Source organism: Phormidesmis sp. 146-12, from assembly GCF_052939495.1.
Genome location: NZ_JBJPHS010000021.1, coordinates 1 through 57,671 on the forward strand (window position 1 = coordinate 1; position 57,671 = coordinate 57,671).

50 protein-coding genes and 1 tRNA gene (1 of these 51 running past the window's edge) are annotated in these 57,671 nt (G+C 48.2%); 30 read left to right on the forward strand and 21 right to left on the reverse strand.

Annotation, left to right across the window (positions count from 1 at the left end):
- The first annotated feature begins 4 nt into the window (after positions 1-4).
- The 5 genes from ACKFKF_RS11560 (at position 5) to ACKFKF_RS11580 (ending at position 2,561) form a co-directional block, all read left to right on the forward strand.
- Complete coding sequence (locus tag ACKFKF_RS11560) at positions 5-286, forward strand: monovalent cation/H(+) antiporter subunit G (protein ID WP_446867905.1); 282 nt, start codon at positions 5-7, stop codon at positions 284-286.
- Entirely contained in the window at positions 273-860 is a 588-nt protein-coding gene (locus ACKFKF_RS11565) for a DUF4040 domain-containing protein (protein ID WP_446867850.1), read from the forward strand. Before ACKFKF_RS11560 ends, ACKFKF_RS11565 begins: the two co-directional genes overlap by 14 nt.
- Positions 861-1,523: a Na(+)/H(+) antiporter subunit B gene (locus ACKFKF_RS11570; protein WP_446857116.1), complete on the forward strand. Its 663-nt coding sequence runs from the start codon at positions 861-863 to the stop codon at positions 1,521-1,523.
- Positions 1,524-1,820: 297 nt separating this feature from the next.
- Entirely contained in the window at positions 1,821-2,237 is a 417-nt protein-coding gene (locus ACKFKF_RS11575) for a nuclear transport factor 2 family protein (RefSeq protein ID WP_446867851.1), read from the forward strand.
- A gap of 250 nt (positions 2,238-2,487) precedes the next feature.
- Positions 2,488-2,561, forward strand: a tRNA-Pro gene (locus tag ACKFKF_RS11580).
- 218 nt (positions 2,562-2,779) lie between these two features.
- On the opposite strand, the gene ACKFKF_RS11585 is transcribed toward ACKFKF_RS11580, so the two are convergent.
- From ACKFKF_RS11585 to ACKFKF_RS11595, 3 genes are all read right to left on the reverse strand, one after another.
- A complete protein-coding gene (locus tag ACKFKF_RS11585) occupies positions 2,780-4,327 on the reverse strand; it encodes a hypothetical protein (RefSeq protein WP_446867852.1) in 1,548 nt (515 codons plus the stop codon).
- Between the two features lie 182 nt (positions 4,328-4,509).
- Positions 4,510-5,070 (reverse strand): hypothetical protein, encoded by a 561-nt coding sequence (locus tag ACKFKF_RS11590; RefSeq protein ID WP_446867853.1) that lies wholly within the window; start codon positions 5,068-5,070, stop codon positions 4,510-4,512.
- A 5-nt stretch (positions 5,071-5,075) separates the two neighbouring features.
- The gene (locus ACKFKF_RS11595; protein ID WP_446867854.1) at positions 5,076-5,507 is read right to left on the reverse strand and encodes a hypothetical protein; all 432 of its coding nucleotides are present in this window, start codon (positions 5,505-5,507) and stop codon (positions 5,076-5,078) included.
- Positions 5,508-6,266: 759 nt separating this feature from the next.
- Between ACKFKF_RS11595 and ACKFKF_RS11600 the strand changes: the two genes are divergently transcribed.
- From ACKFKF_RS11600 to ACKFKF_RS11610, 3 genes are all read left to right on the forward strand, one after another.
- Entirely contained in the window at positions 6,267-7,082 is an 816-nt protein-coding gene (locus ACKFKF_RS11600; protein WP_446857111.1) for a Tic22 family protein, read from the forward strand.
- Positions 7,083-7,223: 141 nt separating this feature from the next.
- Positions 7,224-8,129 carry a peptide chain release factor N(5)-glutamine methyltransferase gene (gene prmC, locus ACKFKF_RS11605; RefSeq protein ID WP_446867855.1) on the forward strand — a complete coding sequence of 302 codons (906 nt, stop codon included), beginning with the start codon at positions 7,224-7,226 and terminating at the stop codon, positions 8,127-8,129.
- Positions 8,083-8,625: a DUF427 domain-containing protein gene (locus tag ACKFKF_RS11610; protein ID WP_446867856.1), complete on the forward strand. Its 543-nt coding sequence runs from the start codon at positions 8,083-8,085 to the stop codon at positions 8,623-8,625. Before prmC ends, ACKFKF_RS11610 begins: the two co-directional genes overlap by 47 nt.
- A 572-nt stretch (positions 8,626-9,197) precedes the next feature.
- Here ACKFKF_RS11610 and tsaB read toward each other — a convergent pair.
- Both tsaB and ACKFKF_RS11620 read right to left on the reverse strand, forming a co-directional pair.
- Positions 9,198-9,818, reverse strand: a complete 621-nt coding sequence (gene tsaB, locus ACKFKF_RS11615; RefSeq protein ID WP_446867857.1) for a tRNA (adenosine(37)-N6)-threonylcarbamoyltransferase complex dimerization subunit type 1 TsaB — start codon at positions 9,816-9,818, stop codon at positions 9,198-9,200.
- A 263-nt stretch (positions 9,819-10,081) separates the two neighbouring features.
- Positions 10,082-11,605, reverse strand: a complete 1,524-nt coding sequence (locus tag ACKFKF_RS11620; RefSeq protein ID WP_446867858.1) for a trehalase family glycosidase — start codon at positions 11,603-11,605, stop codon at positions 10,082-10,084.
- Between the two features lie 597 nt (positions 11,606-12,202).
- On the opposite strand from ACKFKF_RS11620, the gene ACKFKF_RS11625 reads away from it, so the two are divergent.
- The 5 genes from ACKFKF_RS11625 (at position 12,203) to ACKFKF_RS11645 (ending at position 16,546) form a co-directional block, all read left to right on the forward strand.
- Positions 12,203-13,471: a hypothetical protein gene (locus ACKFKF_RS11625; RefSeq protein ID WP_446860455.1), complete on the forward strand. Its 1,269-nt coding sequence runs from the start codon at positions 12,203-12,205 to the stop codon at positions 13,469-13,471.
- A 329-nt stretch (positions 13,472-13,800) separates the two neighbouring features.
- On the forward strand, positions 13,801-13,980 hold the full coding sequence (rpsU, locus tag ACKFKF_RS11630; protein ID WP_446860454.1) for a 30S ribosomal protein S21: 180 nt from the start codon (positions 13,801-13,803) through the stop codon (positions 13,978-13,980).
- Between the two features lie 123 nt (positions 13,981-14,103).
- A complete protein-coding gene (locus ACKFKF_RS11635) occupies positions 14,104-15,600 on the forward strand; it encodes a GTP-binding protein (RefSeq protein ID WP_446867859.1) in 1,497 nt (498 codons plus the stop codon).
- Between the two features lie 36 nt (positions 15,601-15,636).
- Positions 15,637-16,014: a hypothetical protein gene (locus tag ACKFKF_RS11640; protein WP_446867860.1), complete on the forward strand. Its 378-nt coding sequence runs from the start codon at positions 15,637-15,639 to the stop codon at positions 16,012-16,014.
- A 256-nt stretch (positions 16,015-16,270) separates the two neighbouring features.
- Positions 16,271-16,546, forward strand: a complete 276-nt coding sequence (locus ACKFKF_RS11645; protein ID WP_446867861.1) for an IS607 family transposase — start codon at positions 16,271-16,273, stop codon at positions 16,544-16,546.
- Between the two features lie 407 nt (positions 16,547-16,953).
- Here ACKFKF_RS11645 and ACKFKF_RS11650 read toward each other — a convergent pair whose 3' ends face one another.
- Positions 16,954-19,395 carry a response regulator gene (locus tag ACKFKF_RS11650; protein ID WP_446867862.1) on the reverse strand — a complete coding sequence of 814 codons (2,442 nt, stop codon included), beginning with the start codon at positions 19,393-19,395 and terminating at the stop codon, positions 16,954-16,956.
- Positions 19,396-19,845: 450 nt separating this feature from the next.
- Here ACKFKF_RS11650 and def point away from each other — a divergent pair, with 450 nt between their 5' ends.
- The 9 genes from def (at position 19,846) to hflX (ending at position 30,486) form a co-directional block, all read left to right on the forward strand.
- Positions 19,846-20,409 carry a peptide deformylase gene (gene def, locus ACKFKF_RS11655; protein WP_446867863.1) on the forward strand — a complete coding sequence of 188 codons (564 nt, stop codon included), beginning with the start codon at positions 19,846-19,848 and terminating at the stop codon, positions 20,407-20,409.
- A 127-nt stretch (positions 20,410-20,536) separates the two neighbouring features.
- On the forward strand, positions 20,537-20,734 hold the full coding sequence (locus ACKFKF_RS11660) for a hypothetical protein (RefSeq protein ID WP_446860442.1): 198 nt from the start codon (positions 20,537-20,539) through the stop codon (positions 20,732-20,734).
- Between the two features lie 233 nt (positions 20,735-20,967).
- Positions 20,968-22,314 carry a PrsW family glutamic-type intramembrane protease gene (locus ACKFKF_RS11665; RefSeq protein ID WP_446860441.1) on the forward strand — a complete coding sequence of 449 codons (1,347 nt, stop codon included), beginning with the start codon at positions 20,968-20,970 and terminating at the stop codon, positions 22,312-22,314.
- A gap of 1,197 nt (positions 22,315-23,511) precedes the next feature.
- Complete coding sequence (locus tag ACKFKF_RS11670) at positions 23,512-24,279, forward strand: hypothetical protein (protein ID WP_446860440.1); 768 nt, start codon at positions 23,512-23,514, stop codon at positions 24,277-24,279.
- A 138-nt stretch (positions 24,280-24,417) separates the two neighbouring features.
- Positions 24,418-24,669: a hypothetical protein gene (locus ACKFKF_RS11675; RefSeq protein ID WP_446860439.1), complete on the forward strand. Its 252-nt coding sequence runs from the start codon at positions 24,418-24,420 to the stop codon at positions 24,667-24,669.
- 85 nt (positions 24,670-24,754) lie between these two features.
- The gene (mltA, locus tag ACKFKF_RS11680; protein WP_446867864.1) at positions 24,755-25,948 is read left to right on the forward strand and encodes a murein transglycosylase A; all 1,194 of its coding nucleotides are present in this window, start codon (positions 24,755-24,757) and stop codon (positions 25,946-25,948) included.
- 51 nt (positions 25,949-25,999) lie between these two features.
- Entirely contained in the window at positions 26,000-26,722 is a 723-nt protein-coding gene (locus tag ACKFKF_RS11685; RefSeq protein ID WP_446867865.1) for a Uma2 family endonuclease, read from the forward strand.
- Between the two features lie 12 nt (positions 26,723-26,734).
- Complete coding sequence (locus tag ACKFKF_RS11690; protein ID WP_446867866.1) at positions 26,735-28,654, forward strand: cation:proton antiporter; 1,920 nt, start codon at positions 26,735-26,737, stop codon at positions 28,652-28,654.
- Positions 28,655-28,860: 206 nt separating this feature from the next.
- Positions 28,861-30,486 carry a GTPase HflX gene (gene hflX / locus ACKFKF_RS11695; protein WP_446867867.1) on the forward strand — a complete coding sequence of 542 codons (1,626 nt, stop codon included), beginning with the start codon at positions 28,861-28,863 and terminating at the stop codon, positions 30,484-30,486.
- A gap of 49 nt (positions 30,487-30,535) precedes the next feature.
- On the opposite strand, the gene ACKFKF_RS11700 is transcribed toward hflX, so the two are convergent.
- The 9 genes from ACKFKF_RS11700 to ACKFKF_RS11740 all read right to left on the reverse strand — a co-directional run bounded on the left by ACKFKF_RS11700 (position 30,536) and on the right by ACKFKF_RS11740 (position 41,059).
- Positions 30,536-31,219: a cysteine hydrolase family protein gene (locus ACKFKF_RS11700; protein ID WP_446867868.1), complete on the reverse strand. Its 684-nt coding sequence runs from the start codon at positions 31,217-31,219 to the stop codon at positions 30,536-30,538.
- An 85-nt stretch (positions 31,220-31,304) separates the two neighbouring features.
- Positions 31,305-32,858: an ABC transporter ATP-binding protein gene (locus tag ACKFKF_RS11705; RefSeq protein WP_446867869.1), complete on the reverse strand. Its 1,554-nt coding sequence runs from the start codon at positions 32,856-32,858 to the stop codon at positions 31,305-31,307.
- A gap of 324 nt (positions 32,859-33,182) precedes the next feature.
- The gene (locus tag ACKFKF_RS11710; protein ID WP_446867870.1) at positions 33,183-33,449 is read right to left on the reverse strand and encodes a type II toxin-antitoxin system RelE family toxin; all 267 of its coding nucleotides are present in this window, start codon (positions 33,447-33,449) and stop codon (positions 33,183-33,185) included.
- 2 nt (positions 33,450-33,451) lie between these two features.
- Positions 33,452-33,655, reverse strand: a complete 204-nt coding sequence (locus ACKFKF_RS11715) for a hypothetical protein (RefSeq protein WP_446867871.1) — start codon at positions 33,653-33,655, stop codon at positions 33,452-33,454.
- A 124-nt stretch (positions 33,656-33,779) separates the two neighbouring features.
- Positions 33,780-36,812, reverse strand: coding sequence for a type ISP restriction/modification enzyme (locus ACKFKF_RS11720; RefSeq protein WP_446867872.1), 3,033 nt, complete (start codon positions 36,810-36,812; stop codon positions 33,780-33,782).
- A gap of 347 nt (positions 36,813-37,159) precedes the next feature.
- A complete protein-coding gene (locus ACKFKF_RS11725; protein ID WP_446867873.1) occupies positions 37,160-37,651 on the reverse strand; it encodes a hypothetical protein in 492 nt (163 codons plus the stop codon).
- Between the two features lie 153 nt (positions 37,652-37,804).
- Positions 37,805-38,752 (reverse strand): ABC transporter permease, encoded by a 948-nt coding sequence (locus tag ACKFKF_RS11730; RefSeq protein WP_446867874.1) that lies wholly within the window; start codon positions 38,750-38,752, stop codon positions 37,805-37,807.
- A gap of 19 nt (positions 38,753-38,771) precedes the next feature.
- The gene (locus ACKFKF_RS11735) at positions 38,772-39,863 is read right to left on the reverse strand and encodes an ABC transporter permease (protein WP_446867875.1); all 1,092 of its coding nucleotides are present in this window, start codon (positions 39,861-39,863) and stop codon (positions 38,772-38,774) included.
- A gap of 5 nt (positions 39,864-39,868) precedes the next feature.
- The gene (locus ACKFKF_RS11740; RefSeq protein WP_446867876.1) at positions 39,869-41,059 is read right to left on the reverse strand and encodes a BMP family ABC transporter substrate-binding protein; all 1,191 of its coding nucleotides are present in this window, start codon (positions 41,057-41,059) and stop codon (positions 39,869-39,871) included.
- A gap of 223 nt (positions 41,060-41,282) precedes the next feature.
- Here ACKFKF_RS11740 and ACKFKF_RS11745 point away from each other — a divergent pair, with 223 nt between their 5' ends.
- Together ACKFKF_RS11745 and folB are read left to right on the forward strand one after the other, a co-directional pair.
- On the forward strand, positions 41,283-42,761 hold the full coding sequence (locus tag ACKFKF_RS11745; protein WP_446867877.1) for an ArnT family glycosyltransferase: 1,479 nt from the start codon (positions 41,283-41,285) through the stop codon (positions 42,759-42,761).
- Positions 42,761-43,123: a dihydroneopterin aldolase gene (gene folB / locus ACKFKF_RS11750; RefSeq protein ID WP_446867878.1), complete on the forward strand. Its 363-nt coding sequence runs from the start codon at positions 42,761-42,763 to the stop codon at positions 43,121-43,123. Before ACKFKF_RS11745 ends, folB begins: the two co-directional genes overlap by 1 nt.
- Before the next feature lie 167 nt (positions 43,124-43,290).
- On the opposite strand, the gene nfi is transcribed toward folB, so the two are convergent.
- Positions 43,291-43,950 (reverse strand): deoxyribonuclease V, encoded by a 660-nt coding sequence (nfi, locus tag ACKFKF_RS11755; RefSeq protein WP_446860427.1) that lies wholly within the window; start codon positions 43,948-43,950, stop codon positions 43,291-43,293.
- Between the two features lie 116 nt (positions 43,951-44,066).
- Here nfi and ACKFKF_RS11760 point away from each other — a divergent pair, with 116 nt between their 5' ends.
- Complete coding sequence (locus ACKFKF_RS11760) at positions 44,067-46,370, forward strand: protein kinase domain-containing protein (RefSeq protein WP_446867879.1); 2,304 nt, start codon at positions 44,067-44,069, stop codon at positions 46,368-46,370.
- A 90-nt stretch (positions 46,371-46,460) separates the two neighbouring features.
- Here the strand turns inward: ACKFKF_RS11760 and ACKFKF_RS11765 are convergent, their stop codons facing one another.
- The 5 genes from ACKFKF_RS11765 to ACKFKF_RS11785 all read right to left on the reverse strand — a co-directional run bounded on the left by ACKFKF_RS11765 (position 46,461) and on the right by ACKFKF_RS11785 (position 51,162).
- Positions 46,461-46,829 carry a hypothetical protein gene (locus ACKFKF_RS11765; RefSeq protein ID WP_446867880.1) on the reverse strand — a complete coding sequence of 123 codons (369 nt, stop codon included), beginning with the start codon at positions 46,827-46,829 and terminating at the stop codon, positions 46,461-46,463.
- Between the two features lie 141 nt (positions 46,830-46,970).
- Positions 46,971-47,855: an ABC transporter permease gene (locus ACKFKF_RS11770; protein ID WP_446867881.1), complete on the reverse strand. Its 885-nt coding sequence runs from the start codon at positions 47,853-47,855 to the stop codon at positions 46,971-46,973.
- 75 nt (positions 47,856-47,930) lie between these two features.
- On the reverse strand, positions 47,931-48,950 hold the full coding sequence (locus tag ACKFKF_RS11775; protein WP_446867882.1) for an ATP-binding cassette domain-containing protein: 1,020 nt from the start codon (positions 48,948-48,950) through the stop codon (positions 47,931-47,933).
- A gap of 174 nt (positions 48,951-49,124) precedes the next feature.
- Entirely contained in the window at positions 49,125-50,105 is a 981-nt protein-coding gene (locus ACKFKF_RS11780) for a heme o synthase (protein WP_446860422.1), read from the reverse strand.
- A 127-nt stretch (positions 50,106-50,232) separates the two neighbouring features.
- Positions 50,233-51,162 (reverse strand): COX15/CtaA family protein, encoded by a 930-nt coding sequence (locus ACKFKF_RS11785; RefSeq protein WP_446867883.1) that lies wholly within the window; start codon positions 51,160-51,162, stop codon positions 50,233-50,235.
- Between the two features lie 425 nt (positions 51,163-51,587).
- Between ACKFKF_RS11785 and ACKFKF_RS11790 the strand changes: the two genes are divergently transcribed.
- The 5 genes from ACKFKF_RS11790 to ACKFKF_RS11810 form a co-directional block, all read left to right on the forward strand.
- Positions 51,588-52,631 carry a cytochrome c oxidase subunit II gene (locus ACKFKF_RS11790; protein WP_446867884.1) on the forward strand — a complete coding sequence of 348 codons (1,044 nt, stop codon included), beginning with the start codon at positions 51,588-51,590 and terminating at the stop codon, positions 52,629-52,631.
- Between the two features lie 78 nt (positions 52,632-52,709).
- A complete protein-coding gene (gene ctaD, locus ACKFKF_RS11795) occupies positions 52,710-54,476 on the forward strand; it encodes a cytochrome c oxidase subunit I (RefSeq protein WP_446860419.1) in 1,767 nt (588 codons plus the stop codon).
- A gap of 147 nt (positions 54,477-54,623) precedes the next feature.
- Positions 54,624-55,247 (forward strand): cytochrome c oxidase subunit 3, encoded by a 624-nt coding sequence (locus tag ACKFKF_RS11800; protein WP_446860418.1) that lies wholly within the window; start codon positions 54,624-54,626, stop codon positions 55,245-55,247.
- A gap of 153 nt (positions 55,248-55,400) precedes the next feature.
- Positions 55,401-57,299 (forward strand): hypothetical protein, encoded by a 1,899-nt coding sequence (locus ACKFKF_RS11805; RefSeq protein WP_446867885.1) that lies wholly within the window; start codon positions 55,401-55,403, stop codon positions 57,297-57,299.
- Between the two features lie 182 nt (positions 57,300-57,481).
- On the forward strand, positions 57,482-57,671 hold the beginning of the coding sequence (locus ACKFKF_RS11810; RefSeq protein WP_446867886.1) for a hypothetical protein. It continues 194 nt past the right edge of the window; 190 of the gene's 384 nt are visible here — the first part of the coding sequence; the start codon lies at positions 57,482-57,484; its stop codon lies off the right edge, out of view.

Sequence of the window (57,671 nt, forward strand, 5' to 3'; positions counted from 1 at the left end):
CTTTATTAACGTTCTTAGCTATTTCTGCATTGCAGTCGGACTCTTCTTCTGGTTTTGGGGCACCTTTCCGCTACTGGGAAAGCGATCGATTCTATTCAAACTTCATAGTCTTTCGGTTGCGGATACGCTCGGCTCAATGAGCATTGTGGTGGGTCTGCTGCTCAAGATTCCTGAAAACTGGTCGCTGCTGCTGTTAGCACTTATTTCACTGGCAATGTGGAATACGATGCTGGGATATGTGCTGGCGTACTGCTCTAGTAGTGGAGAAACCAATGATCAACGATAGCTATGTATATTTCATTGTTGCCCTGCTGCCACTGTCGGCGTTTATGGTCACGATTCAGGCCAATCCCTTTAATGCTCTGGTGATTCGTGGCATATTGGGTGCGATCGCTGCTCTAGTCTATTCAGTGCTCGGTGCGCCAGATGTTGCTTTGACTGAGGCATTAGTCGGAACGATGCTAGCGATTACACTTTACGCGGTGGCGGTGCGATCGTCGCTAGTGATGCGAATGGGTGTTCTTCAAAAGGGCTGTCTTGACCTAGAAGAGAAGCACGAAGGACAGATGAATGATTCTCTGTTTGCACCGCTCATCGCTGACCTGCGAACCATTACGCGCAAATACCATCTGCGGCTAGAACTCATTCCCTATCCTGATTCTGAATCTCTAACACAAGCATTGCTCGAAAAAGAAATTCATGTCACTTGTATTGCACAGTTGCAGCCTGATCAAGATCCTACACAGTATCAAACCGTGACTCGAATTCGCCGCCTCTATGAGATTCTACAAACCGAACTGACATCACCCATCACTAGCCTGGACTATATCAGTGCATCAGACCTGGAGGAAAAACATTAAATGAAATGGCTCTATATTGCAGCAGGAATCGCCCTGTATATTAAATTTCTAATCTTGCCAAATCCGACCGCAGATGGGCTGGATCTCTCGATCGTCGAAGCCGTCATTCAAGAGAGCGGAGTGGCGAATGCGGTATCTGCCATTATTCTCAGAAATCGACTCTATGACACAATCTTTGAAGTTATTGTTTTTACGATCGCCATTATGGGGGCGCACTTTCTCTTAGCCAATGAGCGACCGTTTTGCACCATTTATCAGTTTACCGATCAGCCTTCGATTGTTCTGGCCCGACTGGGAGCGACGGTGGCCGCGATGGTTGGGGTTGAGCTTGCCATTCGAGGTCATCTCAGTCCGGGGGGAGGGTTTGCGGCGGGAGTTGCAGGCGGAACGGCGATCGGTCTGGTCGCGATTACCTCGTCCTCAAAGTGGATGGAGTCGATTTACCAACGCTGGCACGCAGCCACCTGGGAAAAGATTTCGGTGCTGGTATTTATTGTGCTGTCGGTGGTCACGCTGGCGGGGATTGAATTGCCCCACGGTGAATTGGGCGCACTGTTTAGCGGTGGCGTGGTTCCCATCCTCAACATTCTAGTGGCGATCAAAGTTGCTCTAGGTTCGTGGGCTGTAATTTTAGTGTTTATTCGCTATCGAGGATTGTTGTAGAAGACGGTTGCAAACATTCATGCGAAGTTGATCCATCAATCCTCATCCATGAGAAACTTTGCACGGAAAATTCCATCAAAAAGTCCCCCAGAATTGGCAGCTTGGGGGGCAAAAGCACTAAACAACGCAGCGCATAAAACTTCAGCATAAAACTTCATTGAACTAACGGTGACCTTAATAGCTAGGAATTCATTAACCAGGGATTCTGATTTTGGGTAATTTAGAAATCCCTGATTGAGAATAGTGCAAAATCTAGAGTGAGCAAACGTTCTCTATTTTTTGGAGCAGACTCAAATCGTGGAAACAAAACCGCCTCTTCCCCCTTTTACCCTCGAAACCGCCAAACTCAAAGTCCAGGCCGCCGAAGACGCTTGGAATACTCGTGACCCCGATCGCGTGGCTTTGGCGTATACACCCGATTCATGGTGGCGCAATCGATCGGAGTTTTTTAGCGGCCGCGACAACATTCGATCGTTCCTTCAGCGCAAGTGGGCCAAAGAACTTGATTATCGGCTCAAAAAAGAACTGTGGAGCTTTACCGACAATCGCATCTCAGTTCGCTTTGAGTATGAATGGCACGACGAATCGGGACAGTGGTCTCGATCGTATGGCAACGAGCAATGGGAATTTGCCGAAAATGGCTTGATGCAGCGACGAGAAGCCAGTATCAATGACGTTTTGATTGAGGAGAGCGATCGGAAGTTTCGCGAATGATTCTTCAGTTCAGCCGTGTTGAAATCTGATCTCAAACTGTTTGGGTGCGATCGATCAGATTTCACGACTCCGAACTCGCTCCAGAAACTCAGGATAATTGGCAATCGCGGTAGTTTTTTTGTTGATATCCATATTTGGGTACACTTTTTTGTGATCCGAGCTACCGATTCAGTCCAAAATTAGTCCAACGTCTAACAAATCTGTTTCCCCCATTTCCCAAAATCAAGCTATACTGTTTAAGTGCAATCCACGGGATGTAGCGCAGCTTGGTAGCGCGCCTGCTTTGGGAGCAGGATGCCGCAGGTTCGAATCCTGTCATCCCGATTTTTCGTGAATATGCCTGATTCTGGGATAGGGAATTCAGTGCGAAGTGTACTTTAGAGATCTCTAGCGCATCACCAACGTTTGAGAACGATCGAAATGGGTGCGTTTCTACCCAATTTTTGATATCAAAACTACAGTTCCAGGTACGCAGTGAGGCGATCGATGGGTCAATCGACTCTCATCTCAAAAATTGAGTTCGGCATCACAATTTTCATAGCTCAAATCAAATTGCTACGTCTTTTAGATCTCATCTTTCTAGAAACTCCTCCATCTGATAGTTCTACTTCTTGATATTCATATTGTTGAGAATATTTCATTCGTAGCGTTGTGAAGGCTCTCTTACGATTGGTCTGATCTTGTTTAGTGCTGCCACTTTTAATGAAGTCATTCAAGTCAACCCATCCTTCTGAATCCTGCTTAGACTTGTCTTTAATAAACTCAGCAGACTTTCTAAGTAACTCCACAATTGCATCTGTATTAAAATTTCTCTCAGGTGTTTCTACTTTTAGTAATGCCTCAAGCTTTTCTCGATGAAATTCCCCATTTGCACTAAACCCTCGTTGTGAAGTTGGGGACTGATCCGCCGATGCTGCCAGGGTCGTAACGACTGGAGACAAAGGAACTTGATAAACAGGAACCGAACCCCAACCATTCACGATCGAGTCAAAATAGACCCGTCCTGTTTTGCTCAAATGGTCTGGTGATGGCTTTCCACTAAAGTAAGTTGAATGATTGTCTAGCAATTCTAAATTGTCTTGACTTAGTAGTAGAATGCGTCGATAAATATTCCTCACGCCTCCCCCAATTTCAAACGCCTCGGTGTCGGGAGACTGAGCAAGCAACCAGCCATACTCACGCTTTGATCTTCCCATAGAACACAACGTGTTGAAGCCAGCCATCAATTCTTTGAACCATTTACCCGTTTTTTCTTTGACTGCCAGAGCTTCATCAAAAATGAGCAGCTTTGCGCCTTTGGACTTTTGAAACTTTTGAATAAAACAATTAATTGTCGCCGTGACTTCAACCATCGACTCAGCGCTAGTAAAGGGGTCAATATGCAAGGGTAAGTAATGATCTACCGCTTCCCAGTAGTGAGCCTCTGATGCGTCAGCTTTTGGATCGATCGCCCAAATCGTCACGTCCGGGTGCAACCGTTTAACGGCCCTCGATGCGATCGCAACGATAACCCCTTTGCCCGCTCCAGGCGGCCCGACAATCAACGACGATTGCAAATTAACTGCCAATGACTCAGCAATCTCTATTGACTCACTAGAGGAAACCGGGCAGGCTGTTTGAGTCGCTACAGATGATCCTTCAAGTTCATATTGCGGAATCGTCGCTATCGGAGCCGTACCCAGATCAGGCAAATCTGAAGGCTGACACTCTGGCACAGGTGAACTCTTAACTTCTACTGCGCCCAACTGAGTTTGAACTGTAGGCTGATAGCTTTGTGCGATGTCCCACTGTTGCCATTCTTCGCGCTGGATTTCTCTCTCAGTTTTTCCGGTTTTAGCTTCTGCGTCTTTATTGAGTTTGTGGGCGTACATCAAATCGTTGAGACCCACTAGCGCCACGATCGCCGCCAAAGGAAATCCGGCCATTGCCATTCCCACAAACGTTCCTAAAACGGTAGCGACGCCGATCGCGCCTTGATCTTTTGTAAATTTAGCGAGTGCGATCGCATTCTGTCCAAAATCATTCTCAAACTTGAGATTGCCAGTTGCTTTATCAGTCGCTTTAACAATTGCGTGAGTATAGTTCGTCATCATCTTCCTGTTAACTAAAGTTTTGTTGGGGTGATTACACCTCCTTTTTTTACCTGCTCAAACTTGTGTATAGCAGTCCTGAATCAGTTGTGAGCATCGTCAAAGAATAAGTTCTTAGTCATTAGTCATTAGTTGTTAGGCTTCGATTGACGACTAATTATTAACCACTAATCACCACTGGTTTACCGGGATGGGTTACCCGGATTGACCGCAACAGAGTTAAATCTCTTCATGCCTTCCCACACTCGTAGAGCCACCCGTAAGCAGAACTCAAAGCCAAACATCGTCACTGTGAAATAAATCATTGCCCACCAATCAATCAGGTTTGCATCCCAGTTAGGAAAGTCTCTGACAATCATATCGATGCCCCCTTTGTAGGGAGGAAATGCCATAAAACATACAATCGCTTCAAAGATATAAGCCCCACCTTTATATCGCTCTAAACTAGTCATCCACGATTGAGGCTGTTTGATTGCATGTTCCTCTAAAAGCATCGGAAGCGTTTCGATCGCTTGAATGGTTCCCCACAAAATCACCCCTAGAAATTGCGAAAGATTTAATGCGATCCATGCAATCCAGCCACCTATCAAAGGGATTTGCACCAGACTAGATAGGAATGGAATATATCGAATTTGATCGGCTAATTCTTTGGCTAATCTCATCCAGGGTTGGACGTTGACCAACATCATGAAGCACAATCCAGCAATAAACAGCCAACTGAGAATTTTTGACAAAGTTTTCATGATTTCTATCTTCCTTGTTGATCCAATAAGTTTTGCATTTCTGGTTTGTCTGCGAGTGCTACTCGTGCAATATCCGTAATGAGTCCGTCTTGAATAACGGCGGTGTCGCCCAGTCGATTGCAAACAATTGCGTTATCTCTAACTCGTCTATTGAGAGCCGAATCAACTGTAGTTGCGCCTTCTCTGAAATAGGCTTCTTTTCCGGTCTTCTGGTCTTTGATTAGAATGCAATTAGCTTTGTAACGCTCGATCGCAACCTTTGATAAATCTTGAGCATTTCTGGCATCATCTCTGTTTTTACGTAACCGCTCATTAAAGGCTAATTGGTCTTGTTTGATCGCCTGATTTTTAGCAATTGATTGCTTTATACTTTCACCTTGGCTGAGGGCAATGAGTGCGATCGCGCCCAAGATCAAATGAGATGTTTTAATGTTCATTCACTACCTCCTCAGTAAGGATGAGTTAACTGTTTTACTTGATTTAGACAAGCGTGATAGTGTCAAAAATAGTTGCACTAAAAAGTTAATTAAGAATGAATAACGTCTTGAATGACTACAGCTCGACGAGTTAATTTTTGGAATAAGATTTGCTATTGTTTTACAATCTTTTAGTGAGCTATAAATTCTTGTCGTTATCTTGTTTTGACTTGAGTCACCCGCCTTTAACTGAGTCATTGGTAAACCGTTTGCAATGCTGAATGAGATAGAGATCATCAGAGTGTCCTGATTTGAAGTAGAAGATGAGAGTAGAGTGGTAAATCGTCCTCATATTCACGTTGTTTACTTTGCATTTATGCCAAAACTTTGTAGTAGTTTTTATCGTTTGTGGGGAGAGATTAATCTTTTTTCAGCTATCAAGATTCGTCACTAACTACAAGCTCAGTCTAGAAAGGTGACGATCGACGACTCGCAAACCTAACTGTTCTTTGATACGTGCCTCAAGTGAGGTAGCCAGCGCTGCAAATCGGTGTTACTATTTCCAAGACTTTGATCTGGTAAGTAAGCTGATATAAAGCTGTCCGTTAGACCGTACATTTGTGGATTGTGAGCAAACATTGGAACTCTCGATTCTTTTACCCTGTCACCCATAGCTGATACCTTTGGTGAGCGATCGTTTAGAGAAGCCGCATCGCCAAAACAGTTAACGCCTCGAATTTGTCTCAGTTCTCTATGTAGTTTTTGATGCCAGGAGCAATCATGAAATCATTGGTTCGTTGGAGTGCTACGGTCGGTTTGGTGGGAGCCACTTTGCTAGGTTCGCTCGTTGTGAGTGGGTTAGAGGCACTCGCCCTGACTCCAGAGCAAATTGTCCAAAAGTTACGGACGATTCCTGCCTTTACTTTGGCTGACAAGCAGGGTGCGCCTCTCGTTGCTGCCCCCAACACGGGTCAAAAGGGCACTCCAGAAGCGCCAATTTTTATCAGTCAAAAGGATGCTCAGGCATTTTTAGAAGGGCTGAAGACAAGAAACCCTAATTTGGCAAAAGAAGTCAAAGTCGTACCTGTGTCTTTGGCAGAAGTGTATCAACTGGGCAAAGCGAATCAAGGCAAGCCTGACCAATTAGTATTTACCTACGTGCCCACCAAGCAGCAAGTTGATTCGGCGGTGGCGGTTCTCAAGCAAAATGGTCAGCAGATCAATCAGTTTAATGCAACGCCTCTATTTGCGCTGGGCCAAAAGAAAGGCGATGGAGTTGGCTTTTTGACGCTGCCACGCGACAAGCAACGAGTCATTCCCATGTTTTTTGAGAAAGAACAGGTGCAAGCATTGCTGACTCAGCTTAAGAAAGAGGTGAAAAACTTTCCGGCTGATGTGCAGATTCAGGTGATCCCGTTGGAGAATGTGCTGCAAGAGATGCAGTCTAACAACAACAAAGATCCCAAAAATCAAGAGTTTCTAAATCAGATTGAGTTGGTGCCCTCGGTCGAGTCGATTCAATTTATCCAAAGCCTGCAAAAGGCAGCACCCGCGCAAAACAGACCTCAAGCTGCTCCGAGTAAGCCTAAGAAGTAGGGATGAGGGATAAGGGATGAGGGATGAAAGGGCGGCTTCGGTTGGTTCTGGAGAGTCGGCATTCCTCGTTTTGCTTTTGATTGAAGACTTTTGCTGGAATAGTGGAGTCTACCTAAAACTTTCTGAGAGTTTTCTATCCTCATGTGTGACGCTTTACAGGTCTCTGGCTTAACGCTTTGGGAGTGGCGATCGCACGCCAAAAAATCTGCTCTAGCGGCTGGCATTCCTGTTGGAGAAGTCGATTGGCTGCTGCAAGCTCTGACGAAACTCGATCGCTTGGCTTTGCAGTTGGACTCCTTCAAAACTCAGGAGGTTGACCTGAAGGTTTCCTTTGTAGCGTTACAGCAGCTTTGGCAGAGACGGCTTGAAGAGCGAGTTCCGATTCAATATCTGGTTGGCTTTGCACCGTGGCGACAGTTTACTCTCAAGGTTTCGCCTGCCGTTTTGATTCCGCGTCCTGAGACCGAAGAGTTGATCGATTGGGCGATCGCTGCTGCTCGTTCTAACCCCGCTTTGCAGTCAGGACACTGGGCAGATTTGGGAACAGGCAGTGGCGCGATCGCGATCGCACTAGCGGATGCGTTGCCCAATGCGACGATTCATGCGGTTGACCAGAGTGTAGAAGCGCTGGCGATCGCTCGACAAAATGCTCAAAACTTGGGACTTTCAGCTAGAATCCACTTTTATCAAGGTTCCTGGCTGGAGCCACTAGATTTTCTCAAAGGAAGGCTGGCTGGACTCGTTTCTAATCCGCCTTATATTCCCAGTCAGACGGTGTTGGCGCTTGAGCCAGAAGTAGTTAATCACGAGCCGCATTTGGCGCTGGATGGGGGCACAGACGGATTGGACTGTATTCGGCATCTGGTGGAGACGGCACCTGAGTATCTTCGACCTGATGGGGTTTGGATGATTGAGATGATGGCGGGGCAAGCCGATTTAGTCACCGATCTTCTTAAGCAACAAACGCGGTACGATCGCATCACCACTCACCGGGATCTGGATGGTATTGAACGTTTTACGATCGCTCATCTCAAATCTGTTTCCTAAAATGCATCCTCAAGCCATTTCGCCTCAACCGGGTCAAGAATCTGTCTGGAGCTATCCGCGGCCGCCTCGATTAGAGCCAACGTCTAAACAAATTCAAATTATTTTTAATGGCGAAGTGATCGCTGAGACGCAACGGGCTTTTCGCGTGTTAGAAACCAGTCACCCTCCGGTTTATTACATTCCGCTAGAGGACATTCGACCGCAATATTTGAGACCATCCACTCGATCGACCTTTTGTGAGTGGAAGGGTGCGGGCAGTTATTACAGTGTGGTGGTCGGTGATAAGTCGGCGATCGATGTGGGCTGGTACTATGCCAGTCCAACGCCTGATTTTGCAGCGATTAAGGATTACGTTGCATTTTACGCTGCCCCGATGGATGCTTGCTACGTTGATGGCGAAAAGGTGACTCCTCAACCTGGAAGCTTTTACGGCGGCTGGATTACAAGCGATATTGTGGGCCCGTTTAAGGGGGAGCCAGATTCGTGGGGGTGGTGAGGGAGAAAGAGGGATGAGGGATGAGGGATGAAAAGTTTCGTTGCGGTGTTGAAATCTTCTGCCCCCAGCCAATTCTGATGAACTTTGGGACAAAAATTTCAGGTCAAAGGCTCTCACTCGTGGGTGATTTAAGGAGGCGACCCGAATCTGCGATCAGAGCGTGAAACTTTCTTGTTCGGAACACGATCGTTCCGCTTCCAAATAGAACAATTGGGGTTTGGAGGGCGATCGTTCCGCTTTTAAATAGAACGATTGGGGTTTGAGAGTGAATCGTTCCGCCCTTAAATAGAACGATTGGGGTTCGAGGAGTGAATTGTTCCGTTTTCAAATAGAATTGTTCCGCTTTTAAATAGAAGCATTCCGTTTTTTAATAGAACGATTGGGGTTTGAGGAGTGAATTGTTCCGTTTCTAAATAGAACGATTGGGGTTTGGAGAGCGATCGTTCCGCTTTTAAGTAGAACTATTCCGTTTTCAAATAGAACGATTGGGGTTTGGAGAGCGATCGTTCCACTTCACGAAATGAATTTAGCGAATTGCCAGCCGGGATTAGGAGCTATTTAATCCTTGATCCTTAGCTTTGGTTGGTGACGGGGTGTTGACCATAGAAAGGGAGGACTTCTGACCAGAGCGATCGCTCTCCCCGACTCCATTTCAGATGGGCGAGTTCTAAAAGGTTTGTCACCTGTTCGCCTTGATGAGGGTCTGCTTCCACAAGATGATAAGGGGTTGGATAATTTGAGAGCGTCTGGTGCCAGAGGTCAGGAGTCATCACAGAATCAGGCAAAACCGCCGTCAAATTGTCTGAAGTCGCTTGATAAAGAGCGGTATAAAGTTCGCCTCGTTGGGCTGGCATCTGGATGGCGATCGTTTCCTTGGTCGAGCGATGGGCATAAGCAATGACGGCCAGACTCGACACCCCAAAGAGCGGAATTTCTAACTGTTGTGCCAGAGTGCGGGCGGTGACCACTCCAATGCGCGTTCCGGTAAAACCACCGGGGCCGATCGCTACTGCAATAAATCCGAGATCTGTCCAGGTTTGAGGGTGCAAAAAGTCTGACAGCATCTGGTGCAAATAGTTGGAGACTTCACGCCCTAGATCCCAAACTTGATGTCGAGAGTCTTCCACAAAATCGCTCAAGGCCAGTCCCAAATCTGGGCTGCTGGTATGAATAGCCAATCCGTATTTTTTCACAAAGCTATTGTTGAGATTAAAGACTGGTTTTTGATTGTCACACAATTCAACTTGGAATCAACCTCAACTCGACAGAAATTCTTCGCTGCCGTTGCAAGTCTAAGAGAGCTAGATGAGTCCCCCATTCATCCTCAACTTTGAACTAAAATTTCTTGCCTCAAAGTCCCCCAAAATTGGCAGCTTGGAGGGCAGAAGATCTTAATAACGAGGCGAAGATTCATCAAACTGACGCTTTATTAAATTCACGATTTTTGAGCCTTCTCTCAAAGTCCCAAAATTGCCAAAAGCTCCAAAAACACGCCATTTGTCCACCCAAACCCTACCTCATTAGAAGAGTAGCCAAACAGAATCTCTTGAGACACATCGGCCGAGCAGCTACACACATCATATTTTTCGACCAGCGTCCCCTGTTTTTCAAATTCCTGAACCAGCAGCGCCACAAATTTGCGAGCAATGCGATGGCCCGCTTCAACGTAGCCATATCGACACAACCCCTGCACCGCGATTAACTGCAACGGGGCCCACCCAAACGGCGCATCCCACTGATTGCCACTGACACAAGTGCTGGTCAACAACCCGCCCGGAGCCTCAAAGCGATCGAGATTCTCAGCCACTCGCTTGGCCTGTTCGATAGAAGCAATCCCCACCCACAGCGGATAAAAGGTGGTCGCAAACTCATAATAGCGGCGAGTTTTGGTGTCTAAGTGATAGTCCAAATACAGCCCAGCTTCCTGATCCCAGAGAAACCGATCGATGAGTTGGTGTCTTTGATGGGCCCGATCGCGCCACAGGTTCGCCGTCGTCTCCTGATTGAGAATTTGATAAATCTGCGCGGTGTCACACTCCATTTGGTAGAGCAGCGCATTCAGACAAACGGGCGCATAGTGAATGATGTCTACACTAAAGGGCCCAAACCGATTGGAGATGTCAAAGCCCGACTCGCGCATAGAACAATCTCCCGTGTAAAACAGTTCTGTCAATCTGTCTTGGGCACGATCGTAGTAAAGCGTCACATCATAATCAGAAATATTGAACTGGCGATAGTAGGCGCGAACTCGATCGTAGTGAGTCCTGCCCTGGTCATCTTTTTCATCAAACACAACTTCTGGAAGCGGCTCTTTAGCAACGGCGTAAAAGCGTGAAAGTCCCGTATCCGTCGATCGCGGAGACACCCTCCAAAACTGGTAAAAGCGCTCAACAGCAGGCAACAACCCCTCCAACCACACGCGATCCTGAGTTTGCTCAAACAACGCGAGAATCATCCGCGTCAAAACAGGAGGCTGCGATCGACCCAGCATATACGTGCGATTAGAATTCAAAACCGTACCGTAATGCTCCACTTCATAGACCAACTGTTCGACCATATTTTTGGCCAGGTCAATCTGACCATCGCGCAACAGACCCAACTGCATAAAGTAGCTGTCCCAGCCGTACATCTCGTTAAATCGTCCCCCCGGCACCACGTAGGCATGAGGCAAGTACAACAAGCCGTGTTCTTGAATTTGCGCTCGGTCAGACAGTTTACGCAACTCAATCTGGTTCCATTCTTCAGGAGAAAGCGTTTTTTTGAGTTGACGAGCGATCGCATCGAGATCTTCTTGCTGCGACAAATAGACAATCCAGGGGTCACCCAATCGATGCTCAACTTTAGAATCTTGGGCCGCTTGTAAAAGATGAGTGTGTGACCGCGTTAGGGTCTCCCAGGTCTGCTGAATGTAGGCTCTGACGGACTGAATCTGAGCATCAGACGGAAAAATTGGACTCAAAACTGAAGAATCAGTAGTCATTGGTTCCACTCGCCGCATAAAAGACTTCTGGATCAGAGATGAATTTTTAGCGATCGTCACCTATCTTTAGAGCGGAGGCAACTCGCGATTTTCTGACTGCTTTTGAGTTATCGAAAAGTTTCCTGATTTTACTCTGGCTTGCGGAATACTATTTACAGCGGTTGTATCAAAAGACACTGAGCCGACTCTAAAATTTAGCTAAACACCCACCGTGCCGAAAGTTACCCATCCTGTGGTAATCTCGGAGGAGTTTTCCTAAAGATCATCGTCACAATGTCATAAATCTGCCTGTCAAGTACCGAGATTGGTAATTCTCAGGGGGGAATAATATGAAGCTTTAGTTAAGCTGATCAACCGGGCAGTATATAGATTGTATTAAGTGACTTCAATTACACCTGATGCCTTCGTACCTCCGTTAAGATCAACAGTAACCTTACCAAAAAAGAATAAGGTTTATGAATTTATACTCAGTTGGCTCGCGGTTGTCTGGTTTGTTTAGTCTGTTTTCAACCCCCCTCTCCAAAAGGAGTTGCACTGCATTGATGGCCCGATTTAACTCATTCAACTCCGAGAGTTGGCGATAGGAGCGTAGGTAAGATGAGTACTTGGTCAACATACCGCAACCGTGAAATTACTCAAGAAGAACAAAGACTCTATGATCATCTGTTAAGCGCTGTCCAGGTCGAATCACCAGGGCAACTCATCGATCGCTTTCGCAACCTATTTATCGAGGGCATCAGCTACCCCAACCCCCAAATTTTGAGTGATCTCGATCAGATCGTTGCGGCCAAAGATTCTCTACAAGACTTCAAATTTGTCCTCAATCGCTGCTGCCATATTTTGGTCAATCGCTGGCAGGCTCGTCCTCAGTCACACGTCGCGATCGCTGCCCTGATCGACGTTTTAGAATCTTCCCCCACTCGCCTTGTGACCGAGTATTCGCGCACCCGCATTGTCAAGCAGCTACGAGAACTGGTCAGACAGTTTCTAGAAACCGAGCAGTATTTGACGCTCAAACGGCTGGCGCGAGTCCTGGTTCAATCTGCTGAAGTGGGTGGGTCTGACCAGTCACCGTTGGGGAGCTTGATTCGACGCTATCCCTACCTCTATGAGCATTGTCTGGTCAGTGAAGGTAGCCCTGATGAGCATCAAGACTCAGTGCGAAAACTTCAGACTCAGGTGCAAAAGCAGTACGAAGTTGACCTATCTCAGTATGTGACCTACCAGGTGCGTCGGGGTCAAGCTCAACCTGCCCGTATTATTCAGCCTGTCAAAAATCCGACGCTGCTTGACGATCGCGAACTGCATTTTGCCCTTCAGCAGTTTGTTGGCAAAGTCGAAGGCGCTTATACGCATCGAGAGTTGGCTCAACGTTTCTTAGTTCACAGTCATCAGACGCAATCCTTTCAGGCGTTTAAGGACGACCTTTACCAATACATTACGGCGGCTGTCGATCCAGAATATGGGCGGCGACAGTTTAACAACCAGCTTTACAACCAGCTAACAAACACCCTCCCCGAAAGCAATCATCAGCCGCTCAACGACTTTCTCATGGTGAGAACTTGTAGCCAGTTGCTCAATTTTCTAGTAGTAGACAATCCTCAACACCCGCATCACTTTGTCTTCGTCGATTTGTTGTCAAATATCGGCCCTACGCTGACCACCAGCCTGCTGCTGAGAATTGTGTTGCTCTGTCGTAAAGTCAAGCCCTACTTAGAAAAGCGCTTCTCAATTTTGTTTAACCACTACGAATCTTACACGCGCGACTGTGTGCAGTGGCTGATTGCCGCTATGGAAAATCTACACGTTGCCCTTAGCACCAACTTTAGTACGATCAATTTGTGTTTTGTCAATCAGCTAGTTTAGGGCAGGCGTGACGGCCTTGAGTCAGACCAAAAGTTACTCATTGGAGTCAAAATCGCCTTAGCCTGCAAAAGAATCACAGGAGGACTCCCCTCCCTAGAACGATCACAACCGTTACAGAGACCTAATTTTGTGCTAATGTTTCCATTGGTAGGGTTTTAGACTGGGAATTTTATGCACAGTTCCGCGTGGGTGAGTGTCTTAAAGGTAGACATCCAGGCGTTTTTTTGTGTTTAAAACTCGTGGCAAACATTGCGCTCCCAACCTGAATTTGCCCATGCCATTTTTCAAAACATCCACACGCTACTTACTTGATCGAGGGAGAATCAGGAATGACCCAGGTGGTTTTAGGTGAAAACGAAGGCATCGAATCCGCTCTGCGACGCTTTAAGCGACAGGTTTCTAAAGCTGGAATTTTGGCAGATGTGCGATCGCGCCGTCATTTTGAAACACCGATCGAAAAACGCAAACGCAAATCAGTCGTTGCTCGTCGAAACCAACGCTACCGATAAGTCCGGGGTTGCTAGGATTGAGAAGAATAAGTCTGTGATCTGAATGCGGTTGCAAAATTTTTGGTTGCACAATTTTCAGAGGCAGTCCTTTTGTCATTCTCAACGCCCTCACGCTGAACCCCCATGTCTGACCCGATCGCTGATTCTGGCAACCTGGATGCGCTTCGTCCCGCGCTGACTCAAGAACTGGATGAAGCTATCTTTAGCTTTGATGAAATTCAGACTGAGCTAAACTACAAGCGAGCAACTCATGCCCTGCGCGATCTCGTCAAAAATCTCGACCTGACGGATCAAGAACGATCGGGTCTAGAACCAGAGATCAACGGGCTGGCAACCATGTTGGACAAGCTCGATCGCCTCGTGGTGCATATTGCCGCCTTTGGAATGGTGGGGCGGGGCAAGTCTTCGGTGCTAAATGCGCTGTTGGGTCAGAAGGTATTTGAGACGGGGGCGATTCATGGGGTGACGCGATCGCAGCAGGCGGCTCAGTGGAGTGCGACGTTTGAAAGCCTGGAAGGGACGGAAAGTTCGATTCAAAGAGTCAGTTTGCCTAGCCTTGATCACGCTCAAATTGAACTGATTGACACCCCTGGCATTGATGAAGTCGATGGGGAAACGCGGGAAGTTTTGGCGCAAACGGTGGCCCAACATGCGGACTTGCTGCTGTTTGTTGTGTCGGGCGACATGACCAAAGTTGAATATCAAGCGCTGTCTGAACTGCGAGAGTTTGGCAAGCCGATGTTGTTGGTGTTTAACAAAATTGATCAATATCCTGAAGCCGATCGCCAGAGCATCTACGAAAAAATTAGAGATGAGCGGGTCAAGGAGTTGCTGACTGAAGATGAGATTGTCATGGCTGCCGCCTCTCCATTAGAAGCAAGAGCGGTAAAGCGGGCAGATGGGCGGATGTCAGTGCAACTCAGTGCAGGCGAACCCCAGGTTGAGGCGCTCAAGCTAAAGATCTTAGAAGTCTTGCATCGAGAAGGCAAATCGCTCGTGGCGTTGAATACGATGCTGTATGCCGACGATGTAAATGAGCAGGTGGTACGGCGCAAAATGACGATTCGCGATCAAAATGCCAATCAGATTATTTGGAATGGCGTGATCACGAAAGCGGTGGCGACGGCTCTCAATCCGATTACAGTGTTGGATATTGTCAGCAGTGCGGCGATCGACGTGGCGATGATTCTAACAATGTCAAAACTGTATGGAATTAGCATGACCCAGCAAGGCGCGATCGGGCTGTTGCAGAAGATTGCGATCGCGATGGGTGGCATTACTGCCAGTGAATTGTTAGCAAATCTGGGGTTAAGCTCTCTCAAAGGAATGTTGGGTTTGGCGGCTCCCGCAACGGGGGGACTTTCGCTGGCTCCTTATCTCTCGGTAGCGATGACGCAAGCAGGGGTGGCAGGCGTTTCGTCCTACGGAATTGGACAGGTGACTAAGGCTTATCTCGCCAATGGCGCTTCTTGGGGGCCGGATGGGCCAAAAGCAGTCGTCACCAACATTCTGGCTTCTCTAGATGAGGCTTCGATTCTCAGTCGGATCAAAGATGAGCTACGCGCCAAACTGGATCTTCAGGGTCGAAAAGCGGATGCTGCTAAAGATAATAAAGTTTGAGAATCACATTGAGAATTACACCTATCTTGTCCAATCATGACGACCAATCAACCCAGTAGGCTCGATCGCATTGAGTCCTCACTGGAGCAACTCGCCCAACGCCAAGAAATCACTCAATCCCAACTAGAGCAACTCACCCAGCGACAGGAAACCACTCGATTTCAACTTGAGCAACTCACCCAGCGACAGGAAATCACTCGATCCCAGATTGATTCTCAGGTTTCCGTGGTCGCAGAACTGAGAACCACAGCCGAATTACTGTTACAAGTTGTTAATCAACATCAGCAGAACTTCGAGGTCATTACGGCGGAAATTAGAGAAATCCGAGGAGAAATTCGAGGGCTGCAAACTGAGAATCGACGCATTCTGGACAGACTTGAGCAACACTTTTCTGATGGGCATGGAGGGCAATGATCAAAAAGAAAGTCAAAGCAGACGCCACGGTTGTAGTTGCTAAGTCGGTTTATGTAGTTGCTACGTCGGCAAATCGCTTCAAATTTTTCAGGACACTATACAACTCGTTTTCTGAGCGGAATAGAGAAAATTCAGTCGAGAAGGCGTACTGAGGACGATCGCCACATTCACTCGCTTCTCCAAAACTGCACGAATAGGAGGTTAATCAACAGTAGCGAGTTTACTCACAAATATTAACATATGTTAATACACAGATATGGCATATGTACCACTTAGAAAAGCGGTTGATTTTCTAGGTTTGCATCCAAATACTTTGAGGAAGTACGCAGATGAAGGCAAAATCAACTACATCAAAAACGAAGCAGGGCAACGTCTCTACGACGTTGAATCCTATCGTAGAGATGCAGTTAGCCCCGCCATTGTTTGTTATTGCAGAGTCAGTCGCTCAAAGCAAAGAGACGATCTTGTTCGGCAAGTCGAATTTATGCGAGAGCGATACCCAGATTCCGAAATCCTCCAAGACAGTAAGTGAGAGGCGGATCAATAACTACATCTTTATTACAACTGAGGCGATAAATGAAGAAGTGCAACATTATGCACGGTCTTTATATCATGAGACTGGAGGCGTTGAGTTTGTAGTTTTGGACTGTATTAGTTTTATCCGGCATTTTCTACACCTATTCCATAGATTAAGAAGTAGCTTTCTCGAATCCTATCAGAGCCTTGTCTTGGCAGAACCTCAAAGTGCTGTGAGCCAGCCAGTCAAAGAAGCTTTTTTAGCGATGAGGCAGCCAGCAGAGACGGGAATAGAAGAGGAAGAGCCTGGGATTTAATCAGCGATCGACCTCTGCTACATTAGTGGGGCGCTCTCTCAAAAAGGGTCTTCAGGAATTAAAAGTTATCTACGTAACCCCAACCCGAAGTTAGCACTAAGCTTCCCTAGATCGCCGGACGATCGCTTGGTAGGACGATCGTAAACTTTGCTCCCTCACCCCAAACGCTAGAACATTGAATCTGTCCATGATGCTTAATGACGATCGCTTGATAGCAAATTGACAGCCCCATACCACAGTGTTGACGATCAGGTTTGGTTGTGAAAAATGGCTCAAAAATGCGCGGCTGAATCTCTAGCGGAATTCCACAGCCGTTGTCTGAAATGTGAATAGTAATCGCATCACCCGTCTGCTCAGTGCAAATTGTAATTCTACAAAGAGTCTCAGGCCTACAGTTTGGTAAATCGAAGGCATCGATCGCATTGTTTAATAAGTGCATCAGCACCTGATGGAGTTGACCGGGATAACACTTCACCTCTGGAAGCCAATCGTAAGCTTGAATTACTTCAATCTGAGGATGCTGAGGGGTCTGTCTAAGGCGATGCGAAAGGAGCAATAGTGAATTATCAATACATTGATGAATATCAATTACTTTCTCCTCGACTTCATCTAAATCTGAGAAGTGCCATAAAGCAGAAGCAACCTGACGAATTTGTCGAGATCCTTCTCTCAGCTTGGTGGTCAGCTTAGGAAATTGCACTAGATAATCAATATCCACTTTGGCAGGGGCAGATACCTTGACCATCCAATCAGGATACGTCTGCTGGTATTGCATCAGTAATTGAACGATCGCTTGAACTTGCTGATCCACCCATTGAAGATGACTATCGATAAAGTTAATCGGGGTCTGAATTTCTTCAGTAATCCCTGCAATTAATCGTAGGCTTGATAGTTGCTCTTGTTGAAATAGAGTAGTCTGGGTTTGTTGGAGGGTGATGAGGGTTTGTTGGAGATGTTGAGTTTGTTGTCGGAGCAGTCGTTCTGAAGACTTTAAGGCGGACTCAGCTTGCTTACGATCGTCAATGTCGGTTGCAATCCCACACACTGCGTAGATCTGTCCGTCAGTATTGAATAGTGGAAACTTTATTACTAAAGAAGTGCGAAGTTTTCCATGATAGGAAGCCACTTCTTCGACTTGAATCGGACAACGGGACTCTAACACTCGCTGGTCGGCTTGTCGAAAGGCTTGCGCGATCGCAGCAGGAAACAGATCATAATCCGTCTTACCTGAATAGGCATTGAGATCCAGGTCAAACTCTGATGCAAATTTGCGATTGATCAGTAAATAACTCCCATCGGTGTGCAGATACTCTTTTGCAAAAATTAAGGCATTTGTATTGTCAATCAGATGATGTAATAACTGTTGATTTTGGTCGAGCGCAAGTTCAGTTTCCTTGTAGGCTGTGATGTCTTTGACAGTGCCTTCATAAAACAGCAAATTGTCGTATTTGTCTCTAATCGCCCGCACATTTTCAGAAATCCAGATCACCGTGCCATCTTTACGCCGCACCTGAGATTCAAAATTTGAGACGGTGCCCATCTTCTCGATTTGAGCGATGAATTCTGCACGACGATCGGACTGTACATAAAGTTGTTCTTCAATGTTGACGATCGTAGCAATCAGATCGTCTGGCGACTCATAGTGATAAAACTTAGCTAACGCCGGGTTTACCCTCAAAAAGCGACCATCTGGCGTAGACTGAAACTTGCCATCCATCGAATGCTCAAAAAAGCTGCGATAGCACTCTTCAGCCTGTCGTCGTTCTTTAATTTCTTGCTCTAGACGTAGGCTTTGCTCAGTCAGACATTTGTGACGATCGCGCACCTGCAACTGATACTTAATTCGCGCCAACACTTCATCAGGACGAAAGGGCTTGGTAATATAGTCGGCTCCTCCCAACTCAAACGCCCGAACTTTTTCTGAAGTGACATCAGCGCTACTCAAAAACATTACCGGAATATCTTGAGTTTTGGGACAAGCCTTCAACCGTTTGCAGACTTCATAGCCATCGATACCGGGCATCATGACATCCAGCAAAATCAAGTCAGGCACCACTTCACTGAGCAGTTTGAGCGCCATTTGCCCATTGGTTGCACTACAAACTTGATAGCCCTGTCGCTTGAGCATAATCGATACAATGCGCGTATCTACAGGAGCATCATCAATCACCAAAACGGTACCAAGATAGGTGGAGCGATCGAGCTTGTAGCCCAACAGCCAAAAGATTTTTTCTTCGATAGTTTGAGCGTCTCCCAAATAAATTGCACCTTGAGTGGTCAGGGCTTTGTGAGAGAGCGTGAGTTGTTCGAGTTGGTGAATGATGGAGTTAATTTCTTGCGTGTCCAAATAGAGGCTGACAATGACTCGATCGAGATCACAGAAGTCATCTGCCCGCAGTGCGGGCCCCGTTGCGACAACAGATTTCAATTGAGCCAAGTTCTGATACAGCAGTTTGCGAATGTAGTAAGCGATCGAGGGTGAAAGCTGCAAGCGTTGGCTGTTGGATGATGCAGAAGTGTCGAAGGGTGAAAAATCTGAAATCAGCATAAGGGGCACGCAATATCAATAAATGCTTGCCGTAAGAATGCCCGCTCCAGCAAAGCTAACAACGATGTAGTTTAAAAGCCTTCAGAGATTATTAAAGCTTTGAACAGACCCTCATTTGAGAGGGGTGGATGAGAGGGGTGAATGAGAGGGGTAAATCAGTTAAACCGCTCACTTTGTGCCCTTCGAGAAATCAGTAAGGGGGACAAATTCAAGAACGTCTCAGCGAACTTTAAACCGAAAAGCTTTGCCAATCGTTTAGCCTGCACGTTGAGAAGCTTTCTTGCGCTGCTAGTGTTGATTGCTACTTCCCGGCTGTCTTCCAAAGTCTAAGGCTGAAGTTTGCTTTACCGCTTGATGGTGGCTGGGTCAAAATTCGCTAAGATAGAGCTAAAGCGGAATCAGTTCGACCTCTCTGTTTCGATCTCCCCCTAGCGTTGAGTATTTAAGTTCATGACTTCTGTAGTTTTAGTCGAGAAAAAAAAGTTAGCGAAGCCGCCTTTAGACATTCATCACCTGGGCGATCGCGTACTCCGACAACCTGCCAAACGGATCGCAAAAGTCGATGCAGAAACTCGGCAGATGATCCGAGAAATGCTGCAAACCATGTACAGCGAAGATGGGATAGGTCTAGCGGCTCCTCAAGTCGCCATTAACAAGCAGTTGATCGTCGTAGACATTGAGCCAGACAACGCTGCAAGACCGCCGCTAATTTTGATTAATCCTGTGATCAAGAAGTCAGGACAAGCGATCGAAGTTGAGCAAGAAGGCTGTCTGAGTATTCCGGGTGTCTATCTAAATGTCAAACGTCCGGGTACGATCGAAGTCACGTTCAAAGATGAGCAGGGCCGCCCTCAGACGCTTTCAACCGATGGACTGCTGGCGCGTGCGATTCAGCACGAAATTGACCATCTCAACGGTGTCCTGTTTGTCGATCGCGTCGAAAATAAGCTTGCCCTCCATCAAGAACTCGCCAAGAAAGGGTTTTCGGCTCAGGCGGTCAAACCAGTATCCTGACATTTTGAGTTTTGAGTTTCAGAAGAGCATCATCTGTTTGTAGAATATAGAGTCTTTGTCGATTGACTTAACTCCAACACGCTCTTTTTTGAAACTCAAAACTTCGTTTAGCAAAGGCTTTTACAACATGACTCCAAAAAGTGGTGTATTTCTGGGTGGCTCCTGTGTAGCGGCGATCGCGGCGGTGGGGTCAGTTTTTGAGCTATCGTCGGGCGACCCTCAGCTAGGCGGGCTTTTGACTGGAGTGATTTTAGCTGCTAGTGTACCGCTTGCTGCAATCTTCTTTTATGCAGCCGTTTTGGATGCAAGAGCGAATCAAAGATAAGGCGATCGATCCTCAGTAATTTGTCTCAATGACTTGTCTTGATGAATTTTGAGTATTCCAGCTTTCCAAACGTCTGACTTGGTAACGCTAAAATGGTTAAACTTTCTGTGAGGGTTGGGGCCACAACTGAAAGGGTGTTAAATGTTGGTATAGAATGTTGCCTATACCGCTCCATAGCCTAACATCTTCTACCGGATGCCTCTGGCGTGTGCCAACTGTTGGAATCCGAGACAATGACGGGTGAAGACCTCCCAATTGCTTTCCTGCGCCAACTGCCCTATGGTAGTTCCGCAGAACAAAGACAACCGAGCTATCCACTTTCTACAGAGAACATCATTGCGATCGGGCGAGATCCTCGCTGTCAGATTGTCCTTGATCCACTTCTCTATGGGTCGGTCTCTCGTCGTCATGTCGAAATTCGCCCCACGACCCGAACGACTGCCAGTGGATTACCGACCTGGTGGGTTTGTGACCTCAATAGCTCTAATGGCACCTTTTTAAACGGGCGACGATTGCGGGGGTGCAAGGTATTAAAGACGGGCGATCGCGTGGGTCTGGGGCAAAATGGCCCTGAGTTTATTTTTGCGTATCAATCGGGCACCGGGTCTGCAAGTCCAGTCAGTCATTCTCCTCAAGCGATCCCCAACCTGTTGCCGATTCCCAGCAGCGTAACGTTTACTCAGCTATTTCCCATTCTTTCAACGGGGCGAGACCTGACCCAGAAAGCTTATTTAGCACCTGCGATCATCACGGTTGCCTTTGTGGTGTCGATGTTTGTGGCGGTGGGCAATGCGATCGTGTTTAACCTTCTCTTGGCGGGCTATCTGGCGCTGGCGGCGTTCTACAGTGTCTATCAGCTTTGTGGTAAGCAGAAGCCGTGGTGGGTGTTTTTGGGAGCGGCGATCGCGATGGTTTTGCTGCTAAGAAGTCCGGTTTTGCCGCTGTTTATTATTATTTTTCGTCAAGTTTTACCAGGGCAAGTGCCTGAGCCGGGCGAGCCGCTCAACCTTCTGGTGCTGCTAATCCGCATGTTTTTTGGGGCAGGTCTGATGGAGGAACTGCTCAAAGTGCTTCCGCTGATTGGCTTTTATCTGTTGGGTCGATCGCTGCCTTCACCCTGGAGAGAGCGGATTGGCATCTGGGAGCCGTTGGATGGCATTCTCTTGGGGGCGGCCTCGGCGATCGGCTTCACCCTACTCGAAACCCTGGGGCAGTATGTGCCTGACATTATTCAAAATACGACTTTGCAGCTTGGAGATGACCCGCGACAGCTAGGATTACAGCTTTTGATTCCTCGGCTGTTGGGGTCGATTTCGGGGCACATTGCCTATAGTGGCTATCTGGGATATTTCATTGGGTTGAGTGTGTTAAATCCTAAACAAAGCTGGCTGATTTTAGCGATCGGATATCTTACGGCTGCGGCACTTCATGCTTTATGGAATGCAACGGGGTCACTCAGTCCCCTAGTTCTGGCGCTGGTAGGGATTTTGTCTTATGCCTTTTTGGGAGCCGCTATCCTCAAAGCACGCACGTTATCACCAACGCGATCGCAGAACTTTGCTACACGGCTCAGACGGTAAGCTTAGAGCCAATTTTTTAACTGAAGTCAATATAGTTTGATCAACTTTTCCCATTGCTTGCAACGTTGGAAACGCTCCTCAATCCCTACAAGTGAAAAATTTTGAGCGGAAAATCTGGTCTGAAAGTTCCCTAAAACTGGCAGCTTGGGGGCAGAAGATTTGACGAACGAAGCGAAAAACTCCATCGAATTCGCGTAAGATTACACCCTTCGATGGGTCAGATTAGTCCAAAACTTTAGCTTAGTTTTAATTACTTTATCTCTTGATACATTGAGCTATCCTCTATCTGCTTCTTTTAACTTTCTTAAATGGTAGCTATTCAAATAATTTGTAGAAAAACTGTTGTAAAAGTACTTGCTGTGAAGGTTTCATGTTTTAGAATTTATTGGTTAAGAGAAGCGCGATCGACCAACCGTAAACTTTGATTTCATCCCCTTGATCCATTGGAGAAACAAGGTATCTTGTTAATTGAAGCCACAAAGCTTCACCTGGCAGATAAACAGCTACGGTTCAATTAGTAAGAGGTAAAAAACGCTGTTTCACTTAACATCTGTCTCGCTTAGTCTACAACAGCACCTTAACAGAAACCCGATACTTTCTCATCTTGTTTAATTGAGAGCAAGGCAACTAATTGATTGACTGGGTGTTTCGATTAGTTCTACTCTATTTACAATTAGCCTAACAGAGAAAATCACTCAGGAAGTATGATTTAGGTGCTGTTGTGGTTTTAAATTATTGACGTTCTAATCTATAAAAACTGGCAAAATTTTTGGGACAGGCAGAGGGCAAACCCTTCACTGTCTTTTTTGGTTTTTGGGCGATCGCTAAATTTACTTCACTCGCCACAAATCTCTGAAAAATAGTTGTTTTGTACTAAAAACCCTACTATAATCGTCTACTAACAGACAGCATTGAGGCTTTTCTAAGAAGTTCTCGGCTCTCTACTTTCCTATTTGTGTGGCGAAAAAGAGCATCCCTGATCCAACTCAGCGAGTAATATTGTTGAAATCCAGACTGAAGTCAAATTCAGTTTGGAAAACTTAACAGTGTTGTCCTGTGGACGGTTAAGACGAGTGACCTCATGGACGCGCCGGGGTCTATGAGGTCAATTTGTGCTTACGATATCTCTCATCAACGTTTCCAGGCTTGGCAAAGGTCGATTATTCTCGCTCATCAAAACCTTCTTTTTGAATCACTATGTCGATTATTGCCCTAAAAGCCTGGTATCTCCAGGAATATGAGCCAATCCGAGAACTAGAAAAACGTCCTCATGACCTGAGATTGAGCAAAAATAGTCTGCTAAAGTCAGGGCTGCGGGCTGATTTTTTAGAGGACAGCGAAGAAGTAAAAAACTCCCTGTGGTTTCAGCGCTATCTAGAAGGGGAAACGGTCGAGTTTTACATCGAAGGCAGCGGCGGGTATGCGATTTCCAATATTGACCTTCGTAGCCACGAAATTTACTTTTCAAAGCAGGAAGTCATGGCCCATCTAGAGCCGACCATCTTTTTGTGTTACCAGACCGAGTTTTCCGAATCAAGCGAACTGCTCCGCGAAGAATTAAATCGAATTATCGATAGCATTAATCCTCGATCGCGCCTCCCCCTCACTCTTCAAGAATCGCACCGTTTGACTGATGGCCCCGTCCGTTTGACCAGTTCTCTAATGCGATCGATTCGGCAGTGCCTGTTATTTGTTGCAGACGGCACCTCGATCGCCCAGATTCAAGACACGCCACCGTTGTTAATCCCCAGTCCCAAAGTTTGTGTCGAAGTGGGATATGCCTTGCAGAGTAAGCGATCGGAGCAGCTTTTGTTGACTCAGATGGAGCGATCGGACGTACCGGGACAGTTTCCCTTTGACTTGCCAAGCCAAAATCGTCTGGTGTTCAAAGACAAAACTCAGTTACGCAAGCTACTTCCAAAAGCGATCGAAACCCAACTCCAGCGATTCAACCTACTGTCTTAGATAAAACCAAACCTCATCCTTTCGCGAAGCGGATTACCCCCAAAGGGGGAACAGATCATCGAAGACGACCCCTCATCTCTTGTGATTTCTGAACACTTCCAGCCCATAATAGTGTCGTTATGTTTCAGATGAAATGATATGCCTAGAACACCGAGCGAGTTTGCAGTTCATCTATTGCTCGAAGGCGGACATCGCGAAGAAGTGCGGTTTGCCACCATTCAGGATTTTCAGAAGTGGTATAGCGGCGAACTTGTGCCCAAAGCGGCTTCCAACGATTTCATCAGCGTCCCCATCAAGAATATTCAGGGCGAATATATGGTGGTGCGTCCCGCTAAGGTGTTGGGAATTCGCGTTGAGCCACTGTACTCTGGGAGCGTTGATCGCTACTAGTTGGAGGGATGAGGGATGGAGGCTGGAAGGAACCTTGGAGTTTTGGAAACGTCCTGACATTCCTGGCTAAATTGGGTTGGTGAGTATGAGAAATTTGCGAATCGCTGGGATCGATCGATTCCTGGCGTTGTTTTGTTTGGGTGTCTCTGTAACGCTGATCAGTCCGGCTGTCTCGGTTCCCTCGGTTTCGCCCACTCCAAAGGTTCCTGTTCTTCAAAAGCCTGTTGTTCCGCTGCGACCTTCTAAACCTTCAGAGGGATTGGGACTTGATGATCAGCTTTGGGGAATGGGAAGATCTGGAGACCGTAAAGCGTTGTTAACGGCGGTCGATCGTAGCCTTCGGTATCTACAAACGACTCAGGCAGCAGAAGCTTATCGCAAATATCCGGTGAAAGGTGTGACACGCGATCGGGTAGTTCGCAGTCTGAGAAGATTTCGCCAACTGCTGCTGACGGCTCGTTCTGCCCAAGCGTTACAGGCGGCCGTTCAAAAAGAATTTGTGTTTTATGAATCGGCGGGCAAAGATGGACAGGGAACCGTTGCGTTTACGGGCTATTTTGAGCCTGTTCACACGGCGAGTCGAGTCCCTACCGCAGACTTTCGCTATCCTTTATACCGCTTGCCCTCTAATCTAAAAACGCCTCATCCCACTCGCTTAGAACTGGAAGGCGAAGACGGACTTCAGGGGACAAAGGGGATTTTGCGCGGATTGGAACTGGTGTGGCTGCGCGATCGCCTCGAAGCTTTTTTGATTCAAGTCCAGGGATCGGCGCGATTGGAGTTAACGGATGGCAGCGTGATGACGATCGGCGTTGCGGGACACACCAACCAAGCGTACACAGGCATCGGACGAGAACTTGTCAAAGACGGCAAACTGCGCCTCGAAGACTTAAATCTACCCAACGTCGTGCAACACTTTGAGCGAAATCCCAGTGACCTCAACGTATATCTACCTCGCAACCGTCGGTTTGTCTTCTTTCGCGACACCAACGGCACACCCGCTACCGGAAGCTTAGGATTTCCTGTGACCGCCGATCGCTCGATCGCTACCGATAAATCCTTGATGCCTCCCGGAGCTTTGGCGCTGATTGCCACTCAGATTCCCGATCGTCAGCTAAACCAGCGTCCCGTCAATCGGTTCGTACTCGATCAAGACACAGGGGGGGCAATTCTCGGAGCTGGACGAGTCGATATCTATACAGGAACCGGGAAAGACGCAGGCGATCGAGCAGGTCTGATCAACGCCACGGGACAGCTTTATTACCTATTGCTCAAATAATCTTTCCTTCCTTCTCCTAAAATAGTCTAAACCCCTGGCGGAGGTCATGCCATGACTGCAACCCAATTTGAACTCCAAGCCACTGCTCTGCCTGACCACACGCAATTACCAGAGTCAGACGGAACTTTTGTGAAGAATTTTCAAGAACATCCTCAAAGCAACCTGCTGACCAATTCGATTCGTCCCATCTTGCAGACCCTTCACCCAGATGGGCAATACTGTATCGGGCAAGATTGCGGCATCTACTGGGGACTCACCGATCCTCCCCAAAAAGGAGCCGAGGCCCCCGACTGGTTTTATGTGCCCAACGTTCCCCCGATGCTGAATGGCGTGTTTCGACGCTCCTATGTGCTGTGGCAAGAATATGTTGCGCCGCTAATTGCTCTAGAATTTTCATCAGGAGACGGTAGCGAAGAACGCGACTCCACTCCCATCACAGGCAAATTTTGGGTCTACGAGCAAGCGATTCGGATTCCGTTTTATGGCATTTATGAAGTTCGCAAAGCCTCGATCGACCTCTATCACCTCGTCGAAGGTCGCTATCAGCCAGTTGTCGTCAACGATCGTGGGCATTTTCCAATCCCTCCAATGGGCATCGAGTTGGGCATCTGGCAAGGACAGATTGAAGGGATGGAACTTCCGTGGCTACGCTGGTGGAATGGTGACGGAAACTTGCTGCTAACAGGAGACGAACGGGCGGAACAAGAACGTCAACGGGCCGACCGACTTGCTGAACGTCTACGTCAGTTGGGCATTGACCCCAACGAAGTTTAACCGGGATGCCTTATGCCGATCGATGCCCCGTTAGACCTCACTCTGCAAATCGTCATTACGGTGATTGCTGGAATTGGCGCTCAAGTCATTGCTGAGTACGTCAAGATTCCGGGGATTGTCTTTTTGCTGATGTTTGGCATTTTTTTGGGGCCGAGTGGATTGGGCTTACTACACCCCGATCGCTTTGGAGACGGTTTAGAAGTCTTGGTGGCTTTGCTGGTGGCGGTGATTTTGTTTGAGGGCGGCTTCAATCTGCAACTGAGAGAATTGGGTCGCGTCTCCGGCAGTTTGCGAAATTTGGTGACGATCGGAACGCTGATCACACTGGTCGGGGGCGGAATGGCTGCCCATTGGCTGAGTGAGTTTCCCTGGTCGATCGCCTTTCTCTACGGTTCCCTAATTGTCGTCACCGGGCCAGTTGTGATCAATTCTCTGCTGCGACAGGTGAAGGTCGATCGCCAGGTGGCAACTCTTCTAGAAGGGGAAGGCGTGCTCATCGATCCCGTCGGCGCAATTCTAGCCGTTGTGGTGCTGAATGTGTTGCTAAACGGCAATCCTGATGCGTTGACCGTCGCGAGTGATCTGGGCATTCGGTTGGGAATTGGGGGTGGCATTGGAGCGATCGGCGGCTGGCTGTTGGGCTTCATCCTTAAACGCGCCACTTTTTTGTCAGAAGACTTAAAGAATCTGGTCGTGCTGGCAGGCTTGTGGGGCTTGTTTGGGGTGGCGCAATTGTTGCGGAGTGAAGCGGGTTTGATGGCGACGGTGATTGCAGGAATTGTCCTGAGAGCGTTTGCCCTGCCAGAAGAACGGTTGCTCAAGCGATTTAAGGGACAGTTAACCATTTTAGCGGTCTCGGTACTGTTTATTTTGCTGTCGGCGGATCTGTCGATCGCAGGTATTTTTGCTTTAGGCTGGGGTGGCTTATTTACCGTTCTCACGCTGATGTTTGTGATCCGGCCCCTCAGCGTTTGGATTTGTACCTGGAATAGCGATCTCAGTTGGCAACAAAAGTTATTTCTCAGTTGGATTGCACCGCGAGGAATTATTGCTGCTTCTGTTGCGTCTCTATTCGCAATTCTATTAACTCAGCGGGGAATTAACGGAGGCGATTCGATTAAAGCTTTGGTGTTTCTGACTATTATTCTAACCGTTGTAATTCAAGCCCTGACCGCTCAAGGGGTTGCTAACCTGCTCAACATTAACTCTAAAAATGCGACAGGTGCTGTGATTGTCGGATGCAGTCCTTTAAGTTTGTTAATTGCTCGACTGTTTTTAGAACGAGGTGAATCTGTTGCGCTGATTGATACCGATCCCGAATCGAAATTGCCAGAACTGCACCCCAATCTCAAACTGTTTATTAGTAGCGCGTTGGATACCGATGTGCTGGAGGAAGCAGGATTGTCATCTGTGGGGACGTTTCTCGCCATGACCAACAATGGTGAAGTTAATTTAGTCGTGGCCCAGCGTGCCGCCGAAGAATTCAATCCGCCGAGAGTGCTGGCTGTGTTTCCTGAATCCTCGAATAGTAAGGTACAACAGGCGTTTGACGCTCAAATTTTGCTCAAAACTTGGAATCAGTATTTGATGGATGGAGCCGTCAAACTGGGCGAGACGATTTTGAAAGAAGACGGCTTTGAGCCACAACAAGCGTACTTACGATCGCTCATTCAAACCCAAACTCTGATGCCTTTATTAATGGAGCGCGATCGCTGCCTACAAATCGTACCCGTGGACAGCGAATGGGCAGCGGGTGATCGCCTCATCTACTTATTGCACGACCCCAAACCCAAATTGTTAAAACTCCTGTCAGGCTCAAGCCAACTTCGCTTGACGATCGAAACCCTGTCAGAAGTCGAGGAGATGCCAGAGAAAATTTCAGGAGCAATTTCAGAAACCATTTCGGTCAACGGGGATTTTTTGGATGCTTAAGAATTCTCAAGATCCTAAACGTAAGATACTGAACGTTAGCCCTGCTTCGGATGATTTCGCAAGCAACGATTCATCACGCTGCCTTCAACACTCTCGCTCAACAGATCTAAAATGAAAACAGTTGCGTTTGGCGAGTAGAATTTATCGAGACTGTCTACGGAAATCTTCAGGGACTCAAATCGAGCCAGCTTAAGCAGTTGCAGCGTTTGTATCATCAGCGCTTGCCAGGCGATCGCATCACCACCTCCGAATTTGCCCAACGGTTGGCTGCCATCAGTACCGAAATTAGTCAGCCTGTCTGTGCTTACGTCAATCGACGCGGGCAGGTGATCAGAGTGGGAGTTGGAACGCCACGTCAGACTCAAATCCCGCCGATCGAACTACCGCGCTATGGAGCCGAGCGGCTGAGTGGAATTCGCTGTGTCGCCACTCAATTGAAATATGATCCCCCCGGAGAATCGGCTCTGACAGCGATGGCGATGCAGCGATTGGATGCGCTGGTGGCGATCACGATGACGGGCGGCGGGTTTGAGCGGCGAGGCGGTGGGGCAACTGGATACGTGAAGGCAGCCTACCTGGCGCATCTCGTGCCGCATCCCGAAGTCAACTGGACAGTTTCGCAACCAATGAGTTTGGACGCGATCGCTGATCAAGATTTGCTGGCTCTGGTCGAAGGGCTGGAGTCAGAATTTCGGCGTGAATACACGGCCCAGCAGGTCGATCGTGATCATGATCAAGTTCTGGTTGTCGGTTTGCAGACTGAGAATATGTCAACCTTGAGCTTTCGAGACGGGCTGGCTGAGTTGGGGCGACTGGTCGAAACCGCAGGCGGTGAGGTGCTGCAAACTATCAAGCAAAAGCGTCCTCGTCCCCATCCGCAAACCGTGATCGGGGAGGGCAAAATTCAGGAAATTGCGCTGGCTGCTCAGACGATCGGAGCCAATCTCGTCGTGTTCAACCGTGACCTTTCTCCGGCTCAAGTTCGCAATTTAGAAAATCAGATTGGCGTTCGCGTCGTCGATCGTACAGAAGTCATTCTGGATATCTTTGCACAACGGGCCCGATCGGGTGCCGGGAAACTTCAAGTCGAGTTAGCCCAGCTTGAATATATGCTGCCTCGCTTGACAGGACGCGGACAAGCCATGTCACGACTAGGCGGCGGGATCGGCACCCGTGGGCCAGGGGAAACCAAGTTAGAAACCGAACGACGAGCCATTCAGCGACGGATTGCCCGACTTCAGCAAGAAGTAACTCAACTGCAAGCTCATCGATCGAGGATGCGCCAGCGCAGACAGCATCAAGAAGTGCCCTCGATCGCCGTCGTTGGCTACACCAATGCTGGAAAATCGACGCTTCTCAACGCTCTGACCAATGCCGAAGTTTATACGGCTGACCAGTTGTTTGCGACGCTCGACCCGACGACGCGCCGTTTGACGGTGACAAATTCGATCACCCATGAGTCGATGGCGATGCTGCTGACGGATACCGTGGGCTTTATTCACGAGTTGCCGCCTTCGCTGGTGGATGCCTTTCGAGCGACGCTGGAGGAAGTGACGGAAGCTGATGCGCTATTGCATGTGGTCGATTTGTCTCATCCTGCGTGGCAGAGTCAGATCCGATCGGTGATGAAAATCTTGTCAGAAATGCCGATTTCACCCGGCCCCGTCCTGGTAGCGTTCAACAAAATCGATCAAGTGGACGGCGACACCCTTTCTCTCGCTCAAGAGGAGTTTCCGCAAGCCACCTTTATTTCGGCCAGCGATCGCCTAGGGTTAGAAACCCTGAGACAGCGACTCATGCAGCTAGTTCGCTACGCAGTGACTTCAGGCTGATTCAAGAAGGGATGGAGACAGACTCAATTCTTTTTTCATCCCTCATCCTTCATCCCTCATCCTTCCACTCTTTCAATCCTTGCAAAACCGAATCTGTGGGTGCCGTCCAACCGACAATGCCACCTTGAGCGCGAACCATTTCAAGCGTCGATTGTTTGAATTCTGGAAAATAGCTTTCGGTTGCATCTTCGACTAGAAGGCACTCGTAGCCACGATCGTTCGCCTCACGCAGGGTCGATTGTACACAGACTTCAGTCGTTACTCCGGTGATCAAAAGATGTGTAATGTTTTGCGCTTGCAACTGGGATTCTAGCGGAGTGTTGTAGAAAGCGCCTTTGCCCGGTTTGGGGATCAAGATTTCACCCGGAAGCGGAGCCAACTCAGGAATGATGGCGTTGCCGGGTTCGCCCAAGACGAGAATGCGCCCCATCGGGCCAACATCGCCGATCGTCAAGTTTCCTTTGCCCCGTTTGAGTTTTGACTCAGGACAATCAGACAGATCTGCCTGGTGCCCCTCAAGCGTGTGAAAAATAGGGATTCTCAAGGCCCGACAGCCCTCAAGCAGGCGTTTGAGCGTGGGGACGATCGCTTGAAGTCGGCTCACGTCGTTTCCCAGAATGTCTCCAAATCCGCCTAACTCCATAAAGTCACGCTGCATGTCAATGAGAATCAGCGCCAAGTTGCCGTCTGTGGGCAATAAGTAGTCGTAAGGTTGAGCAGCAATGTAGGGCATAAGAGTAAATGATAAACACAGGCTTCAGTTTGCCCATTATTGAGCATTCAGATTAAAACTCACAGCACCCAACGTTTAGGCAACTTTAGTGACCTGCCATACTGCGACCGATCGAGGCAAAATCAGCCGTATCCGTCTGGCTTTCATACGCAAATTTGCCCTCACTAATCACGACGATGCGATCGGACAGCTTTAGCAGCTCATCTAAATCTTCGCTGACCAAAAGCACGGCGACCCCTCGGTTTCGGGCTTCCAAAATCTCACCGTGAATGTAATCAACTGCCGAGAAGTCAAGACCAAAACACGGATTAGCGGCGATCAGCAGTTTGATGTGGTCTTCAGACAATTCGCGGGCTAAAACGGTGCGCTGGACATTGCCCCCAGACAGGTTGCCGACGGGCGTTTCAGGCGAGGGCGTTTTGATGTTAAAGGTACGAATCAAGCCCTGCGCCGTTTCTCGAATTGCCTGGAAAATCAGCATCCAACCTTTGGCTTGAGGGTGGCGATCGAACGTCCGAAAGGCCAGATTTTCAGCGACGCTCATGTGGGCAACGCAGGCATTCTTTAAGGGTTCTTCGGGCAGGACAAAGACACGATGCTGATACATTTCTTTGCGAGTGGCGCGATAGACTTGACCGTTGACGAGGATTTGCCCCCCCGTTGCCGGACGCTGCCCCGCCAGCACTTCGACCAGTTCTCGCTGACCGTTGCCAGAGATGCCCGCAATTCCCACAATTTCGCCACTGTTGACGGTGAGATTAACGCCACACACGCCTTCGATCCCGTTGTCTTTGTTGGCGCGAATCTCCTGAATTTCTAACACAGGAGCCACATCAGGATGGACGGTTTTCTCGACTTTTTGAGGCGATCGCTTTTCGCCCATCATCATTTCTGACATATCGGCGATCGTCAGATCTTTGACGCTGCCCTGACCCGCCAGTTTGCCCTTTCTCAAAACAGTAATCTCGTCAACAAAGGCGGTCACTTCTCGAAATTTGTGGCTGATCAGCAAGACGCTCAAATGTCCCGCTGTGACTTCTTGACGAATCAGACCCAACACTTCATCCGCTTCTGCCGGGGTCAAAACCGAGGTCGGCTCATCGAGGATCAGAATTCGACTCTTGAGATAAAGCTGTTTGAGAATTTCTAATTTTTGCTTTTGTCCGGCAGCGAGTTGAGCGACCAGCGCATCCAACGGCACCTTGAAGGGAGCTTGGGACATGAAAGCGTTAAGTTCTTCGTATTCCGCCTTCCAGTTGATCAGGTTGGGACTTTCGTAGCGAGAGAGAACCAGATTTTCGGCAACCGTCATCGCCGGAACGGAAGTGAAATGCTGATACACCATGCCGATCCCGTATTTTTGAGCATCGCGGGGGCTGGTGATCGTTCTCATTTCTCCATCAATTCTCACCTCACCGGATGTTGGCGTATAAAAGCCCATCACACATTTGACGAGGGTACTTTTTCCGGCTCCGTTTTCTCCTAAGAGGGCGTGAAAGGTGCCCGATCGCAGTGTCATCGAAACGTTATCCAGCGCGGTCATCGTGCCAAACCGTTTGGTCATGTTGACCACTTCTAACTGAGGCGGCAAATTGAGTTCTTTGGCTTCGGTGGCTTCGACGATGGTGTTCATAGACATGAGATAGAAATGAGTGTAGAGCAGGAGTGGAAGTTCGTTTTAGACGTGCTTAACAATACAAAGTTGAAGATATCTCAACTATGGTACTTTCAACCAAAGAGATTTGTTTCTGGCGATACGAATTCTAAAGGCCGCTTGCTACGAGTCTAAGATTTTTAAGATAGCTTCTCTAGTCAATAGGTCGGTTCAATAGGTCGGCAATTTGGTCAATTTGGCCGTCTATGACTTTGAGTTGCTGTTAGTTGTTTGTTTGATGCCAATATTCGCGTTTGCTAGCCGTTTGTGCAGCGAGGGCACTTGTTTGACCAATCTCTGGGAGGGACGCTAAGGAAAGTATCGGTAAACCTCTTTGCGGTGCAAAACTCTTACAAAGGTAACAATATTTCCGTCAACAGTCAGTCCAATTCTGTAGTCTCTGACCCTAATGCGATAGTAATTGTCTTCGCCCTTGATCTTCTTAAGATTATTCACGTCTTGCAAGGTTTCAGCATTTTCAACTGCTTCGATTTCTGCCCTGATTCCTTCGAGCAGTGCTTGATCTCGAAGCTTGCCTAAATCTTTCTCGAAGCTTTTTCTAAAGGCTACATCCACAATTACGATCCTAAAATTTTGAAAATGGTTTCTCTGCTCACTAACTCTGTCGTTTCACCTTCTGCGATCGCTCCTTGTAACCCAATATCTTCTAGTGCCTCCGCGAGCAGTTCAGAAAATTCCTCTCTATTCTCTTGAAGGACTTCAACGATCGCTGCTTTCAAGATCTCTTTGAGTTCAGTTTGATTAAGACTGATTTCAGACATTGTTCCTCCTTGTGTTTTAGGCATTGAATTCGATGTTCAAGACTTCAAGCTGTTGGTTCATCCACGCGATCGCGCTTTCTTCATTCGTCTCGATCGCTCTCGCTACTCCTGTTTTAGAAGGTTTTCACACTTCTGGCATCTGTTGAATGATGGTTATAGTTTCGACGCTGACGGTGCAGACTCGTTGTAGTAAGTCAATCACTTGTTCTTTGTAGTCTGCGAATCGATAGGTGTTGAATTTCGCAGCGATCGTGGGGTCTTTTGGCTTTTTCTCTTTGTATTGATCAAGAATCCATTCCAAAGCGGAACGGTTGCCGAGTTTATAGTCCCAAGCGATCGCGGGTATGCCGTCTAAGCGGGTGATGTCGTCGAGAATAATCACACCGTTTGCTTTATCCGCTTTGAGTCTAGCTTTGGGTGTCTTTGCTTCTCCATTTTTCTCGTCTTTCCGAACCAATCCAAATGCTTCAACGGTCTCATAGCCGATGTGTAGTTCCATCAATTGCTCTCCCCAAGTGACCCATTGAGCAAAGTTGTCGTAGAAGGGCAGACGGGGAAATTCGCGTTTGAGGTTGAATTCGTATTTGGCGCGGTAGGCGGGATGGTGAAGGACAGCATAGGTGTAGTGGAAGATGTTTTGTTTAGTAATTTTGGGATCGTTGTAGTGGGTTTGAAATTGAGTTAAGCCCCAGTCGGTGATGTTTTCAATACGAGTTCCATCTTTTTCATAGCGGTAGAGAGGGAAACATTGAGCACCACCATGCGTAAGCAAATCTGGCACAGAATCGATTGCAACACAAAACATTGGCACCTCAGTACCAATTTTTAACCAAATTGATTGGTTTCTTATATCCGAAGTTGGGAAGACTTGAGCCGTTTGATATTGTCTATGAATAATAACTTTGTCGTAGTAGAGCTTTTTCTTAACAAATGGTCGGTAAACAGCGTCTCTAATCAATTGATGATTAAACTTAAGCGCTGTTCCTTTTATTAAGTGAGACTCTAATTCAGAAGTCCATTTGATTTCTCTGCTGACAAAATCATTAATTTGAACGGATTTATCAGAAGCTTTCCATCTCTTTTTTTCATCTTCATAGACTTGGTAGAAAGAAATAATTTTCTTCTCTAAGTTTTTAGTATCGAAGTCATAAACCCATTCGTCTCTATTTGTACCATTGCCTAATGTGAAGATTTTGAAGAGCGAAGTATCTTCATTTTTAGTATCTTTTTTAACTGAATTACTAGCAAATGATAATAAATCGTCAAAATCATTGTAAGTAACGTTAATCCAATTGTTGTTGCCATCCGGTTGAATATTACTAAAGGAAATATCTCGAAATTTATTTCTAACTAAAAATTCGAGTTTCTCTTGCGAAGTTTCAGATTCAGGTTTACGAGAGTGATGGATTCTACAGGGAACACGAAGGCTTTCAGTATTTTTCCTAATCATGAAGCTAATGGCTACACCTGTCTGAATACCAAAAACATTGTTTTTAGTACCTGAGAGCTTAGGGTTTGCTCTAACATTTCCACCTAAGTCAACAATATAGATGTCGCTAAATTCCTCAGATACTACTTTTCTAAAACCATCAAAGTTTTTAGTATCAACAAATGACGAATTTGTTACGAAGGCGAGTATGCCATTCTTTCCTAAGCGATCACTTGCCCATCGAAAAAAGCGAGAGTACATATCATAAAGCTTTGTCTTCTGAGCTTTGCTGTGCTTAATATATGTTGCTTTAATTCGCTTATCTATTTCCTGATAAGCACGGTTCTTATTATTATCGTTCTCATTTGCTTGATTAGCGTTGTAAGGAGGATTACCTATCACCACAAAAATCTCTTGATCGTTCTGACGTTTAATTCGCTCCGTGTTCTCGATGCTCATCGCAAACAAATCACCCTGCTTACCCTCAAAACTGGTGTGATCTAACGTATCGACAAAGCAAATATTTTGAAACTCCTCATATTCACCCATCTTTTGCTGATAAGTAAACTCAATATTTAAGTTGGCAATGTAGTAAGGCAAAATGCCCACCTCGTTGCAAAAGATTTCATGCTGATATTTATGCTTGAGTTTGTCGTGCGGCAAATATTCGATCAACTCTGTGATGTAAGTACCCGTTCCCGTCGCTGGGTCAAGCACCTTCACTCCCGGATCAGCCAGCAGCTTATTAAAATGCTTGTGCAGCAAATAATCAACACTCTCGATCATAAACCGCACAATCTCATTCGGCGTATACACAATCCCTAAACGATCGGCAGCCTTCGGGTTATACGCTTTATAAAAGTTCTCATACACCACCTTCAAAAACTTCTGTTTCTCATGATGGTTGGCAATACTTGCAGCCTTTTGTTTAATCACCGTGTAATAGCGATCGATAGAACTCAGCGTGTTCTTCCGCGTCGCTTTGGTGAAAAATGTATCAATAATCTTATTCAATTCTCGTGCAACATTATTATCGCGATGGAACTGCGACTCACTAAACACCGTGAGAAAGATGTCTTCTGTCAAAATGTGTTGAATAATCATCTCCTGCACATCCAACAACGTGATTGCAGGATTGATCGAATCTTGGCAAATCTGCCAAAACTGATCGCGGCTTTGCTGATATTGAGCGTTTGTCTGATCCTGCTGCTGAAGGAGCGATCGCAGCGTCTCAACAATGGTCGGCAGATCACCCTTAAAGCTCTCGATCGCCTCCCGGAAACTCTTCACCTCTGGACGAACATAGTTGATAAAGGCATTGAGGAGACGATCGAGCGAGTCGGCATCCTTCATCAACACCCGCGACACTTCTTGACCCGCCTGAATCAGCACCGCCATCTGAGAATCTTCAAACAAAATATTGTCATTGGGGTAGCCTTTAGCAAACTTCTTGCGAATTTCTTCATCCAGGTTGTCATCCTCATCCTTGCTCTCCCAAAACCCCCAATCCAACCGCAGTGCATCCTTGACCGTGCCATCCGGACGCACCATCTTGCCGTTCTTTGCTGGATACTCCAACTGACCGATCAAAACAAAGTCTCGCGTCTTGCAATACTCATTCAGCAGATTGAAAAACGCCCCGCTAATCGCGCCCTCATTGCGAGAGCCACCATACTGAATGATTTTCTGAACTTCTGCGTGATACTGCGTGATCAGGAGTCTAGACATGGTTTCGTATACCGAAAGGCAACCGGGCAACAATGAGAAGCTTAAAGTAAAATCAATCGTCTCCAAATCATCGTAACTCTTACTCAGAACTACAGATTTCCCTCTCAGTCCTTCATCCCTCGTGTTCAGAACTCCACCCTTCGAGCTTAGAACTCCACCTTTCGAGCTTAGAACTCCACTCTTCGAGCTTAGAACTCAAAAAATAAAGCTCAGAACTCGGAACGTCGAGCTTAGAACTCCACCATTTGACCTCAGAACTCAAAAAATAAAGCTCAGAACTCGGAACGTCGAGCTTTTTGCTCTAATCTCCAACCTCTGAGCCTCAATTGTCACCCTTAGAGCCTTAATTACTGAGCATCTTTACCAGACGTTGCCGCATCGGCCTTCGCCTTGCGAGGTTTCCGGGCAAACCGTTGCCCCATCTCACCCACCACCGCATTCAAACCGCCCACCTTTCCGCTCGCCTTCGCGTAATTGTAGACCTGCAACGCAGCCTCATAGGCCTCACTCCCCGCCGCCATCGCCGTATCATCCACCAACTCTTGTAGCTGAGACAACGCCACCACGATCGGGTACACAGACTCAAACAATTCCACATCCCGCCGCATCTCATCGAGATCAAACGCACGGGGCAAAAAGTCCGGGTTCTGCGTCGCCACCTCTAGCGCCTTGCTCACAAACGCTCGGCTCTTATCTCCCATCTTCGGCAGGGCTTTTCGCTCCGCCGCCGTCAAATCAACCAAAAACGGCAGCTTCGATTTGATGGTCAAAATTGCCGACATCACCACCTCTCGGTCTGCTTGCGTCAATGCTGCACTGATTCGATTGGTTTTCGTCATAGTAAACATCCCTCATCTTTGACCGTTCTAGAGTTCCCACGCTGCAAAGAATGTGATGTCTAGACTCCTCAAGATGATTCCAAACTCAATCGCAGAGAGTTGAGACGAAGGGGAATGACTCCGGCAACGGTCGATCGTCGCTAATCCACATTTCTAAGTAATCGTGCCCAGGGCCCCCGGTGCGCCCGTGAGCGTCTTCTTGGGAGAGCAAGTCACAATCATGATTAGCAGCGTCAAGATGTAAGGCGAAGCGTTGAACAAATAATAGCCCCCCTCAATCCCAACCGCTTGCAGGGCCGGGCCGAGAGACTGCGCTCCCCCAAACAGCATTGATGCCCACAGACACTGAATTGGGTTCCATCGAGCAAAAATCACCAGCGCAACGGCCATCAAGCCTTGACCGCTCGAAATCCGCTCTGACCAGCTACCCGGATAATAGAGCGACAGATAAGCGCCCCCAATTCCTGCCAAAAAGCTGCCCGCAATAATGCACAGCATCCGCACTTTTTTGACCGAAATGCCCATCGCTAAAGCGGCATCGGGGCTGTCTCCGACGGCTCGAATAAACAACCCCCAGCGCGTCGATTTAAAGAACCAGGCCATGAAAGGGGCAATCAGAATCCCGATCACAAACAGCGGATTGATTCTTAACGCGGCCTCGACCTGAGAAATACTACTCCACCAGCCCAGCGAAAAAGACGGAAGCTGAGGAGCAGGCGGCTGAATAAAAGGCTTGCCCAAAAAGAATGCTACTCCACTGCCAAAGATGATCATGGCAATGCCCACAGCGACATCATTGACTTTGGGCTGTTGAGACAACCAGGCGTGAATGAATCCCAATAGCATCCCTGCAAAACCTGCAACTAAGACCCCCAGCCAGGGAGCGATCGCTGCCCCCACTGTTTTTTCACTTAGATAAGACACGCCGTAAGCGCTCATCGCCCCCATCAGCAGCGTCCCTTCGAGTCCCAGGTTGATTTTGCCGCTTTTTTCGGTCAGACATTCGCCCAAACTGACAAATAAGAAGGGCGCACTGCCGCGCAAAATCCCCGCCACAATGCCCAACGGAACACCCCACCAGCCGATCGCTTCTGTTGCCATTTCACACTCCTAATGATCTTTAGACGGTTGCAGAGGAATTCGGAGCGATCGGATCAGCCGCACGCTCTTTAAAGACGGCAAACCGTCCGTACAATGATTCGCTGTATAGGACAACGAGAAACACTAACCCCTGAAAAACATATACCGTGGCATCGGGTAGATTTAACTGACGCTGAAGAATGCTACCACTAGCGAGAATCCCACCGAGCAAAACGGCGACAACGCTGGCAGCGATCGGATTGTATCGAGCGATAAATGCGACGAGAATCCCAGCGTAACCATAGTTGGCATTCAAAGATTCATTGGCTCGACCATGAACGGCCGCCACTTCGACCATGCCAGCTAGACCTGCACAAGAGCCTGCTAAAAAGCAGATGGCGACGGTGAGTTTGCCGACGGGCAAGCCTGCAATTCGAGCCGCTTTGACGTTTCCGCCAGCAGTGCGGGCCGCAAATCCAAAAGTCGTACGCTGAATCAAAATGTAAGCGATCACACAGGCAATAATTCCATACAGCAAGCCGTAGTGAATGCGCGTATCGGGCAGTGTCCCCAGTTTGTCAATGTCTGGAATCGGGTAGCTCGACGGCTTGTTAAGCGAACTTGGATCGCGCATCGGGCCAGCCACCAGATGATTAAGCAAGGCGATCGCAATATAGTTCATCAACAGACTGCTAATGGTTTCATTTACCGCTCGATAGTGACGCAGCGCCCCGACTGCCCCAATCCACAGCCCACCTGCCACCATACCGGCCAGGGCCATGACTGTTTGGACGACGATCGCCGGAGCCGAATTAGCCACAGACAGCCCGGCCGCGATCGCGCCAATTCCACCCATGACCAGCGCCCCTTCGTTGCCAATAATCATCAGTCCCAATCGAGCCGGAAGCGCCGTACACAGCGAAGTCAACATCAACGGAGCCGCCCGAATCAACGTATTCTGAAAGGCGAACCAGCTCCCAAATGCCGCTTTGTAAATCGCTGCATACACGGCAAACGGATTCGCCCCCGCCGCCGCGCAAAACAACCCAAACAATACCAGAGAAAAGAGTAAAGCACCGATGGGAATGGCGATCGCTTCAGCAGTCCTGCGCCATTGAGAGTTTGTCAACATAGGTTTTAACTTGCACTACCAATGACACCTGCTGCCAGCCAGTTCACTTTGTCGAGAGCGGGGTCGGTGATTTTGTAGGCTGCGCCCGAAGGGATTTTCACTTGTCCGGCGTTGTCCGCGATCGCGCCTTTATAAATTGAGAGATCTCCACTGGCGATTTTGGCTATCGTATCGTCTGCGTCTTTTTTGGCAGCGTCAGCAACGGCCGACCCATAGGGCGCGAGTTTGACGAATTTTTCTTTGAGACTGCCGCGAATCAGATGGGGAATGCCGCCATTCATCAAGGTTTTGCCTGATTTGATCAGTTCGGCGTAGCTGGTGTAGACGCTTGTCCAATCCCAGGCGGTGCCCGTGAGATAAGACTGAGGAGCGAGCGAAGCCTGAACGGTATGGAAGCCAGAGGTAAAAATTCCGCGTTTTTGGGCGGTTTCGATCACGACTTTGGGACTGTCTACGTGCATCCCGACGACATCGATTCCCTGGTCAGCGAGTGAGTTGGTAGCTTCGGCTTCTTTGACGGGTAGCGCCCAATCTCCTGTAAAAATCACCTTCATTGTGATGTCTGGCTTGACGCTGCGTGCGCCCAACATAAAGCCGTTAATATTTCTGAGCACTGGGTTAATCGGCTTGGCGGCAACAAATCCGAGCTTGCCTGTTTTGGAGGTTTGGGCGGCAATTCGACCCGCTACATATTGCGCTTCATCCACGTCGCCAAAGTAGCTGCCAATGTTGTTGGGTAGTCCTTCTTTCCAAAGTGCGCCACAGTGAAAAAACTGCACATTGGGATAGTCTGCGGCCAGCTTGAGAATATGGGGATCAAAATAGCCAAAGGAAGTTGGAAACAGCACCGTTGCGCCATCTTGCTCGATCATGTTTCGCATGGCTTCTTGCACTTCGGTCGTCTCTGGAACGTTTGCCTGCTCAACAGTTTTTACGCCTGCAATTTTCGAGACTCCTTCTTTGCCTTCTGCGTGAGCCTGGTTCCAACCAAAATCGTCCTTTGCGCCGACATAGAGAAAGCCCATCACAAGCGGCTTGTCAGAAGCGGGACTGGCTCCTGGACTGGTTGGTGTTGAAGCGGTAGGAGCCTGGCTAGAACAGCCTGTCCACAAGCGAGATGAAAGCCCAAAGGCAGCAGTGCCCAGCAGTCCGCGAATCACCTGGCGGCGGGGTAGATAAAGCGATCGTCTACTCACAATTTGACTCCTCAAAACAGAAGCGATGGCAGTGTCTAAATAGTGCCGAATAGTGCCGAAACATTATGCAGTCACTGGTCAAATTAGACTATTGGAAAAACTACGATCGAGAAGTAATCGATGTAACAATTTAACAATTCTGAGAACTGCGTCAAGTATATTCAGCAGTTTGTGATCTCCTGGATACGACTTCTGTAAATCTTACGCCTTATTTGCTTGAATCATGCCGAAATTCTGGTTGTTTTTTTTGATGAGCTTTGTCCTTCTGCGGCTGATCTTCTGGGTTGGAGTGTTTCCAAACCCCGATGAGGCTTACTATTGGCTTTGGGGAAGGCATCCAGCTTTATCTTATTATGATCATCCGCCGTTAAATGCGTGGATTCAAGGCAGTTTTACAGCGCTTTTAGGACGGTCTACTTTTGTGTTGCGGTTGCCAAATTTATTCAGTAATGCTGTTCTTTTTTATACTTACTGCCGCATTGTTAATTATCTTTATCGTCAGAACATCTGGCATTACGTTTTGTTAACTTTGATGTTGATTTTGGCATCTCCTTTGTATTTTCTATTTTTATCTTTGGCGTGGCATGACCACTGGTTAATCACATTCTCGCTCGTCTCAATGTATCTGTTCGTGACGTTTCTCGATGGCTATGTCGATCGCCAACCCCAAACCTGGAGACTCTATGGAGCCGCGATCGCACTGGGATGCGCCATTTTGTGTAAATACAATGCTGTTTTTGTGGCATTCGGATTCATCGCAACGCTGATTGTTGATCGTCGAGTCCGTTCTTTGTGGCGCGATCGTCGGTTGTATGTTGCAGTCGTGATTGTATCACTTTCGAGTATTCCAATTCTGATTTGGAACGTTTCTAATCAGTTTCAGTCGCTTCAGTATTATGTCGATCGTAGCGTTCAGTCCAGTGATTTTAGTCTTAAGATTGGCCCATTCCTCGCGTTTTTGATTGCTTCGTTTTTTGTGGTGTCTCCTTTTTACTGGAAAGCGTTTTATCGAAGTTTAAAATCTCCGTCTCCTCTAATGCGTGAGAATTCGCTTTATCCGGTAGTTGCGTTCTGGGTGTTTGCTGTTTCGTCTGTTCTATTAACCGTTCTTTCTCTGATTTCTGCTGCGCTCTATTATTGGAACATCACTGCTTATTTGATGCTGTTTCCACTGTTGCCGCCGCTCTTTGCCTCTCGAACGTCCTTTCTAGCTACACAGCTTTACGGACTGTTGTTTGCAGCCTTGTTGACGATTCACTACGGATTGCTGCCGCTATCAGCTTTGGTGAGTCGAGATGCTGATCCGGATTCACGAATGCTGTATGGCTGGAATGAAGTCGCAACCGCTGTGAGAACGCAAGCTGCAACACTGGAAGGAACGCCATTACTCATCACAACCGACTATCGATCGGCTTCCGCACTCGCCTTTCAACTCAACACCACAAACGTAATTGCTCTCTCCGATCGCGTGGATCAGTTCGATTTTTGGGGTATCCCTGGTCACTCGTCAACCCAGGAAAATGCAGTAATTTTGTCGGATGATTGGTTTCCTGTGATGCCAAAGCTGATGGCTCAGTTTGAGCGTGTATCAGAGCCAGAAACAGTCTCTATCAAGCGGTTTGGTGTTTGGGTTAAGAATTACTATGTACAAAAGGGCTATCGATTTAAGGGTAGCCATTTGTCCACGGTGAGCAAAAAGTAATGGATTGCATTCAGATCAATGAGATTCGGGCATATGGCTACGCAGGGGCGCTTCCCGAAGAGCAGGTTTTGGGACAGTGGTTTGAAGTTAACTTAACGCTCTGGTTCGATTTGTCACGCTCTGGTCAGAGCGATCGTCTTCAAGACACGCTCGATTATTGTGATGTAATTGAGGGCGTTCAGCAAATTATCAGAGCGTCTCGGTTTACGCTCCTAGAACGGATGGCGACTGTAATTGCCGAATTGGTTTTGGGGTTCGATCTCGTCGATCAGGTGCGCGTCAATTTAGTCAAACTTGCGGCTCCGATTCCTGATTTTGGCGGCAAGATTGCGATCGACATCACGCGGAAAAAAGTAGCGTAGTCATCAAAAAACCCCGATGGATGAATTCATCTCAACGGGGCAAAGACGCAGTTAGGAGGTATCTTTTCATTTACGTTAATCAAAGAAATTAAAGAGTGTCTTTCTCTTAACAAGTTCTTAAGACACAAGTTCTTAAGACACAAGTTCTCAAGACGTGCAGCGCTTATTCAACCCGATGCCAACTTGTGGGCAACGCGAGTCGTCTCAGGCAAACGATACTTGGGAGTACACCCCATCACATAAGCGATCGCAGTCTCCAAACTGATCCGATGTCCCGATGAAATAAACAAAGGAAGAGTGCCCGGACGAGTCCGCAAAACTGCGCCAATGCGATCGCCTTTATCCAGAAGTGGTTGCCACGCCCCACGCTCATCGGGAACCTCTGCAAACTTGCCCACGAGTCGAGACTTTGCGACTCCGATCGTCGGTAACCCCGTCAACACCCCCAAATGACAGGCAATCCCAAACCGTCGAGGATGGGCGATTCCCTGACCGTCACACAGCAACAAATCCGGCACAATCTGAATTTTTTCTAACGCATCCAGCACCGCAGGCACTTCTCGAAACGACAGAAACCCCGGAATATAAGGAAACGCTGTCGGACGGCGAGCGATCGCCTGATCACACACCTGCAATTCTGGATAACTCAAAACCGCCACCGCCGCACGAGTCACCGCCCCCTCTTCTTCAAATCCCACATCCACCCCCGCCACAAACCGCACCGCCCCAAATCGGTCGATCGTCACCACCTCCCCCCGCAACCGTTGCTGAATCACGATCGCCTCCTCCGCCGTCAGCACCCACTCATGTCCATGCTCAATCTTCATCCCTCATCCCTCATCCCTCATCCCTCATCCCTCCCCGCGCAGCGGAACAAAGTTCTCCCTCGCCCTCATTCCCTCATATCGCCATACAATAAGCTTGTCTACCATCTCTGGTCGCAATGCTAGGACGATTGCTCAGTTCGCGCTATCGGATTGTCAGAATCCTGGGGTCTGGCGGGTTTGGTCATGCTTATGTGACAGAAGACACCCAGCGTCCAGGCAACCCTCTCTGTGTGTTAAAGCATCTGAGTTTTGCCAGCCAAGATCCGGCGATCGTCAGACAAGCCAGACGAATGTTTTTGGCGGAAGCCGAAACGCTCGAAAAGCTGGGACGACATGAGCAGATTCCCCAACTGCTGGCGTATTTTGAGGAAGATGAAGAATTTTACCTGGTTCAAGAATTCATTGAAGGGCACCCGCTCAGTGAGGAACTGACGCTAGGATTCCAGTTTTCTGAAACTCAGGTCATTGAGTTGCTAGAAGAAGTGCTGGAAATATTGGAGTTTGTTCATGCTCATGGCGTGATTCATCGTGACCTGAAGCCAGATAATTTAATTCGGCGGGCAAGCGATCGCAAGATCTTTCTCATCGATTTCGGCGCGGTCAAAAATATTGCTCAGTCCGTGGTGGACGATTCTAGAACCACCCAGATGAGTATGCCTGTCTATACGTCGGGCTATGGGGCGAGTGAGCAATGTTTAGGTAAACCGCGATTTAGTAGCGACATTTATGCCCTGGGCGTGATTGGCATTCAGGCGCTGACCGGGGCGCGACCGTCTCAACTGCCCCAAGACCCCAATACGTGTGAATTGATCTGGCGCGATCGCGTTGAAGTCCGAGATGAGTTGGCGATCGTGCTGGAGAAGATGACCAAATTTCACTTTAACCAGCGTTATGCATCGGCGACTGAGGCTTTAGAAGCGCTTCAAGCCCTCAAGCAAGCCCCTACTCACACTCAACTTCCCTTGTCTAAATTTGATGCCGTTCGCCGCTCCCCCATACGACCACAAAGCCAGTCGCAAAGCCAACGGCTGAGGTCAAATTGGAGACTACCGCTCACGATCGCCGCTGGAATTGGGGCCACCGCCGCCGTCACTCTAGCAACCTGGACAGGTGTCCGAAATTTTGCGCCCCCGACTGCCTCCCCGATCACCCGTCCCGGCTCTGATCAAATCAGCTTTGGCGAAAGAGTCTTGGCTCCTGGAATCACCGCTCCCCTTAAGCAAGAAGCAGCCGAACAACTCACCGCAGGAAAGTTGCCTCTGGCTGCCACCCTGCTTGAGAAAGCTCGTCGCATGAATCGATTTGACCCGGAAGCGCTGATTTACCTCAATAACATTCGCATTGGGGAGAAGAAATCTTATACGATCGGCGTGGCCGTCCCCCTCAGCACTCAGCCCTCGACCTCGGCGGAAGTGTTGCGCGGTGTGGCCCAGGCCCAAACCCAGGTGAACCAATCTGGCGGAATTAATGGGGTTCAGTTGAAAGTTGCGATCGCCACCGACGACAGCCAACCCGAACTTGCCAAAGAAGTCGCCGCCTCGTTTGCAGCCGATTCCAACCTTTTAGGAGTCGTTGGCCACGGGACAAGCGACACCACGTTAGCTGCCGCCAAGATTTACGAATCAGAGGAATTAGTCGCGATTTCGCCGATCAGTTCTGCTGTACAGCTATCGGGGTTCAGTCCCTACATGTTTCGGACAATGCCGAGCGATCAAGCGCCTGCCAAAAAACTCACCGAGTATATGGTGACGCAGCTTAAAAAGCGCAAAGCAGCCGTCTTCTACAATTCAGGCAGCACTTACAGCAAGTCGCTCAAAGATGCTTTTAAGGATGCGCTCTACTACAGCGGCAAAGGGCAGGTGATTGAGGAAGTCGATTTGAGCAAACCAGATTTTAACCCCGTAGACAGCGTTGAAGACGTGATCAAAAAGGGGGCTGAGGTGATGATGCTGGCACCCAATCAAGAGTTTTTTGAACGAACGCTGCTCGTCGTCGATGCCAATCAAAATCGGTTGCCTCTTTTAGCGGGAGATGCTTTTTACTTACCCAAAACGCTGCAAGTGGGCGGAAAAGCTGTCTCAGGCATGACGCTTGCCGTTCCTGCGTATCAGGCAGACATCGATCGCTCTCCCTTTCAAAAGCAAGCAAAAACGCTGTGGGGCGATCGTGTCAACTGGCGTACTGTTCTTTCCTACGATGCAACCCAGGCACTGATTGGCGCGATGCAGCAGTCTCCCACCCGCAGCGGCATTCGTCGAGTGTTGGCTGACCCCAAGTTTTCTGTAATGGGCGCACTTCACCCGGTCAGCTTTTCACCCAAAGGCGATCGCCCGACTGAACTGGCAATTGTCAAAGTAATGCCAATGCGATCGGGCAAAAAGTTCGAGTTCAAGTCTGTCTCCACCTCAACTGCAAAATGAGAGGTTAGTTTAGTAGCCCTGGGTTAGAAAGGTTGGAGATAACCCTTCTTGGGAAAGGACTGTCAGAGACCTTATTCACCAACGCTTTAGTTACGGGGTTGCGGGAGTTGTCACCGAAGGAACTGCTTGAGTCGAAGGAGCGATCGGCTGTTGGCGGAGTAACTTTTGCTGTTGGGCGCGAAACTGGGCGGCTGCATCATCCAGGTTTTGTTGTTGTTGCGCTCGAAAATCGCCTTGATTGGTGCCGCTTGTGATCCGTTGGATCAAGTCAAACACGCCAGTCGTTGCCCCAGTACTGTCACTGCGATTGTTGAAAAGATTGGAAAGCGCATCACTCGACTGTGTATCTTTGAACGGGTCAATCGTTGTCGCAGCAGGAGCAGTTTGAGCAAAGATGGGTTGAGCAATTGCCACGATCCCCAAGCTCATGAGACCGACGATCGTAAGTTTGGTTTTCATGTTGAGATTTACCGAAGGGATACTACTGCTAATTCTACTCAAAACGCAATTGTCTGGATATTTCTCTCGCAAATTCAATCAGATTGTTACCCAAAAACTCCTCACCCTTCACAAAGCAAGGAGTCGGATGTGGCAAGCAATCTAAGCCAAACTCCGACGCAGCATGGGCTGAATCAACAGAAACGCAATCATGTTGAAGCCCAGCAAAATCAGCAGAGAAGTGCCTAGCGTGACGGCTCCCCAGGGTGCCTGCATGATCACACTTCCCAAATTCCAGTCGCTGTGGAGATAGAGGTAGCGAATTGGCTCGATCGCATAGCTCAACGGATTCAGCGTCGCCACCACCTGTAACCACTTGGGCATAAACGACAGGGGCACCAGCGCAGTACTGGCAAATAGCAACGGCAAGTTCGTCACAAAAATCACGGCGATTAGCTCAATATGCCCTGGTAGCGCAAAGGCCAACCCCAAGCTCAAAGCCGTCACCGCCAATACCAACATCAGCACAATCAACGCGACAAGCGCCAGCCCCAAAGCATTGGGTAAACCTGCCCCTAAGAACGCACTCATCGCCACGATCGCCCCCGTCTGAATCAAACTCAGCGTCGTAATAAAGATAGCGGATGCCATGACGATCGAGAATCTGGAAGCCAACGGAGCCACCAACAGCCGATTCAAAAAGCCAAACTCGCGGTCAAACATCACAGGTAGCCCAGCATTTAAGGCACCTCCAAACGCGGTGAAGACAATCACTCCAGCACCGAGAAACTGTCCGTAACTGGTGCTTTCCCCAAACAATCCTTGCGGCGCATTTTGAAACAGTGCGCCAAACAAAACCAGCCACATCAACGGTTGAATAATACCAGCCGCCAGAGTAGAAGGACGACGCTGAAGTTGGATAAATAGGCGACGAGTCAAAGCGGTGGTTTCTTGAATAAAGTCACCCAGAGCGCTCTGCTGATTGGGAGCGATCGTGCCTTGATCTTTCAGAAACTCTGAGTTGGGTGGAGTAATGGTGCGACTCATAAGGCAAATAGGGTTTAAGTTTTGAATTTTGAAGCTTCAGCTTGATCAAATGGTTTGACCTAAAGCTAAAAACGCTTATCGCATGTTTTGTTTCTTTTCAGCTTTGGGGTCACGACTCCCGGCGGCGGCTAGTTCGGCATCCAGTAGGGTGCGACCTGTGGCGCTCAAGTACACGTCATCAAGACTGGGACGCGCCTGAGAAATGCCAAACGTAGGGAGTCCGGCTTGCTGAAGGCTCTGCTGAATGGTCATTAGCGCTTCGCTCTGAGGCTCGACCACCAGATTGAGAGAGTTTCCTTGAGCACTGTTGATGATCACTTGCTGAACGAGCGGCAGCGATTCCAACAAGATTTTGGCTTGCTCGGCTTCCTCGATCGGTGAAAATTCTCGAATCCGCAAGGTTACTCGATCGCCGCCCACTCGATCCTTGAGTTCGGAAGGGGTGCCGGATGCGATGACGATGCCACGATCGATAATGGCAACGCGATCGGCAAGAGCGTCCACTTCTTCCAGATAATGGCTGGTGATCAAAACTGTGGTGCCTTGATCCCGTAACTGCCGCAAAAAATTCCACACGGCGACTCGGCCCTCAATGTCCAAGCCGACGGTCGGTTCGTCTAAAACCAGCACATCCGGTTTGTGAAGCAGTCCTGCGGCCAAGTCTAGCCGTTTCTGGAGGCCACCCGAATACGTACCCGACTTTTTGTTTGCCCATTCGTCTAAGCCCAACAGAGTCAGCATTTCAGGAATGCGCTGCTGAATGGCGGCACGAGGCAGATGATAGAGCGCGGCTTGCAGTTCCAACAGTTCGCGTCCGGTCAGCATTTTGTCGAGAGCGACTTCTTGCGCCACATAGCCGAGACGTTGACGAGCTGATCGTGGATTGTCGATGACCGAAACGCCAGACACTTCGATTTTTCCAGCGTCGGGATCAGCTAACGTACAAAGGCATCGCAGCGTGGTCGTTTTTCCGGCTCCGTTGGGGCCCAATAGCCCAAAAATTTCACCCGGCTCGACCTGTAGAGAAACGTCTTTGACCGCCTCCGTCGAACCGTAGCGCTTTTGAAGCTTTTCGATAAGAACAGCAGGAGACATTTGGACTCCTCCCAAATTGATACAAATCTTAAGAATGCCTGACTTCTATTGTAGAGATTCTGGGGACACCTTAGCGAGAATGCAGGATTTCTTTTTAGTTTGAAAATTTCTAAAACAGGTGAGTAACAGCCGAAAGATCAAAATTTACCTTCTAGCCGTTACTCACAAAAGCTTCTAAGCCCAAGGCAGTGTAGACACCAGTGCTTGAAGGTTAGCTCCGATCGCTTCCACAATCTGGTGAGTCACAGGCAAACTGTCTACAGCCATCCCTGCACAAAGCAGCATCAGGTACAAAATCGAGTACTTGAACACCGATCGCGCCACCATCAAATCAGACGGTGCTTGAATCAGTTCCAACGCTTTTTTGACGAAGAAGCCACCCAGCAGAAGGGCGATCGCAGCATAGACCACACCCATCACATGTAGCGGATACACAAGCAGCAAGGTGATAGGAATTAAGGCCAACGTGTAATAGAGAATCTGACGGCTTGTGACTTCATTCCCATCGACGACGGGCAACATCGGCACACCAACTTTGGCGTAATCTTCGCGAATCATAATCGCCAACGCCCAAAAGTGAGGCGGAGTCCAAAAAAAGACGATCGCAAATAGCACCCAGGCCGCCCAGCTTAAGTCACCTGTAACAGCCGCCCAGCCAACTAAAGGAGGAATCGCCCCCGCCGCACCTCCAATCACAATATTCTGTGTACTGTGACGCTTGAGCCAGTGAGTATAAACGGCAACATACACAAAAATGCCAGACATCGCGAGACAGGCACTTAGCAAATTCGCGAATACAGTGAGTAATGTAAACGAAGCCACCGCCAGCACGATCGCAAAAATCAGCGCATCTCTAGGACTGATTCGACCTGACGGCAACGGACGATCGCGGGTACGCTCCATGATGTAGTCGATATCGCGATCGTACAGACAGTTAATTGTGTTTGCCGAGGCTGAGGCGAAAGTGCCGCTCAACAACGTCACAATCAGCAAAATAGGGTCAACCTGTCCCTCAGCCGCAATCCACATGCCACCCGCCGTAGTGATCAGCAGCAGCAAAATGATCCGAGGTTTGGTCAGTTGACAATAGCTTTGGATAACTTGAAGGAAATCTCGATTACGGCGAGAAATGCCATTGATCGTCGTGTTTTGCATTCTCTTGAATCTGGTAGAGAGTAGGGAAAGAGAGGGATGAAGGATGAAAAAGTGGCTTCAGTAGATTGGTGTTGACATCTGGCGATGCTGACATTCAATCATCCTTTCTGAAGGGCGACTGTCTGCTTTATCCTTCTTGAGTCTTGATAAGAAAGACCTGTGCGTCTCGGAAGGCGAGAACGGTGAAGGCGACTAAGGTTCCCAGTAGAGAAGCTCCGATCGCTTGATGCGCGATAGTCAGCGGTTCGACTTGAAGGTGTAGACGAAATGTGGCAACGCCCAGCGTAATCTGTAGCAGCAAAAAGAAACCTGCCAGATTAGCCAACTGACGCAGCGCAGGGTGAAGGGCAGGAGTGCGCCAGGAAAGAACAATTAATGTCAAGGTTGCGATCGTTGCTGGAACGACACCCACAATATGACTATTCATCACGGTGCAAAGCTGATTGGTTCCAAAGCATTGGTGTAGCGCCCATTGAGACGAAACCAATCCCCCCAAAATACTTTGTAGATAAACCAAAACGACCGCAGTCGCGCCAATCCATCTAAGCTTGCCGACGTTTCCAGTGCCATGATAGGACGAGAGCGCTGTCCCGATCGCCAGCAGCGTACTAAAAAACAGGAGTCCCGTTCCCAAATGGGCAGTGACAATATCAAACCGCAGCAGTTCAGTTACAGTTAACCCCCCTAAAATCCCTTGAAAGACCACTAGGAAGAGGGCAAAACTAGCTGCCCAGGGTGTCCAGGAAGGAAGGGCGCGGCGAAACCACCAAACGATCGCAGTCAGCGCAATGGCCGCAAACCCGATCGTCGTTGCAACCAACCGATGAAACCATTCTAGAAAAACTTGGAGATTCATCTGCTGACGAGGAACAAACTCTCCATAACAAAGGGGCCAATCTGGACAAGACAGACCCGCATTCATCACCCGTGTTGCGCTACCTACGGCCATTAAAAAGAGGGTGGCGATCGCAAGTCCAATGACCAGGCGCGCTACCCAAGTTTTCACATTTACCGGAGTGGCCGAGAGAGAAGATCGATGTAGTACAGAATTGGACATAAGTTGCTTTTGTATCCCTGGGGCAGTAGAGGAAATAAAACTTCATCAAAAGCGGAGCCGTCGCTCTATTTTCTACTTTAATGAGGTAATCTCAAATCACGCGAAGCTTTTGTATTTTTTCCAATTACAAAGACTTTAGAACCAGGCTGCTGTCTCCTTTGTAGCCCGATCCCAAAGAAAACCTTAAAGATAAGCAGTTTTGGCCCCTAGTCCCCAAAAGGCTGCTTTACCTTGTAGATGGACTGAACCAGTTTTGGACTTTAGCTGTTGAAGATCTCGTGTCACATCTATCCCAGGAGCCTGATATTGAATCGTTTCAAACCTTAAAATCCAAAATCTACACAGTTATTACCAGTTTCTTTTTGAGATCGCTTGTTACGATCGACAGTAACTTTCCAGTTGTTTAGGTAGAGATTTGACGAACTGTGAACATTCCTAGTCAGATTGTGACCCTGCTGGCTGGTATCGCTCTGACCCTGGTCAGCCTCTGGTACGGTCAGAATCACGACCTTCTTCCAATTGCCGCCACCGCCACCGCCTCTTTGGTGGACAACCTGTTCAACACTATGATGGTGATTGGCACAGGCATCTTTTTGTTAGTCAACGGTATCTTGATCTATTCAGTATTCAATTTTGGGCGCAAGCCTGGAGATGAAACAGACGGGCCGCCCGTTCATGGCAATATTCCTTTAGAAATTGTCTGGACAGCAATCCCAGCGGTAATTGTGTTAGGTCTTTCGATCTACAGTTTTGATGTCTATCAGGCTGAAGGTGGGCAAGACCCGATGGATCACTCCGTCGCTCACCACGGCAAAAATCATAGTCAAATGGCCAAAATGTCGGGGGCTGCGATCGCCGCTCCTCTGATAGCAGACGCGACAGATGCGGTTACCGAATCCTTACCTCCCAAACAGGATGCACCCACCCTGGGAACCGTGACTCCCAAAATCGGCGACACCAGCAAGCCACCCGAATTTGTGGTCAACGCCGCAGGAATGCAATACGCCTGGTTGTTTACCTACCCCAACACTGAGGTCGTAGCGGCTGAGTTACACGTCCCGATCGATCGTGAGGTCGTCGTCAACATCTCCGCCAATGATGTGATTCACGCCTTTTGGGTGCCAGAGTTTCGTCTCAAGCAAGATGCGGTGCCCGGACGACAAACCGAAGTTCGATTCATGGCAAACAGATTGGGCGAATACCCCCTCATCTGTGCAGAACTGTGTGGAGCTTACCACGGTGCTATGAAGACTAAAGTTGTCGTAGAATCACAGGCTGACTTTGACACCTGGCTACAATCTCAAATCGCCAGTGCCGAAGTGGGACTTGATACCGCGCTTGCTACCAAAACTGCTGACCTGACTGAACCCGAATATCTGGCTCCCTACGCAAAACAAGTGGGGATCACTTCAGAGATGCTTCAACAACTCAAGCCTGACAACTCTGTTCATGACCATTCAATGAGCTAAGGGTAGTGGGTTGTGAGCCGTTCTCCAACCGCGAATTGTTCACAACCCATGACTCACGACAACTCACGGATTTTTCTTATGACCCAAGCCGCTCAGTTTCAAGAACAAGCCAATCTTCCGGCCCAGGGTTTGGAGCCAGAAAAAAACGATTGGCGCAAGTACTTTGGTTTCAGCACTGACCACAAAGTGATCGGGATTCAATACCTGGTCACCACGTTTATTTTTTATTTGGTGGGTGGCGTTCTGGCGACGATGGTGCGGACAGAATTGGCAACACCCGCCTCTGATTTTGTCAGCCCTGAAGTTTACAACAGTTTGTTCACTGTCCATGCGACGGTGATGATCTTTTTGTGGATTGTGCCTGCGGCGACGGGTGGATTTGGCAATTACCTGATCCCCCTGATGATCGGAGCGCGAGACATGGCGTTTCCTAAGCTGAACGCGATCGCTTTCTGGATCATTCCCCCGGCAGGGATTCTCTTAATGTCCAGCTTTTTGGTTGGTGCCCCTGGCGCAGGTTGGACTTCATATCCCCCGCTCAGTTTGATTAGCGGCAAAGCAGGTGAGATGATCTGGATTCTCAGCGTCCTGATGTTGGGAACGTCTTCGATTTTGGCGGCGGTGAATTTCATTGTCACCATCTTCAAAATGCGAGTTCCGGGCATGGGGTTAAATCAGATGCCTCTGTTTTGCTGGTCAATGCTGGCTACATCATTTTTGGCGCTGATTGCGACTCCCGTATTGGCAGGGGCGCTGATTTTGCTCTCGTTTGATTTGATAGTCGGCACCAACTTCTTTAATCCCACAGGAGGCGGAGACCCGATCGTCTATCAGCACATGTTCTGGTTTTACTCCCATCCAGCGGTCTACATTATGATCTTGCCTGTGTTTGGGATGATTTCAGAAATTGTGTCGGTGCATTCGCGCAAGCCGATCTTTGGGTATAAAGCGATCGCTTACTCCAGCATTGCCATTTGTGGTCTGGGGCTGATTGTCTGGGCGCACCACATGTTTACTAGCGGCACGCCTCCCTGGTTGCGGATGTTCTTTATGATCACGTCGATGATCATTGCCGTTCCGACTGGGATTAAGGTGTTTAGCTGGTTGGCGACGATCTGGGGTGGTAAGTTGCGATTAGAGAGTCCGTTGTTTTTTGCAATGGGATTCATTTCTCTGTTTGTGATCGGCGGTATTAGTGGAGTCATGGTCGCGTCTGTTCCCTGGGACATTCACGTTCATGACACTTACTTTATTGTTGCTCACCTGCATTATGTGTTATTCGGCGGCAGTGTGTTTGGGCTGTATGGAGCCTTTTATCACTGGTTCCCCAAGATGACGGGCAAGATGCTCGACGAGACCTGGGGCAGAATTCACTTTGTTCTCAGCTATGTGGGCTTTAATCTGGCTTTCATGCCCATGCACAAATTGGGAATCGAAGGGATGAATCGTCGGATTGCCGAATATGACCCCAAGTTTGCAGCGTTGAATTTGCTGTGTACGATCGGTGCCTATCTTTTAGCGATCTCGACGCTGCCCTTCCTCATCAACGTCTGCTGGAGCTGGCTGCGCGGCAAACCTGCGGGCAGTAATCCCTGGGGTGGACTGACATTGGAATGGATGACCACTTCCCCACCTCCCGTTGAAAACTTTGACGCTGACCCCGTGTTGGCGACGGGCCCCTACGACTATGGAATGGGCAGTCGTGCTACGCAGGTCGATGTTCCCCTGTCTGATCCTCACAATCCGACGCTTTCGGCTGGGCCTGGCTCTACGCTGCGAGCAAAACCTGACCCGGCGGTGGCGGTGAGTCCGAGCGATCGTCAAGGTGAAAGCCACAACCGATAACTAAATCCAAGCTTTGAGGTTTGAGTTAAGAAATCGGGTCATCATCTCAGCGAGCCTGCAAATTTTGGATCAGTCGCTGCCTTTAATCACCTGATGCCCTAATTCAAACTTCAAAGCATCTCCTTGTCCCCTACTTCTTCCAGATTCATGACAGGCTCAACCCTCGATTCTGCAAAGACTTCTCTCAACTACAACCACGCCGAAGAACACGTTGCCGCCCACGCGGAACATCACGACTTTCGGCTTCTCGGCGTAATTGTTTTTCTGGTTGCTGAAGGCATGATCTTTTTGGGTCTATTTATGGCCTACATCACCTTTCGGGCTGTTACGCCCGTCTGGCCGCCCGAAGGAACGCCTAAACTTGAGTTATTACTCCCTGGAATCAATACGGTGATTTTGGTGGCGAGTAGTTTTATTATTCATAATGCAGACACCGCGATCAAAAAGAACGACACAAAAGGTCTGCGGCTCTGGTTTGGCATCACGGCTGCGATGGGTGCTGTGTTTTTAGCAGGTCAGCTTTATGAATACTTTCATTTAGAATTTGGTCTGACCAGCAATCTGTTTGCCAGTACTTTTTATGTGCTGACTGGCTTTCACGGACTACATGTGCTATTTGGATTGCTGTTGATTTTAGGCGTGTTGTGGCGATCGCTCAAGTCAAATCATTACAGCAGCGAGTCTCACTTTGGAGTCGAAGCGGCCGAGGTCTACTGGCACTTTGTCGATATTGTTTGGGTGATTTTGTTTTTGATGCTCTACATTCTTTGAGCAATTTATCACCGTTTATCAGCCGGCCTCCAAGAGATTGGGGGCTTAATTTTGTTTAAGCAAATAAGTCATAGTCAAACCGGGACTGTATATTACAAAGGCTCATCGCAACGATGAGAAATGCTGACCGGGTACAGAGTGGAGACATTAAGCGTGAATTTACCTTTTGTTTTAGATGTCGCGATCGGGCTAATTTTTACTTATTTAATTCTCAGTTTATTAGCGTCTGAATTACAAGAACTATTAGCAACGATTTTACAGTGGCGAGCCAAACATCTGAAGGACTCGATCGAGATTCTTTTGTCAGGAGGAGTCGGGACTCCGGAGGAACAGCGAGTTAGAGATTTAGTGGGTCGGCTGTATGAAGATCCACTTTTGAAAAATGTGAATCAAGAGGCAAAGGGTGTCATTCCCAGAGGATTTCGCAAGATCTCCAAAGTCTTGTTTGCAGGCAATCGTAAAGGCGCTTTTGGCCCCGACCAGGCAACCGGGCCTTCTTACATTTCCCCTGAAACTTTTGCAACCTCTCTACTAGAAAGATTAGGCATTTCTAACTTGGCTGACAAGCTGAGTGCAGTGAGAATCGAAAAGTTTGCTCGAAGAATTGTAGGGACTTACCGCCTGACTGATCAGGGACAAATTGAAGTTCCTGTGGACGAAGAATTGAAAGATGATTGGGAGAAAGGCAGCATTCGAGTCATTGCTGAAAAGACCTTTAAGCCTAATCTCAATCAAGATCAAAACTTCAATCTACTGGTCGAAGAGTATGATCAAATTGTTCACGCCTACCAAACAAAACAAATTACACTCAATACGGCGATCGAGCGCTTAGGCGAAGAGCTAGATACTTATATCGCCGCTTGTGAAAATCCACAGTTTCAAGACACCGATTTGTCTCTATTTGTTAGAAGACTACGATCGTTTAAGAACAGCACCTTTGGCGAAAATAACGAACGAGCAATTACCTCTGGCGGCTTACAGCCTAGCTTGTCAGAGATTGCCGAGTTGGTAAATCAAAGCAGCACCATTCATAAAGAAGCCGTCGATGCCTATGAGAAAATTGCCCTGCAAGCAGAACCGATCGATGCAAGAGTCAGAGAGACGATCGCCGCAGATGTTGCCACTTACAACACAGAATACGAGGCAAAACTTGCAGAATCTAACAAGCCTGCTCAAGCGCCCTTAACGTTTGAAGATTTAGAACGCGCTCAGCAGCAAGCCATTCTCAGCAACGCTCTAGGGCAGCTCACACCCGAAGAGCGCCAGCTCTACGAAGACTACCAAGCCTATCAACAAATTAAAGAGGGACTGGATAAGCTTCCGGACTCGGTAAAGGAAAGTATTGGGATTTTGGCAAGACGGGCCCAGACGCGAGTACAAAAGGCTGAGAATGAGTTAAATCAGCTTCGAGAGGAAGTGGCGGTTTGGTTCGATCGCTCAATGGCGCGGGCTTCTGGCGTTTATAAGCGTAATGCCAAAGGGGTAGCGATTTTAATTGGATTGTCGATCGCAGCAGCCACAAATTCTGATACGTTTCACATTTTCAATCGGTTGTCGAGTGATGACAGTTTGCGGCGATTGATTACTGAGCGGGCTTCTCAGATTGATCTCAGCGCTCCTAACAATCCGCGTCTAGACGTGCAGCTAGAGCAATTAAAAAACCAAACTGATGCGGTGCTTAGAGATATTGCCTTTCCGATTAGCTGGAGTCCGACGAATCTCAACAAGCAATTGGGCTGTCAAACGATTGCGATCGCTGATCAACCCGCTCCGCCAGATGAAGCTACCCAACTGAGACAGCAATGGGACAATCTCTACAAGTCTTGTTTGAGCACCAATCAAGCATCGGCGGTGCCAATTCCTTTTCAGGTGATGCAGATTGCTTTGGTCAAGCCTCTGGGATTTTTGAGAATGATGTGTGGCTGGGTGGTGAGTGGGATTGCGATCGCGATGGGCGCACCCTTTTGGTTTGACTTACTCGGTAAGCTAGTCAATGTCCGAAATTCTGGCAGCAAGCCCAAATCAACTCCAGAACAATCACCCCCATCCTGAGTTTTAAGCGCTTAACATCCACAAACTACCACTGTTAAGGTGACCATCTGTACTATCAGTCCAATGAACTTCAGACATTTACGTCTATTTCTGTTTCATGAGCTAAAAATTTGCCAATCGGAAGAAAGTGATAAACTTCTAGGGATAGTCACATGAAATGTTGCGTAAGTGTAATTCAAGTTATGATTTTAGAAATTTTGGCGAGCAAGGCTGTAGAGTACTTCACCTTACAGGTTGCAGGCGGTGCTCTTCAGAAGTTGGGGGCAGATGCTAAGGATTACCTTCAGAAACTAGTAGGCATCATATATTCCCATTTCGCTGGTAGAAAAGAAGTGCAGGAAGCCAATCAAAATCCGGAAGCATTAACGTCAG

Excerpts from the sequence above, each read along its gene's own strand:
- rpsU (WP_446860454.1), top strand. The coding sequence starts at position 13,801 with ATGACCCAGGTGGTTTTAGGTGAAAACGAAGGCATCGAATCCGCTCTG.
- prmC (WP_446867855.1), top strand. The coding sequence starts at position 7,224 with ATGTGTGACGCTTTACAGGTCTCTGGCTTAACGCTTTGGGAGTGGCGA.
- ACKFKF_RS11745 (WP_446867877.1), top strand. The coding sequence starts at position 41,283 with ATGCCGAAATTCTGGTTGTTTTTTTTGATGAGCTTTGTCCTTCTGCGG.
- ACKFKF_RS11800 (WP_446860418.1), top strand. The coding sequence starts at position 54,624 with ATGACAGGCTCAACCCTCGATTCTGCAAAGACTTCTCTCAACTACAAC.
- ACKFKF_RS11690 (WP_446867866.1), top strand. The coding sequence starts at position 26,735 with ATGCCGATCGATGCCCCGTTAGACCTCACTCTGCAAATCGTCATTACG.
- ACKFKF_RS11705 (WP_446867869.1), bottom strand. The coding sequence starts at position 32,858 with ATGTCTATGAACACCATCGTCGAAGCCACCGAAGCCAAAGAACTCAAT.
- ACKFKF_RS11735 (WP_446867875.1), bottom strand. The coding sequence starts at position 39,863 with ATGTTGACAAACTCTCAATGGCGCAGGACTGCTGAAGCGATCGCCATT.
- ACKFKF_RS11595 (WP_446867854.1), bottom strand. The coding sequence starts at position 5,507 with ATGAACATTAAAACATCTCATTTGATCTTGGGCGCGATCGCACTCATT.
- mltA (WP_446867864.1), top strand. The coding sequence starts at position 24,755 with ATGAGAAATTTGCGAATCGCTGGGATCGATCGATTCCTGGCGTTGTTT.
- ACKFKF_RS11665 (WP_446860441.1), top strand. The coding sequence starts at position 20,968 with ATGACGGGTGAAGACCTCCCAATTGCTTTCCTGCGCCAACTGCCCTAT.
- ACKFKF_RS11635 (WP_446867859.1), top strand. The coding sequence starts at position 14,104 with ATGTCTGACCCGATCGCTGATTCTGGCAACCTGGATGCGCTTCGTCCC.
- ACKFKF_RS11725 (WP_446867873.1), bottom strand. The coding sequence starts at position 37,651 with ATGACGAAAACCAATCGAATCAGTGCAGCATTGACGCAAGCAGACCGA.
- ACKFKF_RS11715 (WP_446867871.1), bottom strand. The coding sequence starts at position 33,655 with ATGTCTGAAATCAGTCTTAATCAAACTGAACTCAAAGAGATCTTGAAA.
- folB (WP_446867878.1), top strand. The coding sequence starts at position 42,761 with ATGGATTGCATTCAGATCAATGAGATTCGGGCATATGGCTACGCAGGG.
- ACKFKF_RS11780 (WP_446860422.1), bottom strand. The coding sequence starts at position 50,105 with ATGCAAAACACGACGATCAATGGCATTTCTCGCCGTAATCGAGATTTC.
- ACKFKF_RS11600 (WP_446857111.1), top strand. The coding sequence starts at position 6,267 with ATGAAATCATTGGTTCGTTGGAGTGCTACGGTCGGTTTGGTGGGAGCC.
- ACKFKF_RS11765 (WP_446867880.1), bottom strand. The coding sequence starts at position 46,829 with ATGAAAACCAAACTTACGATCGTCGGTCTCATGAGCTTGGGGATCGTG.
- ACKFKF_RS11565 (WP_446867850.1), top strand. The coding sequence starts at position 273 with ATGATCAACGATAGCTATGTATATTTCATTGTTGCCCTGCTGCCACTG.
- ACKFKF_RS11610 (WP_446867856.1), top strand. The coding sequence starts at position 8,083 with ATGGTATTGAACGTTTTACGATCGCTCATCTCAAATCTGTTTCCTAAA.
- ACKFKF_RS11775 (WP_446867882.1), bottom strand. The coding sequence starts at position 48,950 with ATGTCTCCTGCTGTTCTTATCGAAAAGCTTCAAAAGCGCTACGGTTCG.
- ACKFKF_RS11650 (WP_446867862.1), bottom strand. The coding sequence starts at position 19,395 with ATGCTGATTTCAGATTTTTCACCCTTCGACACTTCTGCATCATCCAAC.
- ctaD (WP_446860419.1), top strand. The coding sequence starts at position 52,710 with ATGACCCAAGCCGCTCAGTTTCAAGAACAAGCCAATCTTCCGGCCCAG.
- nfi (WP_446860427.1), bottom strand. The coding sequence starts at position 43,950 with ATGAAGATTGAGCATGGACATGAGTGGGTGCTGACGGCGGAGGAGGCG.
- ACKFKF_RS11590 (WP_446867853.1), bottom strand. The coding sequence starts at position 5,070 with ATGAAAACTTTGTCAAAAATTCTCAGTTGGCTGTTTATTGCTGGATTG.
- ACKFKF_RS11645 (WP_446867861.1), top strand. The coding sequence starts at position 16,271 with ATGGCATATGTACCACTTAGAAAAGCGGTTGATTTTCTAGGTTTGCAT.
- ACKFKF_RS11730 (WP_446867874.1), bottom strand. The coding sequence starts at position 38,752 with ATGGCAACAGAAGCGATCGGCTGGTGGGGTGTTCCGTTGGGCATTGTG.
- ACKFKF_RS11685 (WP_446867865.1), top strand. The coding sequence starts at position 26,000 with ATGACTGCAACCCAATTTGAACTCCAAGCCACTGCTCTGCCTGACCAC.
- ACKFKF_RS11585 (WP_446867852.1), bottom strand. The coding sequence starts at position 4,327 with ATGACGAACTATACTCACGCAATTGTTAAAGCGACTGATAAAGCAACT.
- ACKFKF_RS11785 (WP_446867883.1), bottom strand. The coding sequence starts at position 51,162 with ATGTCCAATTCTGTACTACATCGATCTTCTCTCTCGGCCACTCCGGTA.
- ACKFKF_RS11660 (WP_446860442.1), top strand. The coding sequence starts at position 20,537 with ATGACTCCAAAAAGTGGTGTATTTCTGGGTGGCTCCTGTGTAGCGGCG.
- ACKFKF_RS11700 (WP_446867868.1), bottom strand. The coding sequence starts at position 31,219 with ATGCCCTACATTGCTGCTCAACCTTACGACTACTTATTGCCCACAGAC.
- def (WP_446867863.1), top strand. The coding sequence starts at position 19,846 with ATGACTTCTGTAGTTTTAGTCGAGAAAAAAAAGTTAGCGAAGCCGCCT.
- ACKFKF_RS11625 (WP_446860455.1), top strand. The coding sequence starts at position 12,203 with ATGAGTACTTGGTCAACATACCGCAACCGTGAAATTACTCAAGAAGAA.
- ACKFKF_RS11670 (WP_446860440.1), top strand. The coding sequence starts at position 23,512 with ATGTCGATTATTGCCCTAAAAGCCTGGTATCTCCAGGAATATGAGCCA.
- ACKFKF_RS11620 (WP_446867858.1), bottom strand. The coding sequence starts at position 11,605 with ATGACTACTGATTCTTCAGTTTTGAGTCCAATTTTTCCGTCTGATGCT.
- ACKFKF_RS11720 (WP_446867872.1), bottom strand. The coding sequence starts at position 36,812 with ATGTCTAGACTCCTGATCACGCAGTATCACGCAGAAGTTCAGAAAATC.
- ACKFKF_RS11640 (WP_446867860.1), top strand. The coding sequence starts at position 15,637 with ATGACGACCAATCAACCCAGTAGGCTCGATCGCATTGAGTCCTCACTG.
- ACKFKF_RS11770 (WP_446867881.1), bottom strand. The coding sequence starts at position 47,855 with ATGAGTCGCACCATTACTCCACCCAACTCAGAGTTTCTGAAAGATCAA.
- ACKFKF_RS11760 (WP_446867879.1), top strand. The coding sequence starts at position 44,067 with ATGCTAGGACGATTGCTCAGTTCGCGCTATCGGATTGTCAGAATCCTG.
- ACKFKF_RS11675 (WP_446860439.1), top strand. The coding sequence starts at position 24,418 with ATGCCTAGAACACCGAGCGAGTTTGCAGTTCATCTATTGCTCGAAGGC.
- ACKFKF_RS11570 (WP_446857116.1), top strand. The coding sequence starts at position 861 with ATGAAATGGCTCTATATTGCAGCAGGAATCGCCCTGTATATTAAATTT.